Source organism: Blautia sp. HA8986, from assembly GCF_056504635.1.
This window is the reverse complement of the sequence record NZ_JBWLUQ010000001.1, coordinates 2655393-2713063: the sequence shown is the minus strand read 5'-3', so window position 1 is coordinate 2713063 and position 57671 is coordinate 2655393. Positions and strand designations below refer to the sequence as shown.

Annotated in this window: 50 protein-coding genes, 1 pseudogene and 2 riboswitches (2 of these 53 cut by a window edge); of the genes and pseudogenes, 6 read left to right on the top strand and 45 right to left on the bottom strand. The window is 42.6% G+C overall.

The annotated features are described in order from the left end of the window. The 10 genes from AC04Q4_RS12650 to AC04Q4_RS12605 all read right to left on the bottom strand — a co-directional run. On the bottom strand, positions 1-1133 hold the 5' portion of the coding sequence (locus AC04Q4_RS12650; RefSeq protein WP_476389067.1) for a GTP-binding protein. The gene continues 553 nt to the left of window position 1, outside the view; only the first 1133 of its 1686 coding nucleotides appear in the window; its start codon is at positions 1131-1133; its stop codon lies beyond the left edge, outside the window. A gap of 1 nt (position 1134) precedes the next feature. After that, entirely contained in the window at positions 1135-2037 is a 903-nt protein-coding gene (gene cysD / locus AC04Q4_RS12645; RefSeq protein ID WP_173738052.1) for a sulfate adenylyltransferase subunit CysD, read from the bottom strand. 51 nt (positions 2038-2088) lie between these two features. Next, a complete protein-coding gene (locus AC04Q4_RS12640) occupies positions 2089-2400 on the bottom strand; it encodes a 4Fe-4S dicluster domain-containing protein (protein ID WP_015526617.1) in 312 nt (103 codons plus the stop codon). Beyond that, on the bottom strand, positions 2384-4090 hold the full coding sequence (locus AC04Q4_RS12635; protein WP_476389066.1) for an adenylyl-sulfate reductase subunit alpha: 1707 nt from the start codon (positions 4088-4090) through the stop codon (positions 2384-2386). Before AC04Q4_RS12635 ends, AC04Q4_RS12640 begins: the two co-directional genes overlap by 17 nt. Before the next feature lie 5 nt (positions 4091-4095). Beyond that, on the bottom strand, positions 4096-4512 hold the full coding sequence (locus AC04Q4_RS12630) for a M67 family metallopeptidase (protein ID WP_119240736.1): 417 nt from the start codon (positions 4510-4512) through the stop codon (positions 4096-4098). A 61-nt stretch (positions 4513-4573) separates the two neighbouring features. Further along, entirely contained in the window at positions 4574-5380 is an 807-nt protein-coding gene (gene thiF, locus AC04Q4_RS12625) for a thiazole biosynthesis adenylyltransferase ThiF (RefSeq protein WP_476389065.1), read from the bottom strand. Further along, positions 5380-5589, bottom strand: coding sequence for a sulfur carrier protein ThiS (thiS, locus tag AC04Q4_RS12620; protein WP_021650460.1), 210 nt, complete (start codon positions 5587-5589; stop codon positions 5380-5382). Before thiS (AC04Q4_RS12620) ends, thiF begins: the two co-directional genes overlap by 1 nt. 12 nt (positions 5590-5601) lie before the next feature. Further along, on the bottom strand, positions 5602-5847 hold the full coding sequence (locus AC04Q4_RS12615) for a sulfurtransferase TusA family protein (RefSeq protein WP_015526613.1): 246 nt from the start codon (positions 5845-5847) through the stop codon (positions 5602-5604). Next, a complete protein-coding gene (locus AC04Q4_RS12610) occupies positions 5840-6703 on the bottom strand; it encodes a 4Fe-4S binding protein (RefSeq protein WP_173741799.1) in 864 nt (287 codons plus the stop codon). The genes AC04Q4_RS12615 and AC04Q4_RS12610 overlap by 8 nt, the downstream gene beginning before the upstream one ends. Positions 6704-6765: 62 nt before the next feature. Next, on the bottom strand, positions 6766-8004 hold the full coding sequence (locus AC04Q4_RS12605; RefSeq protein ID WP_476389096.1) for an aminotransferase class V-fold PLP-dependent enzyme: 1239 nt from the start codon (positions 8002-8004) through the stop codon (positions 6766-6768). Positions 8005-8201: 197 nt separating this feature from the next. Between AC04Q4_RS12605 and AC04Q4_RS12600 the strand changes: the two genes are divergently transcribed. Together AC04Q4_RS12600 and AC04Q4_RS12595 are read left to right on the top strand one after the other, a co-directional pair. Next, positions 8202-8366, top strand: a complete 165-nt coding sequence (locus tag AC04Q4_RS12600; protein ID WP_243251517.1) for a hypothetical protein — start codon at positions 8202-8204, stop codon at positions 8364-8366. 60 nt (positions 8367-8426) lie between these two features. Then, positions 8427-8711 (top strand): hypothetical protein, encoded by a 285-nt coding sequence (locus AC04Q4_RS12595; protein ID WP_173737979.1) that lies wholly within the window; start codon positions 8427-8429, stop codon positions 8709-8711. A gap of 162 nt (positions 8712-8873) precedes the next feature. Here the strand turns inward: AC04Q4_RS12595 and AC04Q4_RS12590 are convergent, their stop codons facing one another. The 5 genes from AC04Q4_RS12590 to AC04Q4_RS12570 all read right to left on the bottom strand — a co-directional run bounded on the left by AC04Q4_RS12590 (position 8874) and on the right by AC04Q4_RS12570 (position 14566). Continuing rightward, on the bottom strand, positions 8874-9890 hold the full coding sequence (locus tag AC04Q4_RS12590; protein WP_476389064.1) for a sulfate ABC transporter substrate-binding protein: 1017 nt from the start codon (positions 9888-9890) through the stop codon (positions 8874-8876). 405 nt (positions 9891-10295) lie between these two features. Then, positions 10296-11537: a 2-iminoacetate synthase ThiH gene (thiH, locus tag AC04Q4_RS12585; RefSeq protein WP_270610049.1), complete on the bottom strand. Its 1242-nt coding sequence runs from the start codon at positions 11535-11537 to the stop codon at positions 10296-10298. Positions 11538-11703: 166 nt separating this feature from the next. Then, complete coding sequence (locus AC04Q4_RS12580; protein ID WP_118170203.1) at positions 11704-12489, bottom strand: thiazole synthase; 786 nt, start codon at positions 12487-12489, stop codon at positions 11704-11706. A gap of 178 nt (positions 12490-12667) precedes the next feature. Then, on the bottom strand, positions 12668-12871 hold the full coding sequence (gene thiS / locus AC04Q4_RS12575) for a sulfur carrier protein ThiS (RefSeq protein ID WP_144092642.1): 204 nt from the start codon (positions 12869-12871) through the stop codon (positions 12668-12670). A gap of 261 nt (positions 12872-13132) precedes the next feature. Then, a riboswitch (TPP riboswitch) is annotated at positions 13133-13240 on the bottom strand. 207 nt (positions 13241-13447) lie between these two features. After that, complete coding sequence (locus tag AC04Q4_RS12570; RefSeq protein WP_173738047.1) at positions 13448-14566, bottom strand: Ig-like domain-containing protein; 1119 nt, start codon at positions 14564-14566, stop codon at positions 13448-13450. 173 nt (positions 14567-14739) lie between these two features. Between AC04Q4_RS12570 and AC04Q4_RS12565 the strand changes: the two are divergent. After that, positions 14740-15134: pseudogene (locus AC04Q4_RS12565) on the top strand (transposase); the annotation flags it as partial. 261 nt (positions 15135-15395) lie between these two features. Here the strand turns inward: AC04Q4_RS12565 and AC04Q4_RS12560 are convergent. Both AC04Q4_RS12560 and AC04Q4_RS12555 read right to left on the bottom strand, forming a co-directional pair. Further along, positions 15396-16328: a serine hydrolase domain-containing protein gene (locus AC04Q4_RS12560; RefSeq protein ID WP_173738046.1), complete on the bottom strand. Its 933-nt coding sequence runs from the start codon at positions 16326-16328 to the stop codon at positions 15396-15398. Between the two features lie 5 nt (positions 16329-16333). Next, positions 16334-17680, bottom strand: coding sequence for an APC family permease (locus AC04Q4_RS12555; RefSeq protein ID WP_118170198.1), 1347 nt, complete (start codon positions 17678-17680; stop codon positions 16334-16336). A 260-nt stretch (positions 17681-17940) separates the two neighbouring features. Here AC04Q4_RS12555 and AC04Q4_RS12550 point away from each other — a divergent pair, with 260 nt between their 5' ends. Both AC04Q4_RS12550 and AC04Q4_RS12545 read left to right on the top strand, forming a co-directional pair. Then, complete coding sequence (locus AC04Q4_RS12550; protein ID WP_476389063.1) at positions 17941-18774, top strand: SIS domain-containing protein; 834 nt, start codon at positions 17941-17943, stop codon at positions 18772-18774. A 20-nt stretch (positions 18775-18794) separates the two neighbouring features. Continuing rightward, a complete protein-coding gene (locus tag AC04Q4_RS12545; RefSeq protein ID WP_476389062.1) occupies positions 18795-19742 on the top strand; it encodes a serine hydrolase in 948 nt (315 codons plus the stop codon). Positions 19743-19833: 91 nt separating this feature from the next. Here the strand turns inward: AC04Q4_RS12545 and AC04Q4_RS12540 are convergent, their stop codons facing one another. The 5 genes from AC04Q4_RS12540 to AC04Q4_RS12520 form a co-directional block, all read right to left on the bottom strand. After that, a complete protein-coding gene (locus tag AC04Q4_RS12540) occupies positions 19834-20892 on the bottom strand; it encodes a sulfate ABC transporter ATP-binding protein (protein ID WP_476389061.1) in 1059 nt (352 codons plus the stop codon). Further along, entirely contained in the window at positions 20882-21718 is an 837-nt protein-coding gene (gene cysW / locus AC04Q4_RS12535; protein ID WP_195456332.1) for a sulfate ABC transporter permease subunit CysW, read from the bottom strand. Before cysW ends, AC04Q4_RS12540 begins: the two co-directional genes overlap by 11 nt. After that, positions 21718-22557 (bottom strand): sulfate ABC transporter permease subunit CysT, encoded by an 840-nt coding sequence (cysT, locus tag AC04Q4_RS12530; protein WP_173738040.1) that lies wholly within the window; start codon positions 22555-22557, stop codon positions 21718-21720. Before cysT ends, cysW begins: the two co-directional genes overlap by 1 nt. A gap of 125 nt (positions 22558-22682) precedes the next feature. After that, positions 22683-23708: a sulfate ABC transporter substrate-binding protein gene (locus AC04Q4_RS12525; protein WP_476389060.1), complete on the bottom strand. Its 1026-nt coding sequence runs from the start codon at positions 23706-23708 to the stop codon at positions 22683-22685. Positions 23709-23802: 94 nt separating this feature from the next. Further along, a complete protein-coding gene (locus AC04Q4_RS12520; RefSeq protein ID WP_296051975.1) occupies positions 23803-24879 on the bottom strand; it encodes a LacI family DNA-binding transcriptional regulator in 1077 nt (358 codons plus the stop codon). 447 nt (positions 24880-25326) lie between these two features. On the opposite strand from AC04Q4_RS12520, the gene yhdJ reads away from it, so the two are divergent. Beyond that, the gene (yhdJ, locus tag AC04Q4_RS12515; protein WP_476389059.1) at positions 25327-26232 is read left to right on the top strand and encodes an adenine-specific DNA-methyltransferase; all 906 of its coding nucleotides are present in this window, start codon (positions 25327-25329) and stop codon (positions 26230-26232) included. Positions 26233-26275: 43 nt separating this feature from the next. On the opposite strand, the gene AC04Q4_RS12510 is transcribed toward yhdJ, so the two are convergent. The 23 genes from AC04Q4_RS12510 to AC04Q4_RS12400 all read right to left on the bottom strand — a co-directional run. Next, a complete protein-coding gene (locus AC04Q4_RS12510) occupies positions 26276-27379 on the bottom strand; it encodes a hypothetical protein (protein ID WP_476389058.1) in 1104 nt (367 codons plus the stop codon). Positions 27380-27404: 25 nt separating this feature from the next. Further along, on the bottom strand, positions 27405-27626 hold the full coding sequence (locus tag AC04Q4_RS12505; RefSeq protein WP_173738035.1) for a helix-turn-helix domain-containing protein: 222 nt from the start codon (positions 27624-27626) through the stop codon (positions 27405-27407). Between the two features lie 258 nt (positions 27627-27884). Next, entirely contained in the window at positions 27885-28043 is a 159-nt protein-coding gene (locus AC04Q4_RS12500) for a hypothetical protein (protein WP_476389057.1), read from the bottom strand. A gap of 281 nt (positions 28044-28324) precedes the next feature. After that, positions 28325-28798 carry an IS200/IS605 family transposase gene (tnpA, locus tag AC04Q4_RS12495; RefSeq protein WP_173739202.1) on the bottom strand — a complete coding sequence of 158 codons (474 nt, stop codon included), beginning with the start codon at positions 28796-28798 and terminating at the stop codon, positions 28325-28327. Positions 28799-28976: 178 nt separating this feature from the next. Beyond that, complete coding sequence (locus AC04Q4_RS12490; RefSeq protein ID WP_476389056.1) at positions 28977-34514, bottom strand: Ig-like domain-containing protein; 5538 nt, start codon at positions 34512-34514, stop codon at positions 28977-28979. 96 nt (positions 34515-34610) lie between these two features. After that, positions 34611-36431 (bottom strand): O-antigen ligase family protein, encoded by a 1821-nt coding sequence (locus tag AC04Q4_RS12485; RefSeq protein WP_476389055.1) that lies wholly within the window; start codon positions 36429-36431, stop codon positions 34611-34613. A 27-nt stretch (positions 36432-36458) separates the two neighbouring features. Continuing rightward, complete coding sequence (locus AC04Q4_RS12480; RefSeq protein WP_476389054.1) at positions 36459-37727, bottom strand: leucine-rich repeat protein; 1269 nt, start codon at positions 37725-37727, stop codon at positions 36459-36461. 220 nt (positions 37728-37947) lie between these two features. Beyond that, entirely contained in the window at positions 37948-38658 is a 711-nt protein-coding gene (locus tag AC04Q4_RS12475) for a 1-acylglycerol-3-phosphate O-acyltransferase (RefSeq protein ID WP_476389053.1), read from the bottom strand. Positions 38659-38682: 24 nt separating this feature from the next. Then, on the bottom strand, positions 38683-39315 hold the full coding sequence (locus tag AC04Q4_RS12470) for a hypothetical protein (RefSeq protein ID WP_476389052.1): 633 nt from the start codon (positions 39313-39315) through the stop codon (positions 38683-38685). Between the two features lie 15 nt (positions 39316-39330). Next, a complete protein-coding gene (gene gyrA / locus AC04Q4_RS12465) occupies positions 39331-41871 on the bottom strand; it encodes a DNA gyrase subunit A (RefSeq protein ID WP_173738029.1) in 2541 nt (846 codons plus the stop codon). Between the two features lie 14 nt (positions 41872-41885). Beyond that, a complete protein-coding gene (gene gyrB / locus AC04Q4_RS12460) occupies positions 41886-43811 on the bottom strand; it encodes a DNA topoisomerase (ATP-hydrolyzing) subunit B (protein ID WP_476389051.1) in 1926 nt (641 codons plus the stop codon). Between the two features lie 265 nt (positions 43812-44076). Further along, positions 44077-44937, bottom strand: coding sequence for a 16S rRNA (cytidine(1402)-2'-O)-methyltransferase (gene rsmI, locus AC04Q4_RS12455; protein WP_173738027.1), 861 nt, complete (start codon positions 44935-44937; stop codon positions 44077-44079). A 60-nt stretch (positions 44938-44997) separates the two neighbouring features. Then, positions 44998-45738, bottom strand: a complete 741-nt coding sequence (locus AC04Q4_RS12450) for a tRNA1(Val) (adenine(37)-N6)-methyltransferase (RefSeq protein ID WP_173738026.1) — start codon at positions 45736-45738, stop codon at positions 44998-45000. Beyond that, entirely contained in the window at positions 45728-46606 is an 879-nt protein-coding gene (locus AC04Q4_RS12445) for a PSP1 domain-containing protein (RefSeq protein WP_173738025.1), read from the bottom strand. The genes AC04Q4_RS12450 and AC04Q4_RS12445 overlap by 11 nt, the downstream gene beginning before the upstream one ends. Position 46607: 1 nt before the next feature. Beyond that, positions 46608-47597, bottom strand: coding sequence for a DNA polymerase III subunit delta' (holB, locus tag AC04Q4_RS12440; RefSeq protein WP_173738024.1), 990 nt, complete (start codon positions 47595-47597; stop codon positions 46608-46610). A gap of 101 nt (positions 47598-47698) precedes the next feature. Further along, positions 47699-48286, bottom strand: coding sequence for a guanylate kinase (locus tag AC04Q4_RS12435; RefSeq protein ID WP_173756243.1), 588 nt, complete (start codon positions 48284-48286; stop codon positions 47699-47701). 87 nt (positions 48287-48373) lie between these two features. Beyond that, the gene (locus AC04Q4_RS12430) at positions 48374-49813 is read right to left on the bottom strand and encodes an aminotransferase class I/II-fold pyridoxal phosphate-dependent enzyme (protein ID WP_173738022.1); all 1440 of its coding nucleotides are present in this window, start codon (positions 49811-49813) and stop codon (positions 48374-48376) included. A 289-nt stretch (positions 49814-50102) separates the two neighbouring features. Next, positions 50103-50792 carry a response regulator transcription factor gene (locus AC04Q4_RS12425; protein ID WP_173738021.1) on the bottom strand — a complete coding sequence of 230 codons (690 nt, stop codon included), beginning with the start codon at positions 50790-50792 and terminating at the stop codon, positions 50103-50105. Beyond that, on the bottom strand, positions 50785-51942 hold the full coding sequence (locus AC04Q4_RS12420) for a sensor histidine kinase (protein ID WP_173738020.1): 1158 nt from the start codon (positions 51940-51942) through the stop codon (positions 50785-50787). Before AC04Q4_RS12420 ends, AC04Q4_RS12425 begins: the two co-directional genes overlap by 8 nt. Before the next feature lie 203 nt (positions 51943-52145). Then, complete coding sequence (gene metK, locus AC04Q4_RS12415; RefSeq protein ID WP_173756246.1) at positions 52146-53348, bottom strand: methionine adenosyltransferase; 1203 nt, start codon at positions 53346-53348, stop codon at positions 52146-52148. Positions 53349-53433: 85 nt separating this feature from the next. Then, a riboswitch (SAM riboswitch) is annotated at positions 53434-53535 on the bottom strand. Positions 53536-53604: 69 nt separating this feature from the next. Then, the gene (locus AC04Q4_RS12410; protein ID WP_173756248.1) at positions 53605-55170 is read right to left on the bottom strand and encodes a pilin N-terminal domain-containing protein; all 1566 of its coding nucleotides are present in this window, start codon (positions 55168-55170) and stop codon (positions 53605-53607) included. Next, entirely contained in the window at positions 55160-56062 is a 903-nt protein-coding gene (locus AC04Q4_RS12405) for a class C sortase (protein ID WP_173738017.1), read from the bottom strand. Before AC04Q4_RS12405 ends, AC04Q4_RS12410 begins: the two co-directional genes overlap by 11 nt. Before the next feature lie 122 nt (positions 56063-56184). Then, positions 56185-57671 carry the 3' portion of an isopeptide-forming domain-containing fimbrial protein gene (locus tag AC04Q4_RS12400; RefSeq protein ID WP_173756251.1) on the bottom strand. The gene runs 127 nt beyond the window's last position, so only the last 1487 of its 1614 coding nucleotides appear in the window; the start codon falls outside the window, past its right edge — the gene reads right to left on this strand; its stop codon occupies positions 56185-56187.

Below are 57671 nucleotides of genomic sequence, written 5' to 3'. Positions count from 1 at the left end.
ACCTTATCAGAAAGACCGATCCTGCACAAAGCAATCTCATTCTTCTCGATTGTATCTGCATGCAGATGCTCACCGGTATTTACATCCGTCTTAAACTCAATACTCTTAACCACACCTGCGATTTTTTTTGTACCAAGCTTCACAAGATACTCCTTGCCCACTTCAAGCCTGGAATCATCCATCCAGAGAAGCGTAGCCTCAAAGCCCTTTGCCACTGGAATCTCATCACTATTGGTAAGAACACAGCCACGGCTTACATCCACCTCTTTATCCAGCTGGATCGTAACAGCCTGGCCTGCAACAGCCTCTTCACGATTGTCACTGCCCACCAGAATCGTCTTAACAGCCGCTGTCTCGTTGCTTGGAAGCGTTGTGATGATATCACCTACACGAACCCGGCCACTCTCGATCTGGCCCTGGAAGCCGCGAAATTCATGATTCGGACGAGAAACACGCTGAACAGGCAGATAAAACTCACTGACATTCTCAGCCTCTGAAACATCCACAGTCTCAAGATGCTCCAGAAGAGCTTTACCCATATACCAGGGCATATTCGGAGACTTCTTCGTTACGTTATCACCCTCTGTAGCACTGACAGGAATGATCACAACATCCTGAAGCCCCAGAGTCTCAGAAAGCTCATTAATATCCTTTACAATCTCATTAAAACGGCTCTCACTGTAATCAACAAGATCCATCTTGTTAACAGCAAAGACGAAATGATGAATACCCATCAGAGCGCAGATACGTGCATGACGCCTTGTCTGCACCAGAACACCCTGCTTCGCATCCACAAGAATAATGGAAAGCTGAGCAAAGGAAGCTCCAACCGCCATGTTTCTTGTATACTCCTCATGCCCTGGAGTATCCGCAACGATAAAGCTTCTCTTATCTGTTGTAAAATAACGATACGCAACATCTATAGTGATTCCCTGCTCACGTTCTGCCATCAGACCATCCAGAAGAAGAGAATAATCAATGGCGCCTCCTCTGGAACCTACCTTGCTGTCCAGAAGAAGGGCTTTTTCCTGATCCGCATATAAAAGCTTGGAATCATAAAGAATATGACCGATTAGTGTAGATTTTCCATCATCTACACTTCCGCAAGTGATAAATTTCAGTAATCCGCTCATCCTAGAAGTACCCCTCTCTCTTTCTTTTTTCCATGCTGGCAGCTCCGCCGTCGGAATCGATAACACGTGTAGTTCTCTCAGATTCCACAGAGCTTAAAGTCTCGTCAATGATCTCGTCCAGTGTCTCCGCGTCAGACTCGATACCACCTGTCAGTGGATAGCATCCGAGTGTACGGAAACGTACCTTTTTCATCTGCGGCTCCTCACCTGGGTTCAGGCGCATTCTGTCGTCATCCACCATGATAATATTTCCGTCTCTGTATACAATCGGACGCTCTTTTGCAAAATAAAGAGGAACGATCGGGATATTTTCTCTCTTAATGTACTGCCAGATATCAGTCTCAGTCCAGTTGGAGATCGGGAAAACACGGATACTTTCACCTTTATTGATCTCAGTATTATAAAGTTTCCACATCTCCGGACGCTGATTCTTCGGGTCCCAGGCCTGCTCTGCATTACGGAAGGAAAAGATACGCTCTTTTGCACGGCTTTTCTCCTCATCACGACGACCACCGCCAAATGCAGCTGTGAAACCATATTTCTTAAGGGCCTGCTTCAGAGCCTGTGTTTTCATAATATCTGTGTATGCGGAACCACTGTCAAAAGGATTGATTCCCTGCTTCACACCATCCTGATTAATGTACTCAAGCATTTCGATTCCCAGGTCCTTCGCGGTTTTGTCACGGAACTCGATCATCTCTTTAAATTTCCATGTTGTGTTTACATGAAGAAACGGGAATGGCGGTTTCTCCGGGTAAAAAGCTTTCATCGCAAGATGAAGCATTACAGAACTGTCTTTTCCTATAGAATAAAGCATTACCGGCTTTTCGCACTCTGCTGCAACTTCACGGATGATGTAAATTGCCTCCGCTTCCAGCTCATCCAAATGTGATAATCCACTCATATCTGATCTCATCCTCCTGTTCCGGCCGCCAAAACCGGCAGCACCTGTTTTCTAGTATTTATTCGAATTTCGTCGATCCACATCGATCACGGATGTGGAACCGTCTGTTTTTGTAATGATCCAGTGAAGGATATCACCTTCGCTTTTTACATTCATGATACTTCCGTTACCACCGATATCCGCACCAAGGAAAAAGTCAATGGCGCCGGCTTTACATTCCTTTACACAGGAAACGCAGCCCCAGCAGTTTTTCGGATATTTCATCACGGCTTTTTTGTCTTCCATGACGATCAGAGTTCCCGGACATACTTCACTGCATTTTCTGCAACCAACACATTTTTTCTGATCAATTCGTATGCTCATATGTGTCCTCCTTTACAATGTCACGGAAAATCATCCTGATCTCGCCGTTTTCCAGTTTCGAATTTACATATTTATAAAATTTCTCATCTGTTTCCGGATGATCCAGATTTTCGTTGAAAGAATGCCATCTGGTCTCTTTGCGGTTTTTCAGATGAGCGATCAGTGAACGGCACACAATGAGACGCTCACGAAGTTCGTATGCAAACATCAGCTCATGCATATCTGCTGCCGCTGTTTTTTCGGCAAGAGCCTGAAGCTGAAGGATTTTTTCATCTGCAAGAGCAAGCTGCTTCTCATTAAACTGATAATTGGAAGCAATTCCTCCCGCATATTCATCCATGACCTTCTGCATAGCTTCCTCAAGCTCCTCAATGGAAAATGCCGGTGCATCTTCATTACGGAACTTTTCATACCGGGAAAGGATCTTCTCTTCCTGAACCTTGATCGCCGCCTCTGTCTGAATATCAGCCTCTTTCAGAGTTCCTGCACCAAACTGTTTCACCATATCCAATGCTGCAAGCTTTCCTTCTGCAAGAGCTCCTGTCACATATTTCTGCGGACATCCGCCTGCAACATCACCAGCAGCATACAGCCCCTTTACCGTGGTTTCACGGCCTGTATTTACCCAGTAGCCGCTGGCTGTATGACCGCCTACGATATACGGCTCTGTTCCCTGAATCTCAACATCCTGCTCGCTGGGGTCCTTTCCGCTTTCGATCCATTTCAGAGTCTGGCTCGGTGCCATGTTGAGATAAGCCTTCAGAAGATCTTCGTCCTGTTCCTTCGTGATCCCTGTAGTCTTCAGGTAACACGGTCCGTGACCAAGCTGATTTTCCCGGACTGTTCCATAAACTCTCTCGCTTGTGGTCAGTCCATATTTTGTCTCATAGATCTCGCCTGCTGCATTGATCTGTTTTGCGCCAACACCCTGTGCGATGGTTCCCGTAGGAGCAATGGTATCCTTGCAGCGAAGTGCGATAAAACGCATCTCAAAGGACGTCATCTCCGCACCTGCCAGAATTCCCATTGCGTATCCGGCGCCTGTGTTAAACGGCGGATACCACATCTTATGTCTGGAAAATCCCGGATTGTTCGGTTTATAAAGTCCAGCCGCTCCACCTGTTGCAACAAGAACTGCTTTTGCCCGGATAATGTATGCGGTTTCTTCCATAATAGAGAAACCAACCGCTCCGTAAACCTGTCCGTCTTTCACAAGAAGGTCTGTGATATTTACATAATTCAGAACGTCTACATTCTCAGCTTTATGAACTGCATCAGCAAGAAGAGGTTTAAAATTCTCACCGTTGATCTTGATGTTACGGTTTCCTCTGGCAACATAATCGCCATTTTCATCCTTCAGGATCACAAGCCCAAGCTTCTCCATTTTTGCGGTAACTTCGTTGAAATTCTCCGCTGCTGTAAGAAGAAGGTCCTGCCTTACGATACCGGCAGCATCCTTTGTGGCATAATCTACATAATCCTGAGGTTTGCGGCCTTTTACGATGTAAGCATTGATGGCATTAACACCGGCTGCCAGACAGCCGCTTCGTCTGATATTTGCTTTTTCTGCGATCAGTACCCTGCCGGCTTTCTGTTCTGAGAGAACCAGCGCTGCATAGCAGCCTGCGGTACCTCCGCCTATGATCAGCACATCGGTTGTAATTTCTTTTGTGTTTAATCTGTTTTTCATACTCATCACTCTGTTATCTGAATCTCATGTACAGTTACATTTTTTTCTTTGTCTACGCCGAAGGCCTTCAGCACCGGGTTTTCTGCATCCATAAGGGAGAGGATCAGATATTCGATGTTCGGGTCAAAAGCAAGTCGTTTGTCTTCTTCGGAAGGCCTTGACGGAGACTCCGGATGAGAATGAAAGTTTCCGATCATCTGATATCCGTTCTGACGGATATCTTTGATCGCGCTCAGCTGTTCTTTCGGGTCCATGGAAAAGTGCTCGTTGCTTTCATCGATGTTTGTCAGCAGATACACCTTCTCGATGGTTTTTACATCGCCCTCAATGATCCCGCCCAGAAGGCCGCAGGACTCATTGGGAAGTCCCTTTCTGCAGTGGTCTAATATTTTTTCGTAATCTTCTTTTTTTAATTTCAGCATCTCGTGGCCTCCAATGGGTTTCTATACTTAATTTACAGAGTCTGCACCCGCAGACAGTTCTTTAGTGTTTCAGTTCACACACAGCCTGCTCATAATCGATCAGTTCTGTGATCGTCGGATCATCGCCGCATACCGGACAATGATGATTCTTCGGAAGCTTCACGGTACGGAAGGTCATCTTCAGTGCATCGTAGGTGAGAAGTCTTCCTGTAAGAAGATCACCCTGTCCGATGATGTACTTGATCGCTTCCATTGCCTGAAGGCTTCCGATCACGCCGCCCATGGCTCCGATCACGCCAGCCTGCTTACAGGTCGGTACGGCGTCCTTTGGTGGCGGGCTCTGGAATGCACATCTGTAGCATGGTCCCTGTCCCGGGACGTAGGTCATCAGCTGTCCCTGGAAACGGATGATACCTGCATGTGAAAAAGGTTTCTCGGCCATTACACAGGCATCGTTGATAAGGAATTTTGCAGGGAAGTTGTCTGTTCCATCCAGAATGAAATCGTAATCTTTGATCAGATCCATAATGTTGCTGGAATCTACAAATGTATGATATGTATTTACGGTAACGTCCGGGTTGATGGCTTTCATAGTCTCAGCCGCAGACTCTACTTTCAGTTTGCCAACATCTGCAGTTGTGTGGATGACCTGTCTCTGAAGATTGGAAATATCTACCTCATCTGCATCTACGATTCCGATTGTTCCCACACCTGCTGCTGCAAGGTAAAGGGCTGCCGGTGCTCCAAGTCCGCCGGCTCCGATGATAAGAACCTTGGCATTCAGAAGCTTTTTCTGGCCTTTTACTCCGACCTCTTTCAGAATGATGTGGCGGGAGTAACGCTCAAGCTGCTCATTTGTAAAAGCCATTATCTTGCGCCTCCTCCCATGTAGTACAGGAACTCAACAACATCGCCGTCCTTTACCTCTGTCTCCGGAACGTCTGCCTTGCTGATGAATTCATCGTTGATAGTTACGGTTACATACTCAGGACTTTCGATATCCTCTTTCTCAATAAGCTCTGTAAGCTTCAGTCCATCTTCGTACTCTTTTTTATTTCCTGCAACTGTGATTGTCATTTCTCTGTTCTCCTATTCTTCAACTTTTCTTACGATCAGTGTATAAGTTCCGTCTTCGTTGTCCTCGAGCTTCAGGATCTGATGTCCTTCTTCCTTCACACTTCTCGGCACATTCTGTACCGGCTCGCCATCGTTCATTTTGATCGCCAGGATCTGTCCGTCATCCAGCTCTTCAAGTGCTACCTTTGCTTTTACAAAGGTTACCGGGCAGACCACATCGGTAATATCTACTGTATCATCAATCTTAATATCAGCCATTGTATGCTCCTTTCAAAACTTCCTGAAGTTTCTCAGCACCTACCCGGTCGATGGTGAATTTAAAACGTTCTCCCGGATTTGCATGATCATCAAAGAACTGGATTGCTGCGTCTGTCACTCTGAAAAGCTGCTCCTCAGAGGTGATCAGTGGAAGGAATTCCTGTCCCTTGCTGATGTGATTTCCAAACGTTCCGCCAAAGGAAACGATATATGCTTCGTTTACATCCCATGCATCTACAGGACAGGATTTTGCACATCTGCCGCAGTAGTTACATTTCTCTGTGTCGATCACCAGCTTGTCATCCTCAAAGGAGATAGCGTTTTCTCTGCAGGCCTTTTCGCAGACACCACAGTGGATACATGCGTCTTCTTTCCAGCTGACCTGAGCTGCTCCCTTGATTCCTACATCATTCTCCTCTGCCTTCAGACAGTTGTTCTGACATCCGGTAACACCGAATTTGAATTTATGAGGAAGCTCTCTTCCGAAATATCTCTCATTTAATTTCACCGCAATGTCATAGCTGTTGATATTTCCGCTTGGACAGACAGCATTACCCTGGCAGGCTGTAACTGTACGGACTCTCGGTCCGCAGACACCGGGCTTGCATCCGCCTTTCGCAAGATCATCTTTTACATCATCAATATCATCTAATTTAATGAACGGAATCTCAACTCCCTGTCTGGAAGTAAGATGTACATATCCGTCACCGTATTTCTCAGCCACTTCTGCGATTTTCTTAAGATTCTCTGCTGTAAGCGTACCGCCTACACAGGCAAGACGAAGAGAAAAATTATTCTTCTGCTTCTGTCTCATGAAACCACCTTTTTTTAATGTAGCGTAATCTACTTTTGCCATAACGAATTCTCCATTTCTCTGCTGGTGCAGCTCCTGGTACATCGTTTTCGGTGTACCAGATTTTATCGGTTATTTTCTATCGCTTGTTTGAAATCTTCTTTTAAATCTTCAATATCTTCAATTCCCACACTGATACGGATCAGATCCTCGAATACTCCGGACTGCAGCTTCTCTTCATCGGAAATGTGTGCCGCGATGGTGGATTCAGGATGAATGACCAGTGTCTTCGTGTCTCCGATGTTGGAGATGATCAGAGGAATCTTCAATGAATTAATAATGGAAAAAGCCTTCTCCTTACTTCCGGTTCTTACGGTTACAATAGCTCCGTAGCCATTCTTAAACTGCTTTTTTGCAATTTCGTGATAAGGGCTTTCTTCCAGTCCCGGATAATTTACTTCAATGTCACCACCAAGGCTCTGTAAAAATCTCGCAAGCTCCAGTGCATTGTCACACTGTCTCTGCATTCGAAGTCCCAGGGTTTCCAGTCCCAGATTATTAAGAAAAGCATTCTGCGGAGCAAGACACGCGCCGGTATTCCGGAAAAGTCCGTTTCGAAGTTTGGCGATGTATGCAAATGGTCCGAATTTCCGGTATGGAGCAAGTCCCGGATATCGGTCAGGGTCCCATTTCAGACCCTTACCACAGACAAGAATGCCGCTGATGGCATCACTGCTTCCATTAATATATTTGGAAGAGGAATGAACCACGATGTCAGCTCCAAGCTTCAGTGGCTGGATCAGATACGGTGTTGCCACGGTGTTGTCTACGATCAGTGGTACGTCATACTTATGTGCCACTTCTGCAACTGCCTGGATATCGGTAACGTCCAGCTTGGGGTTTCCGATAGTCTCCGCGAAAACAAGTCTCGTCTTCTCTGTGATCTCTGCCTCAAAAGCTTCCGGCTTATTCTCTTTCACATATTTTACGGAAATCCCGAAAGGCTTCAGATCATCGAACAGCTCCACAGTTCCGCCGTACAGTCCGCAGGCCGCTACGATCTCATCTCCGGCCTGAAGAATGTTCAGAAATGCATTGGTCAGTGCTGCCATTCCGGAAGCACAGGCCACACTGCCGATTCCATCCTCCAGCATAGTCACTCTTTTCTCAAAGGACTCTACCGTAGGATTGTTGATCCTTGTATAGGAGAAGCCCATTTTTTTATTGTCAAAAATTTTCTCCAGGTCTTCCGCGCTGTCATGTCGGAATGCGCTGCTCTGATAGATCGGAACCTGTGTGGCTCCCTGTGGATATTTCTCATTGGTGCCGTGAAGCAGCCCTGTATTAAAGCCGTATTCGTTCATAGCCTCTTCCCTTTCTTTTGTTGACACTTATATTAGCCTACTATTCATAGTATGTCAATAGGAAAACTGGATTAAATGTATTTTTTTGTGTACACAACTATACAGCAGCATGGTACAATTATAGCAATTACGGGAATTACAGCCCCACCCTTGATTTCCGCGTCCGGCTGTTCAACATTCTCGCCTTGGGAGGCACTGTGATCAGCCTGATCTTTCTCATCGTTTTTCCGGTGATGTTTTTTACCAGCGGCGGATATCATGGCGGTATGCCGGCCTTCTTCGTGTTTGCCATTATCTTTACCGTGCTGATGCTGGAAAAAATACGGGCTCTGATCGTTTCTCTGCTGGAGATTATTTTGTAAAAATTTATGATCCGTAGACAGTAACTGAACAACTGCTGCACAATTTATCAGGAGGTGCCTATGCATAAAAAAATCTTATTTCTTTTAACAGGTGCGATCGCTCTTTCCATATCTGCAGTCCCAGTCCTCGCTTCTGACCCGCCAACCGATGACGGTCAGTACATCTGGCAGGATGAAAACGGAGATTACTGGTACCGCAAAAAATACGATCTTCTGTCCACCATCAGCCAGTACTCCGAGGATGCCTCTGACGAATGGAAGGAAATGTATGACACCTATCTGGATACCATAAACGGAATCCGTATGATGGATGGTTGTTCCCTGACCGAAGGAAGCCATACCTGATCCCCCTGCCCCTTCTGCCGTTATTTTGCAGACCGGAAGATTCATAGCTGTATCTCCGTTGCAAAAGGCACATCATATTTACACAAAAGAAGCTGCAGAACTTGAGTCTTCATTGTTCTGCAGCTCCTTTGTGTTGTTCTATCTGATCATATCTTCTATCGGTTATCCTTCATAAATCTGATCAAAAATCCCTCCATCTGAAAAATGTGTTTCCTGTGCCTTTTTCCATCCGCCGAAATCATCAATGGTGACAAGATTGATGTCCAGGTCAAACACATCTGAGTATTCCTTCAGAATATCCTGATTTGACGGACGGTAATAATTATCACCTGCGATCCGCTGTGCTTCATCGGAATAGAGATAATTCAGATATTCCTCTGCCACATCTCTGGTGCCTCTTTTGTCTACGACTTTATCGACTACTGCTACTGACGGCTGTGCAAGAATGCTGATGCTTGGTGTTACGATTTCGTAGTCGTCCGGATAATCTTTTACGGAAAGATAGGCTTCATTTTCCCAGGCGATCAGCACATCTCCCTGTCCGTTTTCTACAAATGAAGTTGTTGCACCTCTGGCTCCGGTATCAAGGACAAGTACGTTTTTGTAAAGATCTCCGATGAATTCTTTAATCTTATCTTCGTCTCCGTTATATTTATCTTTTGCATAGGCCCAGGCTGCTAGGTAATTCCATCTTGCTCCGCCGGAGGTTTTCGGGTTTGGTGTGATCACACCTACATCTTTCTTTACCAGATCATCCCAGTCCTTGATATTCTTGGGATTTCCTTTTCTCACAAGAAATACAATAGTCGAAGTGTATGGAGAGCTGTCCTCCGGAAATTTGTCCACCCACCCGTCATCGATGAGTCCTGCATCCTGGATCGCATCCACATCATACTCCAGTGCCAGTGTTACCACATCTGCTTCCAGTCCGTTGGCAACCTCAAGTGCCTGCTTGCCGGAACCACCATGGGACTGCGTGATCTCAACATCCTGGCCTGTTTTTTCTTTCCAGTGTTCCTGAAAAATCTTATTGTACTGTTCGTAAAGCTCTCTGGTCGGATCATAAGATACATTTGTAATGCTGACGCTGTCCGCCGCATAGGTTGTCACTCCTGTAAGGTTTCCAAGTGCCGCTACTGCTGCAAAAGCTGCTACTACTGATCTCCATCTTCTTTTCATAATACTTACCTCCTGTGTTTGCCTCGTGTTTTGTTGTTGGGGCTATTATAAACATGAGTAAGTCCATATGAAAACTGTTAGATTGGAAACCGTTTTCAGGAGATTTCAGAAACAGGGATCTTTTTGCTAATTTCACAGGTTTTTATACTGATTTTCAGCTGTTATCCATATATTTCTCACTCTTTTTTACATATATTTATCGCCGTTGAAAGCTTTTGTGAAAACGCAATCAGCCTTGCAAGACAGTTATCCACACCCGTCCTGAAAAATCGCTTTTTCGAGTGGATGGTTTTCCACATATTCCACAAAAATTATCCCCTGACACCTATGTAATCGTTCCAGGTTTATATTAAGCGAATGTTCAAAATCCACTTTGTCGCATACCCAAGAACATAAATTTTTTCTTTACAGATAGATATAATCATTCATCACCGGCTGCAGACCATGATCTTTCAGTGCATTAAAAACTTCATCCACAGATCTTCCGTCTGAAATCTCAAACTGGTCATCACCTTTATCCTCAATATCATCTACATGACTTCCGATTCCTGTGCTGACACCTGCGGATATTTTTGTTGCAGCAATATTCACCAGATTATCACGGACACGCTCGCACTCTCTGGTAGATACGGTAATGCTTGCAAACGGCATAAACAGGCGATATGCACAAACTACCTGCAGAAGCTGCGGTTCGTGGACATCCTTCGGATTGATCCGGTCGTTGTTGATGATCGGACGAAGTCTTGGGCAGGAAAAAGCAATCTCTGCGTGTGGATATTTTCTCTGCAGAAGATATGCGTGATATCCGGTTGCAAAAGCATCCTTCCGGAAATCATCCAGTCCCAGAAGTGCCGCAAAACCAACGCCTCGCATGCCGCCTTTTAACGCACGCTCCTGAGTATTTAATCTATATGGAAAAATCCTCTTATGTCCTGCCAGATGCAGTGTCTCATACTTATCAGAATTATAGGTCTCCTGAAAAACAGTTACATAATCTGCGCCGCATTTGTGAAGATATGCGTACTCATCAGAATTCATCGGATATACCTCAAGGCCGACTACCTTGAAATATTTCCGGGCAATCTCACAGGCCTTTCCGATATATTCTACATTGGATTTGGATTTGCTCTCACCGGTAAGGATCAGGATCTCCTGAAGTCCGGTTTCTGCAATGGCTGCCATTTCTTTTTCGATCTCATCTGCATTCAGCTGTGCACGGCGGATTTTGTTATGACAGTTAAATCCGCAGTAAATGCAGTAGTTCTCACAGTAGTTTGCAATATAGATCGGTGTAAACATGCAGATACTGTTTCCAAAATGTTTCCTTGTTTCGATCCGTGCAGCCTGTGCGATTTCTTCCAGAAGTGGAAGTGCTGCTGGCGAAAGCAGGGCTTTAAAATCCTCCGGCGTACGGTTGTCATGAGCAAGTGCCCTTCGTACATCTGCTTCTGTATATTTATCATAATCATATGCATTCATTGCAGAAATAACCTGATCCATTACATCAGATTCTTCCAGCTGCTCCATATCCGGAAGGTATTTCATATGATCGATACGGTTCTTTTTCATATCTTCCAGAATTTCTTCATTTACGATACTTTCATTAAAATGGCCGTCCTGCTGACTGGCCTGTACTGTTTCTGCCATTACTCTTATGTCGCTCCTCTCATATATTGCAGCAATGTTCTGTTTCTCACTGATGCATATCCATAAACTCAATTTCAATTAAAACCAGACAATACCTGCGATTCACTGCACAGGCAGCTCCTGTCCCCCGCTTAGTGTTCTGCGTTCAATCATTCATTTATCAATTTTACTCATGCAGAAATCCTGTCAGCGGTGAAGACGCACTTGCACCTCTTTCCAGAGTTCTTCCCATGCCGGAAAGGTATGCACTTCTTCCTGCCTCAATAGCTTTCTTAAAGGCTTCCGCCATAACACGAACGTCTCCTGCAGTTGCAATAGCTGTATTTGCCATAACCGCTGCTGCACCCATTTCCATTGCTTCACATGCCTGTGACGGGCGGCCGATTCCAGCGTCTACGATGATTGGAAGGTCGATTTCATCGATGAGGATCTGGATAAATTCTTTTGTGCAGATTCCTTTGTTTGAACCGATCGGAGAGCCAAGTGGCATTACGCAGGCAGCTCCTGCATTTACCAGATCTCTGGCTGCATTCAGATCCGGATACATATACGGCATGACTACGAAGCCCTCTTTTGCAAGGATTTCGGTTGCTTTGATAGTTTCGTAGTTATCCGGAAGAAGATATTTGGAATCGTGGATGACTTCAATCTTTACAAAATCTCCGCAGCCAAGCTCGCGGGAAAGTCTTGCAATGCGGACTGCCTCCTGTGCATTTCTGGCGCCGGATGTATTCGGAAGAAGTGTAACATCTTTCGGCACATAGTCAAGAATGTTCGCAAGTCCACCCTCATTTGCACGTCGCAGGGCAAGTGTTACGATCTGAGTTCCTGCTTTTTCAATACATGCTTTTACAAGCTCCAGGGAAAATTTTCCTGAACCAAGGATAAAACGGGAAGTAAACTCATGGCCTCCCAGGATCAATTTGTCTTCATTTGTGTTTGCTGTTGTCATTTTTTATGTCCACCTTTCTGTTATTTATCTGCATTGTATTTCAGCTGCAATAACTGCTCAGCTATTCAATTTCAAGGCAGCAATTTTCTGCGATTCTGCCCATCCCACAGCCGGATATTCCTGCCCATCTTCAGACTTCTGAACAGGAATTTCTGTATCCGTTCTTATTCTTTCTGTCTCAGCAGCTTCCGCCGCCCATAAACTGCAGGATTTCCACAACGTCTCCGTCTTTCAGCACGGTCGTGTCGTAAGTCTCTCTCTTGATGATCTCTTCATTCAGCTCTACTACCACCTGCACCGGAACATAGTTACATGCTTCCAGATATTCAGTTACTGTCACCGGCTTTTCCAGTGTTCTGCTTTCACCATTTACTGTGATCATAATCGCTCCTTTCCGGAAATTTCGCCAAGTCAGAAGTAATTCTCAATCTCTTCCGGTCAATCGGATATTCGCAATCCGTAAAAAAAGAGTTCACAAAGAAATACACCCGCGGTGGTGCACCCCTTCATGAACTCTGTTCACTCTCAAAATTTCCCATGTTTAATTGTAAAATATTTCTCTGTAAATCCTGATCTTACGTATATTCAGGCGGATAAAACATCCGCATCCAATAAAAAAGGAGATACACCAAGGTATCTCCCGTAAATTCATCTTATACGTTCCTACGTTGGCATTATCCAAATCAGGTATAAGGGTCGAAGTTGAAGACTTCCTCTCAGCCTGCCATCACAAGCTCCCCTGTTATTTACACGGTTTAGTATAATTCCGATTCTGCTTCATGTCAAGAATAATAAATTTTGGTTTTATTTGGTTACTGTTCACTGGTAATATTCCGCGAGGTGTTTTTTGTGAGCGAAGGTCACAGAAAACCCGAGACATACCGCGCGGATTTATGCGATTAGCATAAATCCTGTGCATCGCGAAGCGTGTTGCTGAGAACGGAGTGAACAGTAACTTTTATTTATAAGCAGTGAATCCCAGATCATTCATTGTCAGGTTTAAATTCTTTTTCAGATAAGCATTTGCTGCTATCATTGTCGCTTTCATCATAATGTTGGAAGAATCCTGCAGATCTGTCATCGCTTTTTTTCCGTTTGTATACAGGAAAGTCAGATTCTGACCTTTATAAGCAGATGCTTTTGTGGAAGAAGTCAGCAGCACAAAGACTCCATCCGAAGACAGGGCGGACTTCACACTGACCGTATCAGATTTCACACAGTTTCCGATAATATCCAGTCCGGCAAGGACTCCATCTGAAGGCACAGAAATCAGCATTCCAATATCTATCTTATCTTCTTTCTTCAAATAGCCGATCATCAGAGTACTTTCTTCATTTACTTTGACATTTATAAACTGACTTCCGTCTTCGATATATCTGCCTTTCTGACTGATATATTTTTTCAGTTTGGCATAATTCTGCGTCAGTTTTGCGTTAGCCGATGCAGGATTTTTTACAGTAACCTTGCAGGTGAATTTTCTGCCGCCAAGGATCGCTGTGATATTCGCTGTTCCTGTTTTTACTGCGGTGACCTTTCCGGCTGAAGTTACACTGACAACCTTTGTGTTGCTACTCTTCCATGACGGTTTCAGACTGGTGCCGTTGATCTTCAGTGTATAAGTTTTTTTCGGTGTCAGTGTCAGGCTGGTCTTATTCAGGGTAAGAGAATTCAGCCCTGCAATCGCTGTCAGGCCTTTTTTATTATAGCTACTCCAGATTATATTTTTTCCGGATTTCCGGTAAGCTTTTACCGTATAAGTATAACGTGCTCCGGTGCTTACTTTTGTGTCGGTAAATGTAACATTCTTACTTCCTGTGATGGTTTTTACTACTTTCCATCCGCTGTTTCCGGACTTGCGGTATACACGGTATCCGGCTGTTCCTTTTACCTGTTTCCAGCTGAAAATGATCTTATTCTTTCCGACGATCTTAATAGAAGACATGGCCGGCGCTGCTACAGTTACTGCCGCCTGTACTTCTGCCACGCTGATCAGCTCCGGAACCGTAGCTGGTGCCGCCGTCGCAAGCATAAAACCTGTCAAAATGCCACATAAAGCTTTTTTCCAATTTCTTTTCATACGCTTTTTTCCTTTCTGCTTTGTGGTGTATCTGGATTTCCTAACAAATATAGTATACATTATGGGGAATATTCCTGCTATGATATTTTTCGCCGAATCGGGGCTTTCGGTGAAATTCGGCAGTTTTTACAATGGCAGAAAAAGGAGCTGTAAAAAAACATAGCCTACAAAAAATCTTTGAAGCCGAGCACGTCGATCTGCAGCACTTATATATAGATGAATCAAAATTTGAAGCAAATGCAAACAAGCATTCCTGGGTATGGAAAAAAGCAACTGAAAAATCCAGGTACCGTTCAGATATGGACTGTTTTATTCCTCTCATGAAAAAATTTCATGAGACCTATGGCTTTTATCCAAAATATCCTGTAGCGGATGTCCTTATGCAGAGAAATACAAAAAGGCAAAAGGAAACCGTACAGTACGGGTCAATCAGGAGTTGACGGTAATGTACCAAGAAGTGATCCGTAATCTGGAAAGTATTCAGGGAGCATTATTCAGAACGAATCGTTTCATTCAGGCAGAAGGAACTTTTGAAATCATGAAAAATGACCGGTGGTACAAAAGAATGAAAGTAAAAACAACCGCATAATTTCAAAAACAACCGAATTTATGATGAGAGGGGAAAGTATTCTCTGAATCTCTCCTCAATTCTACGATTTGGCTTAAAAGAGCATAGAAAGAAGCGTGCTCCAAAATGATTTCTCATTTTTTCACACGCCCTTTTTCAATGCCCTTGTAAAATCAAGAGTTTCTGCCACTTTATTTTTATTCAACTGTCGAAGATGGGATTAGCTTATGCTTTCCCCACGGATTTGTCAACCAGAATATATTACAATTCCGGAACCACTGTAGTCCATAGATGATTTCCTATTTTCTGGAAATCCCCCTCCAGAGACATTACAGTTACTACTGCATCCTTGTCAGGAAACGCCAGACAGAACTGACCATAATTTCCATCAGATCGATAGGAACCAGCTTCCGGATTCATTACAAACTGATATCCATATCCAAAACCGGAATATAGATTTCCCGGGCTTCCTGCCGCTGAATTGTCTACAAGATTGGAAGTCGCAACTTTCATATATTCTTCCGGCACCAACTGTTTTCCATTGTATTTTCCTTTATGAAGAATCATCTGTCCATATCTGGTGAACTCATCAATATTTACATAAAGACCATTCGCCGCATGTACATGACCTTTCGGACACAAAGTCCAGTCCGGATTTCCAATTCCCAATGGTTCAAAAAATCGATTTCTCAGATATTCCAGAAGATTGACACCCGCACGTTTTTCAATAGCACAGCTGATCATATAAGTATTGAAATTACTGTACAGCCACTGAGTTCCTGGTTTATTTACAACCTTCGCATTTTCAAAGAAATATCTGATCCAGTCCGGCGTTGTATAACGTTCCGGCCAGTCACAGAAAAACAGCGAGCTTTCCAGACCGGTAGTCATTGTCAGCATATTTTCCAGAGTCACATCACCAAGATATCCTTCTGTTTTTTCTGGAACATACTCCGGAAAAATATCAACGATCTTCTCATCCAGCTGAATCAATCCCTCATCCAGTGCAATTCCCACTGCACAGGATACCACGCCTTTGCATGCAGACCAGGTATTCAGGCGTGTTTTCACCGGCATTCTTTTATATTCTGCCGTTAACTGTCCTTCACGCCATATCTGCGCATACATAACATTGAGATTTTCTTTTAAAGTTTTGATAGCAAATTCATTGATCAGGTTCTGGTCTTTATTCATAAACATTAATCCTCCCACACACTTGTTTCCATCTTTACATCAGGACTTACACTTCTAAACCATCCGTAAGCCATGCATACTACAATGGCTATCAGACTGATGATTACTACCGGAAGTTTCAGGCTTCTGCAAGAATTGATAAAAATGCAGATATATGCAAACAGGCTCAAACAGCAGAGGAAATAATATTTTCCGTTAGAAATATGCATTGGTGATTTTTCCCATGCTTCTGCATGTTTTTTCGGAAGCTGGAAATAAGCATAAATCTGCAGAAATGCCAGTGCTGATGCCAGAAGCATAATATTATTTACAACATCACTGATAGAAAAGTCCAGTAACACAGGTAATATTCCCATAAGATAAGTAAATGTCATCAGTTTCCAGTAAGCCCCTCTTCTATTCTGAGCTGCCCATGATTTCGGAAGCCATCCATCTTTACAGGACTGTGCAACCGGAATACAGTTATTGGAAATTGTTGAATTAATGGATGAAGACAGTGCAAGTACCGGACCACCAATCATAAATACTGTGAAAAGTGCCGGATTTAAAATATTTTTTGCAACCAGGGTAAGCGGCTGTCCGGCTACCTGATCCAGAGGAAGCACACCACTTGCTACAATTGCAACACCGCCATATACAACCATCAGTGTCGGAATACAGTACAGAAGTGCCTTTGGAATATCTTTATGTGCCTCTTTTGCCTGTTTACCATAATTCATAATGCAGGAATATCCGTTTGTTGAATATACATACAGCATGATTGCGGAAAAGAATCCGGATGGACCATTGGAGAAAAAGTCTGGTGCTGTAAACTCAAACACCGGATTTTTCAGCTGGAGGCATCCCAGAACAATAAACAGACCAAGTGCAACAAACAGCAGGATAACCAGAATTTTCTGTACCTTCGCCATTACATCCACACCACACAGATTGATGGCAAAGAACACACTCAGGGCTGCAATTCCAAACCATTTCGCATTAATCTGCGGCCACAGGGAATTTGCATACATACCAATTGCCACACCATAAGTCGCCAGATTGATCGTCTGTGGCAAAAATCCTACTGCATACATACCGGCAACTCGTTTGCCGGCCATATCTCCTACCAGAGAATAAAATCCTCCTCCAAGTTTCAATGTAGATGTGATCCACGGAATCGGTGCGATCATCATAAATCCCCAGATACATGCAGCTACATACGCCAGCCACGCTGACTGTCCTGTCAGCAGAATTGCCGGACCGATCAATGTCAGAACTCCTGAACCAATTGCCTGTCCTACACCGATCGTATAAAGATCACTTCGTTTCAGATAACCTGTTTTTTCTTTTACTTCCTTTGCTGTTGATGACATAAAAGCCCCCCTTGCATATAAATCGTAATATTGGTAGTGTATTTAATTCTTTTTCTGACGTCATATGAATTATTTAATGCTATATTATCATTTAAAATTCAGAATTTCTATTGACAATATCATTAAAAATCCATCTTTTTAATTGTGCATTATTTACATTTTATTTTGTTTCAGAAGAATTATTTACTCTATTATATTGTAATTAAACTTTGCGCCTGTTATAATTCATTATACAAACTACACAAAACAGGAGGTTTTTCATGAAAGTAGAACAGTTGATCCGTGAAAAAATATCTTCTCTTTCTGCTGGCCAGAAGAAAGTTGCCGAATATATATTACAACACCTTGATTCTTTCAGTTATTCCACCCTTGCGAAACTCAGCAAGGAAATTTCCGTAAGCGAAACCACTATCATACGCCTTGCTTATTCTCTGGGTTTTGAAAGTTTTTCTGAAATGCAGAGAACTGTACAGAATGACATCCTTTCCATTCCCACAACTACATCAGATGACACACTGGATAACGGAAATTTCTATCAGAACATCATTGCAAAAGAGCTCCATTCCATGGAAAACTGGGCTTCCCACCTGAATCAGGAAGATATGGATCAGATCGTTACTCATCTGACCAATGCGAAAAAACGTCTGATTGTCGGTGCCCGTTCCTCTTACAGTGCAGCACTCTGGATGGGAACTCTGCTGAATCAGCTTCTTGGAAATACCAAGGTGGTTCACGAATTTTACGATTCCAATTTCGAATATCTCACAGAAGCATCCGAGGATACAGTTGTTCTTCTGCTCTCTTTTGCCCGCTATACCAAATGGTCACTGAAATACGCACAGGTTGCCAAAAACCATGGTGCAAAGATCCTTGCCATCACAGACAGTATTTCATCACCGGCATGGTCTCTGGCGGATCATGCGGTTATTACAGAGATCAATCTCAATGAAATGGGATTTAACTCCTTTTCCTGTCTCTATTGTCTTTTTGACAGCATTGTTGCAAAAATCCGAAAAAGCAAGTGCAAGTCCATCAGTACACGCCTTCATGACCTAGAAGAACTTTACTCAGACTTTGATCTTTTTTACGAATAATAATTACAGGGGGGATTATCATGCAGGAAATTTTAGATATTTTTCTTGAAAAATCTAAACAGCATCATTCCAATATTATCTATGCCCAGATATATAAAAACGATGTTTTAAAAGAAGAATTCAGGCTTTTTCCGGTAAAAACCCGATTAAATATATGGTCTATCAGCAAGCCTTTTGTTGCCATGGCTGCTGGTATCGCAGAACGCGAAGGACTGATCACTCTTGATGAATATATTTATCCCTGGTTTGAAAAATATTTCCCATCTGATCCTTCCGAAAATCTTTACAAAATAAAGATCTGTGATCTGCTTACGATGTCATCCGGTCAGAAAGATCCTCTCTTTTTCTGCGACGGTCCGGAACGATACAGAGAAAAAGACTGGGTAAGATATTTTTTCCAGAATGATTCTTTTCCCTATACACCAGGTACCCATTTCGTGTACAGCAATTTCTGTTCCTATATTTTGTCTGTTCTTCTGGAAGAGAAATCCGGAACGGGTCTGCTGAATTATCTGCGATATCGTTTCTTTGAACCGGTTGGTATTCCGAATCCTGACTGGACCCTTTGCCCTCAAGGACATTGCATGGCAGCTAACGGACTGTATCTAACAATTGATGAACTGGCTCGTTTTGGACATCTGCTTCTGCATGAGGGTTCCCTGAACGGAAAACAGATCGTCCCAAAAAAATTCGTTATTGATGCCTGTCAGAAACACATTGATTCTTACAATCCACTGACGGAACATCCAGATTACCAAAGCTATGGTTATGGATATTTCATATATATGGGACCTATGGAAGATACTCTGATCCTGTCCGGCAATTACGGCCAATACTGCATCATTGACAAAAAACATCAGATGGTATCCTGTGTCATGTCCCTGGATGGCAATGACCACAAAAAAATCCGTGATGACCTGGTGGATTCTCTTGCAGAATATTACGGTGTGAAAATTTCACATATATAAAAAAATGCCGCTCCCGCGCCCTCATCATATGATATTCGCAATCCGCTAACGCTACTTGCTCATAAAAAAATGCCGCTCCCGCGGCATTTTTTTATATAACCAACCAATCCTCAACCATAGCCGTATTATGCAGCAGCACTGCTTCATTCCCCTTCGTCACGAAGATTCTCTGCACAAACACATCCACAACTTCGCCTTCCCGGACGGGTTCTTCGTCCAGACTTCTTCTGGCACTTAACATAGTGTCTCCTACCCGAACTTTCAGTTCCAGGCTGCTGCCGCGGAATGCTACTCGTTCTACGACGCCTTCTGTTGCAGAACTCTTATATTTCTGCTCCTCATTTTTCTTCGTCACCTTCACAAATTCCGGCCGCACAATAGCTTTTTCACCACCCGGAACTTCCTCAAAGTGATTGAACACCTGGTAATCATCGATCACAGAAGTCTGACCGAAAAATCCCGCAGTAAACGCTGTATCCGGATTCTGGTAAACCTCCAGCGGTGTTCCCTTCTGCTCGATACGTCCACGGTTGGTAATGATGATCTCATCTGCTACCTCAATAGCCTCATCCTGGTCATGGGTAACAAAAATACTGGTGATTCCCAGCTTCTCGATCATATCCTTCAGCCAGCTTCGAAGCTCTGTACGAATCTTTGCGTCAATAGCCGCAAAAGGCTCGTCCAGAAGAAGAAGCTGCGGATTCGGAGCAAGGGCTCTCGCAAAAGCAACTCGCTGTCTCTGACCACCGGACAGCTGACTTGGATATCTTTTCTCCAGCCCTTTCAGCCCGATCAGCTCTACCAGCTCCGTAACACGCTGCTTAATATATTTCTTATCTGCCTTCTGTACCTTCAGGCCGAAAGCAATGTTATCATACACCGTCATATACCGGAAAAGGGCATAATTCTGGAACACGAATCCAATACCACGCTCACTGGCCGGAACATCATTGACCACTCTTCCGTCAATGATGATCTCCCCGCTGTCCGGCTGCTCCAGACCGGCGATCATACGGAGAATTGTAGTTTTTCCGCTTCCACTGGGGCCCAGAAGACCAATCAGCTTACCTTTTTCGATGCCAAAGCTTACATTGTCAGAAGCCTTATAATCTCCATATGTTTTATTGATATTTTTTAATTCAACGTACATCGCCTTTTTCCCCCTTTCCCTTATGCTCCAGAACATTTCTCGCAATCAGAAGGATCACCGCCAGGATCACCAGAATTGAAGAAACCGCAAAAGCCGGAACATACTGGAATTCATTATAAAGAATCTCCACATGAAGCGGAAGCGTATTTGTTTTTCCACGGAGATGTCCGGACAGCACAGACACTGCACCAAACTCTCCCATTGCTCTCGCCGTACACAATACTACACCGTAAAGGAACGCCCATTTAATATGCGGAAAAGTTACTTTGGTAAAAATCCTCCAGCCCTTTGCTCCCATCAGAGCAGCTGCCTCTTCTTCATCTGATCCGATAGATTCCAGCACCGGAATGATCTCTCTGGACACAAATGGAAACGTAACAAAAATCGTTGCCAGGATAATTCCCGGAACAGCAAATACAATCTGAATTCCCACTTTTTCAAGTACAGAATAAAGCGGACTCTGCTTTCCAAAAACCAGAATATAGATAAGACCTGCGATAACCGGTGATACCGTAACCGGAATATCGATCAAAGTAGTCAGGAGCTTTTTTCCCCGGAAATGAAATCTGGTCATAGCCCATGCTGCGCATAATCCGAAGATCGTATTGCATACAACTGCAGCAGCCGTTGCTTCAATGGTCAGCACCAGTGCTTTCAGTGTGTACTCATCTGTTACCGCCTGCACATAGCACTCCCATCCCTTGCTCAGTGCCTGGGTCACAACAACAACCAGCGGAAGCACCAGCATTACAAAAAGAAAGAGTACGGAGATCCCGATGAGGATCCATTTCACCGGCCCGGAAGCCTGCTTCTTTTTTTCATCCATTATGCGTCCCTCCCTCTGATACGTTTCGTATTTCTTGCCTGCACCAGATTCACGCCAAACAGGATCAGAAATGAAACTGCCAGTGTGACAAGTGCAATAGATGTTGCGCTTTCGTAATCAAACTCCTGAAGCTTTGACATGATGATCAGCGGCGTGATCTCTGTATAATAGGGTTTGTTTCCTGCGATAAAAACAACGCTTCCATATTCTCCCAGGCAGCGTCCGAAAGCAAGTCCCGCCCCGGAAAGCATTGCCGGCAGAAGCTCGGGAAAAATTACTCTTCGGAAAATGGTGAATGGTTTTGCACCCATAACACGTGCCGCCTCCTCATAGGACCCGTCCAGTTTCTCCAGTACCGGCTGAATAGCACGGACTACAAACGGAATTCCCACAAAGATCAGAGCCACCGTGATACCGATCCTGGTATACGCGATCTTAATTCCGAACTTTGCAAAAAAACTTCCCACAATTCCTTTATCGGATGTCAGTGATGTCAGTGAAATACCGGCAACTGCTGTTGGCAGCGCAAATGGCAACTCGATCATTCCATCCATGATCCTTTTTCCCGGAAAATCATACCTCACCAGCACCCACGCAAGGATCAGTCCCATAATGGCATTAACCACTGTCGCCGCAAATGCGGTAATAAAGCTTACATAAAATCCGGACAAAACTCTAGGTCTCGTGATCACCTGGATAAATTCTCCAAATCCCAGCCGCGCTGAATAAACTGCCAGAGATGCAAGGGGAATCAGAACCACAATACTCAGCATCGCCAAAGTCACTCCCATTGTCAGTCCAAAGCCTGGTATCACCCGTTTACTCTGTTGTTTCTTCATTTCTGTCTCCCCTCTTTTCTCTTTCTGCTATGTCTGTATCATCATTTTTTATATGCATTTCCATGCCATTAACAGCATCGCCAAAGAGCAATTCTTATCTGTCAGTTTCCGACAGCTATAACATCTTATTCCTCATAAATCTCATCAAACACTCCGCCATCTGCGAAATGCTTTTTCTGCACTTCATCCCAGCCGCCGAAATCTTTGATAGTTGTCAGCTTCACTTTCAGATTAAAAGTATCTGCATGTTTTTTCAAAATCTTCTGCTTTACCGGTCTGTAATAATTCTCAGCGATCAGCTCCTGTGCTTCATCGGAATACAGATATTTCAGATAAGCCTGCGCCGCAGCTTCGTTATCATGCTTTTTCACATTCTCATCTACAACTGCAACGGACGGCTGTGCCAGAATACTGATGCTCGGTGTTACGATCTCGTAATCATCCGGATTATCCCTCACAGAAAGAAATGCTTCGTTTTCCCAGGCGATCAGCACATCACCCTGACCGTTTTCCACAAAAGAAGTTGTTGCGCCTCTTGCTCCTGAATCCAGAACAAGGACATTCTGATAAAGCTTCTTTATAAAAGCTTTCATCTCTGTTTCATTTCCATTATATTTTGCATTGGCATAAGCCCATGCTGCCATGTAGTTCCAGCGGGCACCACCTGAAGTTTTCGGATTCGGTGTAATCACTCCCACATCATTCTTTGTCAGATCATCCCAGTCATGGATGTTCTTTGGATTGCCTTTTCGCACCAGAAATACAATGGTTGAAGTGTACGGAGCACTGTCATCCGGATATTCATTGATCCATCCACTGTCGATCATGCCGGCATTTTGGATCGCATCAATATCATATTCCAGGGCAAGTGTTGCCACGTCTGCCGGAAGTCCGTTTGCGATCTCAAGTGCCTGCTTGCCGGAACCGCCATGAGACTGGATCACATCAACTGTCTGGCCTGTTTTTTCCTTCCAGTATTCTGAAAAGATCTTATTATATGACTCATAAAATTCTCTTGTCGGGTCATATGACACATTAATGATCTCCACGTGATTTTTATCTTTTGTATTATTACCTGATACTGCAATAGTTCCTGCAAGCACAACTGCTGCCAGTGCGATACAGACTCCTGCGATCCGTCTTCTTTTCATGATCTATGTACTCCTTTATTTGAATTGAATACATTAAACCATATTATTCCTATTATTTAAATAGGAATATCTGAAAACGTTTTCACATAATTTATCAGATGCAATAATCGCTCCACATACTGTCTTCCACACTGCTGCAGCTGTTTCGGATTACCAGTCTGCCTTCCAGCTCCATCCGGACCACGCCGGAATGTTCGCCCTTCAGCCTGTCCAGCAGCAGATACAAAGCAAATTTTCCCATATCTTCCTTTGGCAGACTTACTGTTGTGAGCATTGGCTTTGTAAACTGCGCTTCCTGGATATCATCACTGGATATAATAGAAGGCATATAATATCGGTTCCGGAATTTATTTAAACACTTCAGCATTCCAATAGCCGAAATATCATTGGCACAGTAAATTCCTGTAGGCATATCATCAGACTGGAGAAATTTTTCCATAGCCTCATAACCCTCAGCTTCAGTCTGTTTCGTCTCGATCACATACTCCGGGATCACATCCAGATCATGCCGTTTCAAAGTCTCCAGATATCCATTGTAGCGGTCTTCGCTGTGGCACTGTCCGACATACCCGATATTCTTATGTCCAAGCGATATAAGATATTCAACCGCTGCTGATGCGATTTTTTTTCCATCACATAGAACTTCATCCACCTCATAATTCGTAGAATTGCGGTTCACCGAAACTACACTTTTATATTTTTTATTCAGCTTTTTCAAAGCTTCCTTATTACATCTTCCGATAATAATCAGACCGTCCCTCTTCCCCTCCACTTCACCATACATTTCGTCAATCAGGCGATCCAGATTTTCTCTGCGGCACTTACGGTCATCGGAGAACACCGACATATACCACACTTTTGAAAGAATACAGTTCTTATCATGGATTTCACTCTCAATTACCCGCAGCAGCTCCGAAAAAAAAGGATCTGTCTGTGAGGAATCGGTTCTTGTCATCAGAATATTGATATACCATGTCTTCTCCTGCTTTGCAGAAACGCCCCGTTTCAGATTTCTGGCTGCCTCATTTGGCACGTAATTCATCTCAATAGCTGTTTTCCATATCTTATCCCGAAGTCCTGAAACGGAACACTTATAATTGGGATTATTCAGAACCCTGGAAACTGTAGCCGGCGAAACCCCTGCTTTCTCTGCTATTTTCTTGATCGACATGTTCCATTCCTCCCCGGAAAAATTTTCCTGCTTGCTTTTTTCCTATTTCATAGTAAATAAATATGTTTTATATGATAATAAGTATCATATAAAATGTCAATGTTATTTTGCGAAAACGTTTTATTACATTTATTCTGCTTTCCTGCACGGACGATCTTTGACATTGTTACTTTACCTGTCTGAACTTTAACCGTGCATGTGAAAATACATTGAAATCCTAGAACATATGCGTTATTATCATTCAAGTAGAAATTGCTTTTATGAATATTTAAGATAATGATATTGGTATTGAAACCTACTGCTAAATGTTTAAGATGCCATTCAGAATTGAATAAAAAACCGTTATTCCTGCTCATAAAACATCAGCAGATTATGGGAGTTTAAGAAATCTGAATTGGAGGAATGGCTTAAAAGTGGAAGAATCTCAACAGATTAGAGGAGGAAGCTATGATTGAATTATTTCATGATATAGATTTTGAATATCTTGAATCAAATAATTCGTTGGTTATTTACAATGATTGTATTGAATCATTAAAAAAGATGGAAGCAGATTCAGTAGATTTGATTTTTGCTGATCCCCCATACAATCTCGGTAAAGATTTTGGCAATGACAGTGATTCCTGGAAGGATAGACACAAATACTTAGAGTGGTGTTATACTTGGATTGATGAATGTTTTAGAGTATTAAAGGATAATGGAACTTTTTATCTGATGAATTCAACCCAAAATATTCCATATATTTCCATCTATCTGCAAGAACACTATAATATTGTAAATGATATTGTATGGGCATATGATAGTTCCGGTGTTCAGTCAAAAAAGAAATTTGGTTCTTTATATGAACCAATTCTTATGGCTACCAAAACTGATAAAGCTAAATATACATTTAATTATCAAGATATCCTGGTTGAAGCCAAGACCGGTGCCAAGAGAGGATTAATAGACTATCGTAAAAATCCACCTCAGCCATATAATACCAAAAAAGTGCCAGGTAATGTTTGGGAATTTCCCAGAGTGAGATTCAAGATGGATGAATATGAAAATCATCCTTCTCAAAAACCAGAAATGTTATTGCAAAGAATCATCCAGGCATCAAGTAATCCTAATGAAATTGTATTGGATCCATTTGGTGGCAGCTTCTCAACAGCAGGTGTAGCTGTCAAACTCGGAAGAAGAGCAATCAGTATGGATATAAATAAAGAGTATTTCAAAATAGGTATTCGTAGAACTGGAATTTCAAAGACTTATAAAGGAGAAATTCTGCAAAAGGACAAAAGCAGAAAGACAAACAATACCTCAAAGAAAAGCCATATTAAAAATAACAATATTCAATTATCACTTTTTGATATATAAAGCTTTAGCCTCGAACCACATATCGGAACGAGGCTAATTTTTTTCATTCAATATTATATTCAACTTTACATTGTGTGATTAATTCATCTATCATATTAGGCAGATATCCTTTAAATATATTTAATTCGAGCATTGCTTTGAGAGTAGGAATAGTAATGACTTCCTCAAAACAAGAAAGATATTGATTTAATACATTGATATCTGAATACTTCTCAAGAGCCATTTGTTTAATTCGTCTTAAAGCTTCTTCAGGAGTGATATCCTGCTTTATAACAAAGGTAATCGGATAATGAATCAATTTGTCTATGTCCAAGAAATACTTATTGAAATCCAATACTTCCGTTACTTGAAAAACTCTTCCTAAAGGTTTCATTATATAATCGATACCGCCATCATTAGCATTTGTCCTTCCAACTTTAAATACTGTTAAGGGTACTTCTTGGGTTATTCCATTTAATGTGTATTTCATCATTTGGTCGATGAAATAATACTTTATGATTACATAGGATACAATTTCAAAAATACGAGCATCCGAATTTGGATTCAGTGTTTCTGATATAAAGCTGACAGATTTCTGCGGATTAGTAGAAACAGTCAATTTCAAGTCATTTAAATCATTAAAGAAACATGAAAATCTTTTCATTTTCAGCTCAACATATTTATTAATTATCTCAATACACAGTGGAGCAATATTTACTATATCTGCAGGCGATATTTGGACTTCAAGCAGCTTTTCATTAATCCAATATCTTCTAGTATCTAAATTCCGTCTAATAGGAATCTCTGCAGTTTCTGACATAAAAAATTTTCTGAATTCATCATTACATCTATTATTCAAAGCATGATTTTGAAGCTTCTCACCAAATGGAAGTTCCCTTGTACGGGCAAGTGCGTCAGTAAACATCATGCCTGGATATTCCGAATATCTTTTTGATGGATTCATATATCCATTCTTTATGTAATCTTCAACAAGAACATAAATGGCATATAGATTTGCAAATGATCCCCTTGCTTTTGAAGATTTATCTACTGATTGAGTTTTCCTGTCAAGATACTGCAGTAAATAAGCATATTGATATATTCTTGCTGCCTGCATTCTATCATTATTATAATGGCTGGAAATAATATCCATGATAAAATCATTCATAACGTATGCTCCCTTTAGCCTTATATCAATTGTACGATTCTGCTTTTGCAAAGAGCTCCGAAACATTGGTATTTAATCCTCTGGCAATTTTCTCAATGTTAGCTAAGGACAGATTTCTTTTCCCGGCTTCTACAGATGCCAAATATGTTCTGTCCATCTCAATTGAAAGCGCAAATTTTTCTTGGCTAAGACCAAGATTATTTCTGAATTCTTTAATAGCAATACCTAAATTTGTTTGCAAGTTCATAAAGATCTCACCTCGAAATAATGATATATTTATGTGACTTTTAAGGCAACGGATTATAAGTAACAACTAAATATTTCCAAATACATTGAACCTATTCTCACCAGAATAGATATGAACCCATATAAAAATTATTAAATGAGAGTATTATAATCAAAAAGTTCTATTCTGCAAAAGCTGCAAGGGGCTGTTCGTTTGAACAGCCCCCTGGCCGGTATTCAGTATTTTATTTTTGAAATTCTTGGTTTGCAGATCCGGGAATCATTTTTTTACTGTTACTGTAACAACTTTCATGATTCCGTTTCCTTTCACATAGATCTTACAGGTTCCGGCTTTCTTTGCTGTGATCTTTCCTGTGCTGGTTACTGTTGCGATCTTGCTGTTAGAGCTTCCTCCCGCCATAACATGCAAAGTCCACATTTTCCCTCTGATTTTATATAAATTGTACCAAAACAATACATTTTTTACCAGTACTTAAGTAGAATCAGACAAGTCAAGACCACCCGCTTAGCGGGTGGCTTGCTCTGTCCCTATAAGGGACTATTCCCTGCTTGCGCCCGGAAGGCGCACTGACAGTCTGCCAACTGCACCACATTTACAGCAGCCCCTTCCAGGGGCTATTTCAGTGCTTCCTTATTCCGGCGTTGCCCCAAAAGGGGCTTGCTGGTTTGCTTTTATTTCCTACTACTGCTCCAAGCAGTTTATTTCTTGTTTTTCTTCACCGGCTCACCCGTAAACGGGTCGATATACTCTACTAATGACATCTGGTCATATTCTAAATCTTCTTTTAATTGATTCTGAATATACTCTTTTATTGCAGCTGTATTTTTTCCTACTGTATCTACATAATATCCTCTACACCAGAAATGTCTATTTCCATATTTGTATTTCAAATTTGCATGTTTTTCAAATATCATTAGTGAGCTTTTTCCTTTTAAATATCCTACTATTTCTGATACCGAATATTTAGGTGGTATTCTTACTAGCATATGTATATGATCCGGACAACACTCTGCTTCTATTATTTCTATTCCTTTTCTTCTGCATAATAATCCTAATATTTGTCCTACATCTGCTTTTATATCTTTATAGATTACCTGTCTTCTATATTTTGGTGCAAAAACAATATGATACTTGCATTCCCATTTAGTATGAGCTAAACTATTTACGTTCATTTTATGAACCTCCTGTGATTTAATATTTGTGGTTTGCAGACCTACATTTATTTTAACACAGGAGATTACTTATATCTAAAGATCTTCCCTCCCCCTGCATAGCAGGGGGTTTATTTTTACTGTCACACAAAAAATCAGGCCGGATCACCCAATGGTAATCCGGTCTGTTTTTTATTGATTATTTTACGGTTACTGTTACTACATAAGATTTCTTTCCTGCTTTCACAGTGATCTTTGCAGTTCCTTTTTTCTTGCCTGTGATAACACCCTTGCTGCTTACTGTTGCAACGGATTTATTGGATGTTTTGTAAGTGATCTTATCCTTGCTTGTGATCGGGCTGAGGACTGGTTTCAGGGTCAGAGTCTTGCCTTTCTTCACAGTTACTTTTGATTTCAGGCCTGTGATCTTGGATGTCGCAACTTTGGAAGTCTGTACTTTAACTGTTACTGTTGCTTTCTTTCCACTCTTCAGTGTTACTGTGATCTTTGCAGTTCCTTTCTTTACAGCTTTGATCGTTCCTTTCTTATCGACTGTTGCGATCTTCTTGTTGCTGGAAGTCCAGGATTTCACGGAGTCACCTTTCGCCATAGTTACTTTGACTGCTTTTGTGCTCTGTTTCTGCTGCAAAGTGATGGATGTTAAGTTCAGCTTGATAGTTGCTTTCACCTTACTTCCAACATATCTGTAGTCTGGCTTCTTGCAGACAGAACAGGTTCTCTTCTGTTTCTGTTTAGCAAATACAGTTGCATCAGAGATCTTCTTCCAGCTGCTGAACTTATGTCCTGTTTTTGCAATAGCTTCTGTTTTCTTTTCACCGCAGTTGCTGCAGGTGTAAGTCTTCACTCCGTCTGCAGTACAGGTTGCTTTCTTTGTAATCACACCACTGTTCCACTTGTGGCCAAGTGCCGGTGTAACTGTCACTCTTGTATCTCCGTGTTTACGGCAGGTCTCAACCTTCTTTCCTTCTTTTGTACAGGTTGCTTTTGTATCGGATGTTACGTCCCAGATACAGTCTGCATATACAACTGTTACAGAAGGATTTTCTTTATAAGCATGTACATGGATGTAATAAATCTTGCCTTCTTTCAAATTGCAGTTGCCTGGATTGTTGCAGCTGTCATCCGGATCTTCGCCGACAACCCCTTCTACTACATAACCGCCATCTACAGTAAACCGATAATTATCTGTTTTTTCAGGAACAAATTTCAGTGTTACCATATCACCGCGAACAGCTTTTACAGTTGTAGCTTTATCGCGTTTCAGTTCCGGAACATTACTCCAGGAATCTGCTTTCAGCGGGAAACTTACCTGATATTTTCCAAGGTTCGCATATGCTATGCCAGTTCCATCGTCCAGCCATTTCACAGTTCCCTGATAAATATATCTTCCGGAGGAATCTGCATTTCCATATGTAATAGTTTCTGTGCTTCCGTCTGTGTAGAGTGCTTTTACCTGAAGTCCTTTATAGGAAACAGCATTTACATCATTTGGAAGGCATTTTGCCTGTTCCGGTGCCTTCACCAGTTCCAGACCTTTTAATGTTTTCTTTACCTTCCTGATCTGGAAGCTTGCCTCGGGATTATTAACTTCACCCAATGCAGACACAAGATATTCTCTACCTGCTTCCAGCTGAACAGAATAATTGTTCTCACCTTCATAAGCCTTCTCTACAATGCAGGTTTCCCATTGATTATCGTACAGCTTTCCGTAAGTCCAGACATTTACATTATTATAATCATTATCTTCCTGTTTCAGAGATATTATGTACTGTCCTTCTGATGAAGGTGTAAAACGATAATATTGGCGATCGAAAGTGGTTATTTTATAATCATTTGCTTCTTTAAGTTCTTCCAGTGATGGAATTCCTTTTACAGTAATATTTTCTTTCTTTTCTTTCTCGTCATCAGATCCAAGATTCTTATATTTTACTGTTACTGTATAAGTCAGTTCTTTTTCAGTTCCTGTCTGCTTCGGAGTAATAACTTCTTTATCAATATCGTTTCTATACTCATCTTTCTGGTTCCACCAGTCTGTTATTGCTGTAGTTCCATTCTCGTAAGTTACTTTCACATTATAGTAATTTCTGATATCATCCATAACTGTAAGAGCAGAGGTATCTACGCCTTCTCTTGGCACGATCTCAATGTTCTTAATCGGAACAATATTTGTCTTATGGAAAGAAATGATAAAGGAACCTGTATCTTCGTTATAAGTTCTTGGCAGGTATGTATATTCTTTGCCTTTTTCAAGCTTCTTTATCAGGCAAAAGTTTCCATTTCCTGCACTGTCATCATCTTCTCCGATCTCATCTCCGTCACACATCAGCTCAACATAAGTGTCCAAATATGATCCATCCAGAGATTCGGACTCCATTGTGTAATATCCATCCTCTTCCGGAGTGAAAGTACAAGGAATAGCTTTGCCTGTGTAAGTGATGGCTTTTCTCAGTCCTTCAGTAAGTGCAATACTGCTTACTTCTTCCGGAGTTTCTGTTGCTGCTGTATTTACAACTCTGAGTTTACACTCTGCGCTGGTATAAATAACAGCAAGGCATGTTTCGCCTTTTTTCAGATTAATGCTGTAGCCTTCATCTTTGTATCCTTTTTCACCGTCTGAATAGAATACTCCAACTCCTCTGTTGTATCTTTCCTGCTCATTACTGCATTCAAATACATATTTTCCGTCTTCCGGAGCTGTGAATGAATAATATCTGTCGGAATATCCTGTATTCTCAAACTGTTTCCAGACATCTTTTTCCAGGGATGGAAGCTTGTCCATTTCCAGTTTCTTAGCGGTGATCGTATCGGATTTAACAGGAAGCTTGGACATTTCTACAGCAATGGCACTTCCTGTCTGGATACTTGCACTGAGATAAGGTGTAACTGTCCATTCACCTACTGTCAGAGGTTCATAATAAGAATGCTCCTTACCTTCACTGTCTTTTACCTGGTAGTGGAGATAATATCCGTTTACAAGATCGGAACCTTTTACAGTTCTGGATTTGTTTTCCCCGAATCCTACGGTTGTCTGCATGTTCTCTTCTTTAAAGTATTCCACACCTGCAATATAGTTTTTCTTTAATGCAGTTGTCTCCATTTCAGCCGGTCTTGTTACGGAAGAAACTGTTATTTTCAGTTCCGGACAATATTCATCTGCATCTACATACAGATAATATTCTGTGTCTTTCTTAAAGTCTGCATATGCTCTGTAATTCTCCAGCACACAATCAGTCGGGCCTCTATCTTTAGCAGTGCGGAACTTGATCGTGGATATCGGAACATTCGTCTCAAGCTCATAACGTCCATCTGCAGGAGCTTTATATTTCAGGACAAGCTTATCCTGATTCTTGACTTCCGTTGTTCCTGTTGTAACTTCCTGTTTCACAGATTCATCAAGAGAAACAACTTTTACAGGGATGTCTTCTGCGTAAACACCGCCAAAGTTTACTCTGAATACATAGTCACCTGCCGGAAGATTTTCATAATCATCTACAGACTCATAATAACCGCTGGCATCTTTTGCTTTGAAAAGATCGTAAGACATCCATCTGCCATATTCATCATCGTTATTTTCCGCATCCAGTTCACGGGTAGTTCCATCATCATATGTAACTTCCGCTGTCAGATCATCAAGCCATGGTCTCTGTACTCTTTCTATGAAAGTCAGATCTGTCGGGCTGTAGGATTTTATTTTTACAGAACTGATCTCCGGTACTCTCTTAACAAGAACTGTTGCATCTTCGCTGGCATTTGCATCCTCTTCCCATATCTCCCAGGAAATTAAATATTTTCCTGCTTCCACTTTTCTGTAAGAATCATCCCAGTCTGGTGAATAATCCTCAAGATCTCCGTTTTCGTTAAGCTTCTTCCAGTTCAGATCTCTGTCTACTCCATCCTGTTCCTGAATTTTAAACTGATACCTGCCTGTTTTTTCTACTTCGAAAGCATACCAGGTTGGAGAACTCTTTCCAGATACAGCAACTTTAATATGATTTTCGCCTTCTGTAATTTTAGCATAACTGTTAAAATCCGGTTTCTGTACAGTGAATGGAATTTCAGCACTGGTTACCTTATCACAGATATATGTCAGTTTGTAGGAACCTTCCGGCAATTCGATTGCAACACCATCATCATCATACCATTCTGTAATCTCGCTTCCATTACTGTCTGTAACCTTTGGAGTGATCCGGTTTCCATAACGGTCATATGCACTTTGTCCAAGATATACTTTTACCTGCTCGCTCTGTCCGTTTTTATAATTAACGGTAAGGCTTCCTGGTTGTCTGTACATATTAACATTATCCAGACCTTTTATATAAGTCATAGATTCCTCAGAAAATGCAACAGAAGAAACTTCCTGCCGTTCTTCCACTGTAAGGTTCCACTGATTTACATAATCATCTTCGTCGTCTGACCAGATTTCTCCCTGTAATCCAATATAATATGCAGTCCCTTTTTCCAATGAAACCACGCATTTTGAATTACTAACATCATATTCTATATACTCTGGTCCTTCCTGGGTTTCTTTAAATATATTACAGGTCTCTACCGGAGAGATTACATATGTAGCTGTTTCAGGAGCTACAAACTTATACCAGCTGTATTTGATCGTATTACTTTTAACTGCGTTATCACTGCCAATATGAAGTTCCTGAAGCTCACCAGGCTCCACAGCTTTTACTTTATAGGTGCTTTCTGTAGCAACTGGCTCATCATTACATAAAATTACAATATTGTAGGTTCCCACATTTAAAGTTGAACCTGCATTATATATATCAGCACCGTTTTCTGACTCAAATCTGTAGCTTATGCGGTTTCCGTAAGCATCATCTATAATGTAGTCATTTTTAAATGTTATCGTATCTGAAGGTTTTTCATTATCATACTGCAGAGTTACTTCCAATCCATACAGCTGTCCGTAATCTAATCCGGCGATAATTTCCGGATTTACGATATTCTCAGTATTCAGCTGTACAGAAGAAGGGGTTACAAGTTTCTTCATGTTTACTGAAAAATAACCTGTCTGACTGCCTTGCTGTCCTACACGGAAGTAGTAGGTTTTTCCTTTTTCTGCCTTAAAGATAAGCTTGAAATTACACCCTATGCCACCGTCATCATCTGAAAATGTATAGTCCCATTCGCTTCCCACAGCTTTGGTATCATATCCATATACAATAGGATCTCCATCATCAGAATCTTCCGAACTGAAACTATAGTTTCCATCCTCAGCCGCAGTAAATGAAAACCATTCCCACTGATCCGCTTCCTCAATATCCACATCATAGCTCTGATCCAATTCCAGTTCCTGTACAGTTTCCGGAATAATAGATGAAGTCTCCTCGTCCTCAAAATCCTCATCATCCCCGGCACTGAACGGAAGCTCTTCCTCTGCTTCAGCTTCTTCCGGTTCCACGGTTTCAACAGGCTCCTGTGTCAGTTCCTCCTCCGGCTGAGTAAGTTCCTGTGATTCCTCTGTGCTTTCCGTTTCTGTCTCTGCTTCTGCTGTTTCATCTGTGAGAGAAGCTTCATCTGCAAAAGATTCTTCTTCCACATTCTCCTCCGCTGGTTCTGCCGCAGCTTCCTCTGGCTGTGCCTCTGCCTCATCCAGCACAGGTTCTGATGAAAAATCCGCACCGCTTACTGCAAAAGCCGTTCCATCCACACTGGTAACTGTCAATGCAGCTGCCAACAGCAATGCCAGTCTTTTTCTTTTCATACATCTTCCTCCTTATAAGTTGTATTTTTAGTCTAATTATACTATTTAGCATTATATTCTGCCACATTAAATTCATAAAAAAAGCAAAAAAACCTCTCACAGCGCACGGCCGTGAAAGGTTTCCATTGCGATCCCTGTTCCCAGAAGGCACCAGAATACCGGTGCCGCCGCAAGGTTGGAATCATTCATTATTCCCATTAATAAAAATCCTGTAACACTTAAGAATATCCCCAGCTCCCAGAAGCTGACCTTATCTCTTGTACTCTTCCGAAATCTTTTCACAAAAGATATCACATACCGCAGCCAGAATATTATCAGACAGATAGCAGATATCACACCTGTCTGCAATGCTGACTGCAGATACATATTGTGGGCTCTGGTCGGAAGCTGCTGGTACATACTGAGACTCGTATTTGCTTTCATCACGTAATCCGTCTGCGGAAATTCTGCCGCGAACGTATCCGGACCGCTTCCCCACAACAGATGCTTCGCGATCAGCGGAATCGTTCTTCCCCAGATATATCCTCGACCGGAAAAAGCTCTCTCATATCCTTTCAGAACTGCTGCTGCATTTTGGATCTCATCAGATTTTCCATACTGGTTCAGGTAGAAATATTTTTCCCCACCTGGTTCCTTAAAGAAATTCCAAGTGATATCTCCCTGATTGACCATAATATAAGAAATCTGATCCTGACTGTAAGTGTCAAAAGCAAGATCTTCATAAACAGTATCTCTGAACCGGAAACACTGGCTGTCTGTGTCCCAGATTGCCGTGAGCTTGTCTTTTTTATTGGAAACAGCATTAAGCATCTGCCCTATTTCTGTTGTTTCCGGCATCAGTTCCAGGGTATTGCCTTTATATTTCACTGTGATTCCATTCTCACCCGGCTGGATTTCCTGCATATCGTAGGTATTCTTATGTAAACTATCTCTAATTCCATTTATGAGTCTGTGGCTGCCGGCCAGATCATAACCAACAAACAGAACAACAGCCAGAAGAACAGCGATTCCCGTATACGCCCATCTGTTTTTTCCGTCCTTACTGCCCGTACCTGTCTGCGTGCCTCTCTGTCTGCCACTCTGTGACTGCCGGAAATATACTGCCAATATCGCAAGAATACATCCAACTGCCAGTCCGGTTCTTGAACCGCTTCCATATAAACAAATACATAGAATAATGCTGAGGCTGCCGCCAAAAATCCTGCCGGCTTTACCGGCTGCTGTTATAGTCAGGATCACAATCACCGGCAAAGCCATCACCAGATACACACCTGCATAATTCGGCGTATAGGATGCCATATATACAGTGGAATTTCCGCTTCCGGAATACAGATAACTCATGGCATCCTTTGCTGCGGAATCCAGCCCTGCTGAAAGGATGCCTTTGCCGGCCGATGTATAAAAGAAATCTTTTCCTGCCATCTGTGTAAGACCGATAACTGCCGGAGCTACAGTTCCTGCTGCCAGTGCCCAAAGTATTTTTTTCACATCTTCTTCTGATTCTGTCACCTGAACACAGTAGAAAACTGTCACCAGATATCCCAGAAGTACCCATACAGATTCATACTGCTGCCACATTCCTTTCAACGATAATGCTTTGTCAGCAGACAAAATCGTGGAAAGAATTGTAACCCCCGCGTATACATATAATGGAATAAAATATTTCCAGTTTTTGATCCGGATCCCCCTGAGCAGACTTCGCTCTATGAGAACCAGCAGCATTGCTGCCACCAGGATCAGAAAAACGATGCTTTTCCAGTACATAAAGAAATCATACTGAAAACTTCCGTCCGGGAACCAGGAATATTTTCCCAGATCTACTTCTGTTTTCTGTCCCTTCGCCACCAGCGGCAAAAGGATCATTGTAAGAATCCCGGGCAGCAGATCCGCCCGGATTCTTTTTTCAGTTTTTTTCATAGTATTTTATGCCTTTGTCTTTTCTGTCTATTTTACTGTTACTTTGCAGGTCATTTTCTTTGATCCGCTCTGAACTGTGATGGTTGCTTTTCCTTTTCGAAGGCCTTTTACAACACCTTTGGATGTTACTGCTGCAATTTTTGTGTTGGAAGATTTGTAGGTGATCCTTTCATCTGTGTTCTTCGGTGTCGCCACTGCCTTGATGGTGAAGGTTTTTCCTCTGGATAAAATCTTTGTCTTCGGAACGCCGGTAAGTTTCGTTGTTTTTATCAGAGCTACACTGCCCTGAAATTTGAGTCCGTTTTTCTTCGCATAAGTCTGTGCTGTAGAACCGTTTTTTCCTACTATGACAAGAGCTCTGTTTTTTTCATTTTCCCAATTATAGCCCATCGGCTTTCCATCCAATATTGTCTTTCCGTTGAGAAATATGATCTTTTTCATGGCCCGGCAGTCATTAAAAGCTTCTGTTCCAATCCGCTTCACACTGGTTGGTATCGTAACAGCTGAAAGCTTTCTGCAGGCATAAAATGCACTGGACCCTATTTCTGTAAGTTTACCTGGAAATGTCACCTTCGCAAGATTCGGGCAGAGTGAAAAAGCCTGTGATTCAATGTCTGTCAGACTTTCCGGAAATGTCATACTCGTCAGTCCGCTGCCACAAAAAGCATTTCTTCCAATTTTTTTAACTCCCTGTTTCAAAGTAACTTTTTTTAATTTTTTATCGCCCTCGAATAAGGATTCCGGTATCTCTTTCACACTCCCCGTAACACTGACAAAAGCCAGATTATCACAGTAACTCAACGCATATTCATCGATCATTGTTACTGATTCCGGTATATTCAGACTTGTAAGCTTACATCTGTAAAAAGCATACGCACCTATACTTTTCAATCCAGAAGGAAGCTGTATACTGGTAATCGCTGTATCTGTAAATACGCTGTTTCCAATACTTTTCAGAGTTTTTGGAAGTGAAACACTTTTCAGATTTTGACATCTGTTAAAAGTATAGCTGCCAATTCCTGTGATTCCGGATGCAACTGTTACTTTTTTTATTTTTGCTGCTTTTTCTGAAAAATCGTAAGTCCTGACCTCTCCTTTTCCCTGGATTTTCAAATGCCCGTTCGAATACAGTCTGTATGTAGCATTACTTCCGCAGGAACCTTTTTCTACAAGTTTTACTGTTGTTTGTGTTGATGCTGCATTTTCAGTTTGTGCATATGTCATTACCATTGATGCACTGTTCCCTGTCAATGTCATAGCCGCTGCCATCAGCCATGCAATATACTTTTTCTTCATACAATTCCTCCCTCTTTCCTGTCACATTTATATATAAAATTATAAAGTTCCACACCATTCCGGTCAAGCTGCATTTAGAATATTCCGTTTTTATCTTCATTATTTACAGATAATTCTGAAACTGTTTTTCCACAAAAAAAGACCATCGTATCCATTTGTACAACAGTTACGATAGTCTTTTCAGTAAAGCGGATATCCGCTCTGCTATATATTTACTTTCTCAGATATTCTCCTCGATCACTTTCTCGATCCGTCGCTTCACTTCTTCAGCGATCTCTGTCGTATGCATATCCTTATATTCCTCATAATACATAGGAGGAAGGATATGCACCTGCACAGTGATATGTTCAGTGGAACCGGTATCAAAAGCTTTAAAGGAATCGATCAATGCCACAGGAATGATCGGGCATCTGGTCTTGGTAGCTGTCTTAAAGCTGCCGCCTTTAAATGGTCCGGGATGATTTCCGTTCCTGCTTCGTGTTCCTTCCGGGAAAATCAGATAATTCCGTCCTGCCTTCACCTCACGAATCACATTGACGATCACCTGCATGGACTGCTTCAGGTCTTCTCTGTCAATGATGAATGCCTTCATGCAGGCAAAAACCTGCTTCAGGAACGGGATGTCTGCTACTTCTTTCTTAGCTACCACTGAGAAAGGAACCGGGCAGGCCTTGATGATCGCAAGTACATCAAACAAGCCCTGATGATTCGGAAAAAACATGAATCCGTTTTCCCTGGGGATATTCTCCGCACCATGCACATCTATATAAATATTGCCGCCCCTGATCGCATAATCATCTACATGCTTCAGAAACGCATACTTCTTCTCTTCCGGATAATCATCTGTATGCGATGCATACCAGCAAAGCCTGATCCACCAGTAAGGAACAAAAATAAGATTTCTGAACACCATCAGCAAAATTCTCTTCATAACTTATGTCCTCCTGCCTGTTTCTTATCCGTTGAGTTTCGATGCGATCTTATCCTCATAACCCGGATTCTTTTTCAGAAAGACTTCATAAGCCTTGGTATAATCTGTATAAGTCTTCGTTGTCATAAATTTCTGATAATCGGCTGCTGCCTGCTGACTGATCTTATCTGAAATATCTGACGGTGAATACAGATAATATTTCTTATCCTGAGCCTTCACAAGATAAGTACTGATGCACGGATATTCCTGATCATTCTGCAGAACAAGATTATATCGAATGTACACATAAGAATAAGTCTTGCTCTCAGAAATCGTCTCACAACTTTCAATATTTACATCTTTCGCTTCGTGAGCCTGGAAATATTTCATCGTAGATGATATCTCTGTTTTCGCTTCATCCGATACTTTATCCGCACTGTAGCATTCCTGCATTTTTTTGTCCTTACCTGCAACAGCAGCCTTTATATATCCTTCCACAACTCCTTTAGGATTTCTGTGGCTGATGCCGCCGCAGCTCCGTGCTGCGAGGATGATCACCAGCAGGATCAAAATGATTCCTGCCAGTGTCACGATATGGACAAAATTCAGTTTTTTATTAGAGTATTTCAGTTTTTTCACAGGTTTTTTTCTGCGTTTTTTCTTTGTTGTTGTCGCCATGACTCATCCTCGATCTTATTCTTCCTCACTGCCTGCTGCAGTTTCATCTGCGGACTCTTCACTGTCTGTTCCTTCGCTGTCAGCCTTTGTATCTGCTTCCGGATCTTTATCTCTTACTTTGGCAATACTTGCAACGGTTACGCCATCTGTAAGATTGATCATCTTCACACCAGACGTAATTCTGCCGAGAATAGAGATATCTGCACACTGCAGACGGATAATGATACCCTCTGTTGTGATCATCATGATCTCGTTCTCTTCATTAACAGCCTTTGCACCAACTACATTTCCGGTCTTCTCTGTGATCTTGTAGCATTTCACACCTTTACCGCCACGGTTCTGGACAATAAACTCATTCATTGCTGTCCGTTTGCCCATTCCGTTCTCAGATGCTACCAGAAGATAATCACCCTGTGTATTCAGCTGCATTGCAACAACTTCATCACCATCACCAAGATTCATACCTCTTACACCCATAGATGCACGTCCTGTACTGCGGACATCGGTCTCCTTAAATCGGATACACTGTCCATCCTTGGTAACAAGAATGATATCTTTATTATTATCTGTTGATTTAACCTCGATCAGTTCATCATCATCACGGAGAACAATCGCTGTAAGACCTGTCTTACGGACATTCTCGTAATCCTTGATCGGAGTTTTCTTTACAAGACCCTTCTTGGTTGCCATCATCAGATAATGGCCTTCTTCATACTTACGAAGAGGGATCACTGCAGTGATCTTCTCACCCGGGGCAAGCTGCAAAAGATTGATGATCGCTGTTCCTCTCGCTGTACGACCGGCTTCCGGAATCTCATATGCCTTCAGTCTGTAAACACGGCCTGTATTGGTAAAGAACATCAGATAATGATGAGTTGTTGTCATCAGAAGCTCTTCGATGTAGTCATCATCAATAGTCTGCATTCCCTTGATTCCTCTGCCGCCGCGGTTCTGGCTGCGGAAATTATCTACAGTCATACGCTTGATATAACCAAGCTTTGTCATTGTGATAACCGTATTCTCTCTCGGGATCAGATCCTCTGTGGAAATATCATATACATCGTATCCGATGGAAGTCTTTCTGTCATCGCCGTATTTCTCAGCAATAGCCAAGATTTCCTCACGGATAACGCGGAGAAGAAGCTTACGGTCAGCAAGGATTGCCTGGAACTTACGGATTTTCTCCATAAGCTCTGCATACTCAGCTTCCAGCTTCTCTCTTTCCAGACCTGTCAGTGCACGGAGACGCATATCCACGATTGCCTGAGCCTGAACATCTGTCAGCTCAAAACGATCGATCAGTTCCTGTTTCGCGATCTGTACGTTGCGGGAACCACGGATAATCCGGATTACCTCATCGATATTATCCAGTGCTTTCAGCAGACCCTCCAAAATATGAGCTCTCTCCTGAGCTTTATTCAGATCATACTGTGTCCTTCTGCGAACTACGTTCTCCTGATGCTCAAGATAATACTCCAGCATCTCTTTCAGATTCAGAACCTTTGGTTCCATGCTTCCATGATTCGGAACAAGCGAAAGCATGATCACACCAAAAGTATCCTGCAGCTGTGTATGTTTATAAAGCAGATTCAGGACCACGTTGGCATTGGCATCCTTACGGAGATCAATACAGATGCGCATCCCTTCACGGCTGGAATGGTCATTCAGGTCTGTGATTCCATCGATCTTTTTGTCCCGGACAAGATCTGCAATCTTCTCGATCAGACGTGCCTTGTTTACAAGATACGGAAGCTCTGTAACTACGATACGTGATTTACCATTCGGTAAAGTCTCGATATTTGTCACTGCACGGACACGGATCTTGCCACGTCCTGTACGGTATGCTTCCTCGATTCCTCTTGTTCCAAGGATAGTTGCTCCTGTCGGGAAGTCCGGTCCCTTGACTATATCAAGAAGTTCCTCGATAGCTGTCTCTCTGTCCTCTTCCACAATATTGTCGATGATTTTTACAACGGCATTAACTGTCTCACGAAGATTATGCGGCGGAATATTGGTTGCCATACCTACGGCGATACCTGTTGTACCGTTTACAAGCAGATTCGGAAAACGTGCCGGAAGTACAACCGGTTCACGTTCTGTCTCATCAAAGTTCGGCTGAAAATCAACAGTGTCTTTGTTAATGTCAGCAAGCATCTCCATGGAAATCTTGCTGAGACGTGCCTCTGTGTATCGCATGGCAGCTGCACCGTCACCATCTACAGAACCGAAGTTTCCATGTCCGTCAACAAGCGGATATCTTGTTGACCATTCCTGCGCCATATTTACAAGTGCACCATAGATGGAGCTGTCACCATGCGGATGATATTTACCCATTGTATCACCGACAATACGCGCACATTTTCTGTGGGGCTTGTCAGGACCATTATTCAGCTCGATCATGGAATACAGCACTCGGCGCTGTACCGGCTTTAAGCCGTCTCTTACATCAGGCAGAGCTCGTGAAGCGATAACACTCATGGCATAGTCGATGTAAGATTCTTTCATAGTTTTTTCCAAATCCACTTCGTGGACTTTGTCAAAAATATTATCTTCCATTATTCTTTATTCTCCTAGATATCAAGGTTCTTAACAAATCTTGCATTTTCTTCGATAAATTCACGTCTTGGCTCTACCTTGTCTCCCATAAGAGTGGTAAATGTCAGATCGATCTCGGATGTGGCAGCTTCATCCATGGTCACACGAAGAAGGATTCTCTTCTCAGGATCCATAGTAGTCTCCCAAAGCTGATCTGCATCCATCTCACCCAGACCTTTGTAACGCTGGATCTTGTTGTTTCCGTCACGTCCGATCTCGGTAAGTATATTGTTCAGTTCATCATCATCGTACGCATACCATACTTTCTTGTTCTTCTCCACTTTATAGAGTGGCGGCTGAGCAAGATATACATATCCCTGTTTGATCAGTTCCGGCATGAAACGATACAGGAATGTAAGGAGCAGTGTCGCAATATGCGCACCGTCAACATCGGCATCAGTCATGATGATGATCTTATGATAACGAAGTTTGGAGATATCAAAATCTTCGTGAATTCCGGTTCCGAAAGCAGTGATCATGGCTTTGATCTCTTTGTTTCCGTAAATCTTATCCAGACGTGCTTTCTCAACATTCAGGATCTTACCTCGAAGGGGAAGGATTGCCTGTGTGGCACGGTTTCTCGCTGTCTTGGCGGAACCGCCCGCGGAATCTCCCTCTACGATATAGATCTCGCAATTCTCCGGATTCTTGTCAGAGCAGTCTGCAAGTTTTCCCGGAAGAGACATGCTGTCCAGTGCAGATTTTCTTCTTGTAAGGTCACGTGCTTTTCTGGCTGCTTCTCTGGCTCTCTGTGCAAGAACAGATTTCTCAACGGTAGCTTTGGCAACTGTCGGGTTCTGCTCCAGGAAAATCTCCAGCTGTTTGCTCACAACGCTGTCTACTGCACCTCTGGCTTCGCTGTTTCCGAGCTTCTGCTTGGTCTGGCCCTCGAACTGCGGATTTCCGATCTTGACACTTATGATTGCTGTAAGACCCTCTCGGATATCATCACCGCTGAGGTTCGGCTCACTGTCCTTAAGAAGCTTGTTCTTACGTGCATAGTCATTAAATGTGTTGGTGATCGCATTACGGAAACCGGTGATATGTGTACCGCCCTCCGGTGTATTGATATTATTTACAAAACCGTAAGTGTTCTCTGTGTATGAGTCATTGTGCTGCATGGCAACTTCTACAGCTACGCCATCCTTCTCTCCCTCACAGTAAATGATCTCAGGATAGAGAGCTTCTTTACTTCTGTTCAGATAGCTTACGAATTCGCGGATACCACCTTCATAGTGGAATACCTTTTCCCTCTCCTGTCCTTCTCGCTTATCCTCAAGCACAATACGAAGTCCCTTAGTAAGGAAAGCCATCTCACGAAGTCTCTGTTTCAGGATATCGTAATCGTAAATGGTGTCTTCAAAGATTTCCTTATCCGGAAGAAAATCTACCTTTGTTCCGGAAACATTCGGATCACAATCCCCTGTAACTTTCAGCGGATACATGGTCTTGCCACGCTCATATCTCTGTTTATATTCTTTTCCATCACGGTGGATCGTAACCTCAAGCCACTCAGAAAGTGCATTTACTACAGATGCACCTACACCGTGAAGTCCGCCGGATACCTTGTATCCTCCACCGCCGAACTTGCCACCTGCATGAAGAATAGTAAATACAACCTCAACTGCCGGAATACCTGCCTTATGATTGATACCTACCGGAATTCCACGACCATTATCTGTAACTGTAATGGAGTTATCCGGATTGATATCTACATGGATCTCCGTACAAAAACCAGCCAGTGCTTCATCGACTGCATTGTCCACGATCTCATATACGAGATGATGAAGTCCACGGCTGGAGGTGCTTCCGATATACATTCCAGGCCTCTTACGTACGGCTTCCAGTCCCTCCAGAATCTGGATCTGATCCGCGCCGTATTCTGTATTCTCTGCGCCCATGTCATTCCTCCTGTTCTTATCTGTCCAGGCGTGTTTGAAAATTCGTTTCTGCAGAACCTCTCTCTGCAGAATCATTTTGCAGAAAGCAATTCTCAAACTCGCTCCGGAACTGTCATTTATACCTGTAAAATAAATATTTTTTTACATACGAATACTAAGTAATTATAGCACAAAAAAGCCCGTATTTCCACGCAAAATCACTGGAAATACAGGCAAAAAAGTATCTTATTAAATGCAATTTCAAAGTGCAGGCACAATATGTTCTTTACTCAGCAGAATCTTCCTCCAGCAACGCCTTATAAATATCCCGCTTGGAAACACCTCTGTCTTTCGCTGCAAGCTTCATGGCGTCTTTTCTGGAATTCCCCTGCTGCTCGTACATGGCCACATGCTCCGGAATGGAAATCTCTTCCCAGGAAGCACGTTTCTCCGCTTCCATTTCACTGCGGCTCCTGCCCTCGATCACAAGAACACACTCTCCCAGCGGCTTCTCATCTTTATAAAAATCAATGAGATCATCAATGGTTGTACGAAACGCTGTTTCGTGTTTTTTTGTCAGTTCCCTGCAAAGAGTCATACGGCGGTTGCCAAGTGCCTCCCTGAGCTCGCCAAGCGTCCGTACAAGCCTGTGAGGAGCTTCATAGAGGATTATAGTTCTCGTTTCATTGGAAAGCTCCTCCAGGATGATTTTTCTCTCTTTCTTATCTGCCGGAAGAAAAGCTTCGAAAGCGAACCTTCTGGTGTGCAGACCTGATAATGTCAGAGCTGTGATACAGGCTGCCGGACCCGGAAGAGATGTTACTTCGATTCCAGCTTCATAACACATAGCTGCCAGCTCTTCACCAGGGTCTGAAATGCCGGGAGTACCGGCATCTGTAATCAGAGCGATATCAGTACCCGCGAGCATTTTTTCCACAAGGACGTGACCCTTATCGATCTTATTGTATTCGTGGTAGCTTGTCATTGGAGTTTTTATGTCAAAATGGTTCAGAAGTTTGATACTGTTTCGGGTATCCTCCGCAGCGATCAAGTCCACTTCCTTAAGTGTTCTTAAAACTCTTAAAGTGATATCTTCCAGATTGCCTATCGGAGTTGCACATAAGTAGAGTTTTCCTGTTTTATTCATAATCTTCCTCTTTTTTCTATTTCATCATCTGCCTGACTGGCGGATTATTCCACCATGCACTCACACCATCTGATACAGTTCCAGAATGTCCTTCGTATAAACCCCGGGCTTCTCATAAACCACCAGTGGGCGTTCGATCTGGATCCTGGAATTTCCGCCTTTGCAGGCTTCGATCAGCACCATATTCGGTTCTTTGTCAATATAAGGATACACCAGCTGCATCCTCTTAGGCTCCAGCTTATACTTAGTCAGTGCAGCCATTAATTCCACCAGCCGGAACGGCCTGTGCACCAGATAAAATCTTCCTCTGTCTTTCAGAACTCTTGCAGCCTGATTCGCTACATCATCAAAAGTACAAAGGATCTCATGTCTCGCGATCGCTTTTGGCATATGCGGATTCGTCAGTCCATGCTGGCCGATCATATACGGCGGATTGCATGTCACCACATCAAAAGAAGCTGCCCCAAAAATCCCGGCAGCCTCTTTAATATCACCTTCAACGATCTGTATTCTGTCCTCAAGACAGTTATATTTCACACTGCGGTCAGCCATCTCAGCACACTCTGCCTGAATCTCCAGGCCGGTAAAATGCTTCCCTTCAGTCCTCTGGGAAAGCAGGATCGGAATGATTCCCGTGCCGGTTCCCATATCCAGCGCAGTCTCGCCCTTTTTTACCCGGGCAAAACCGGAAAGCAGCACAGCGTCCATACCAAAGCAGAATTTCTTCGGATCCTGGATCACAAAATAACCATTCTGAAGATCATCCACCCGCTCACCGCACTTAACCAGATCATTTTTCATTTGGTTTTGTATCTCCCTTTTTCTCTTCGTGGTCGCCGCCTTTTCCCTTTTTCTTCTTAGGACGGAATTTCAGGTCTCGAACCGGATATTCCTGAATCTCCTTCTCATCATTGACATCAACCACGATCTTCACCATCTGACGCAGAACATTCACGCTCTGAACTGTACCCTGAATACCCTGCGGTGTTATAACTATATCTCCGATACCAGGAAGATTCCTGTTCAGCTCTTCGTAAGTCTCCTGCTCATTCTTCAGACAGCACATCAGCCTTCCGCATACACCGGAGATCTTCGTCTGGTTCAGGGAAAGATTCTGCTCCTTCGCCATCTTGATAGAAACCGGTGCAAACTCAGAAAGATAAGTATGACAGCAAAGTGTCCTTCCGCAGATACCAATACCACCAAGGATTTTGGTCTCATCACGTACACCGATCTGGCGAAGCTCGATCCTGGTCTTAAATACGGACGCCAGATCCTTTACAAGCTGGCGAAAGTCAATACGTCCGTCAGCTGTAAAATAAAACAGCACTTTATTATTATCAAAAGTATACTCTGCATCAATAAGCTTCATCTCAAGACCATGCTCACGGATCTTCTTCTTGCAGATCTTAAAAGCATCTTTTTCCTTAAGACGGTTCTCAGCCTCATGCTCCTCATCTTCCTTAGTTGCAACACGAAGAACCTCTTTCAGCGGATGAACCACCTCGTCTTCTTTCACAGCACGCGGTTCCAGAACAACACGTCCGTACTCCACGCCTCTGGCAGTCTCCACGATAACGTGATCGCCTACCTTAACCTTGTAGTCCTTAGGATTAAAATAATATATTTTTCCTACATTTCGAAATCTTACTCCAACTACCATTTCCATTCTATTTCTCCCTAATTGTCAGGAACAGGAGCTCCAGGGCAAGTTCGAGATTAACATTGGCACGGAGACGAACCTTAGTCTTCTCCAATGCTTCAAGGATTTTTTCGATATTCTCATAAGAACGCTCACTGGCCTGCTCTCTGATAAAATTAATTTCCTGTTTAAATACCAGGTTGTCAATTTCCCTTGTTGCCTTAAACATCAGAACATCGCGGAACCAGAACTGAAAAATATCCAGATAATCATTAATGTTATTCTTATCCATGGTCAGAGTCTTGATCGCTTCTGTAAGCTCATAAACTTCCATGGTATTGGCATATTTCAGAATCTTCAGTGCGTTGGCAGTCATATCTGCAAACTCCTGAGAAGTTGCAGCTTCTTTCGCCTTGCCGATACTTCCCTGGGCATAAGATGCGTCAATCTCAGCCTGGTAATCCGGCACCTGAAGATGCTCCATCAGATACTTCTTTACAAGACCGTCATCCACTACTTTCAGATCCAGGCGTACACATCTGGAACGGATCGTAGGAAGAAGACTGTCGATATTACTTGTCAGCAACAGGATCACCGCATATTCCGGCGGCTCCTCAATAGTTTTCAAAATAGCATTCTGAGCCTGTACTGTCATCATCTCCGCATCCGGAATGATATAAATCTTATATGGACTGCAGTACGGCTTGATATCCACATCATGGATCACCTGCTCTCTCACCTCATCAATACTGATGCTGCCAGGTTTCTCATGAGTCACTGTGATGATATCCGGATGATTCTTGCCGATCACCTTCTTACAGGAATCACAGGTCATACATGGTTCAGATTCTCCCGATTCACACTGCAGTGCTGCCGCAAAAGTCCCTGCAAGAAGCTTCTTGCCAGAACCTGGTTCCCCTGTAAAAATATAAGAGTGGGACACCTTCCCTGTCTCTATCGCATTCTTTAAATGCCTGATTATATCGTCATGGCCGATGATGTCATGAAATCCTGCCATAAGAATCACCTCTTTCTGCCTTTTGTGCCCTCCTCCATGTCCGGAAGACATCTTTCATCTAATTATAACATAATCTTCTGTATAAAAAAAACTATTTTTCCCTATTGTACAGATTTTATATAATTTCCAATTTCCTTCACACATTCATCCAGATTATGATTCCGGAAACGCCTGCCTATACCTGCTTTCAGAATATTTTCTTCAGAAAAATCCATCTGGTCTGCCAGAAAACGTCTGCACATCTCCTCGTATTTCGGATTCTCCTGAGTCTTTTCTCTGGCAAGTGCACGCTCCAGACGTTCACCATCCTCCACCTGAATATACACCGGATACATCACATCGTCACCATAATACTCACGAAGCTGCATATAAGATTCCAGGGTTCCTATTCCCAGATAACTTTTATTTCCGGCAGCAACCTGACCGTCATCTGCTGTAAAATACGTCCACGGTCCGTAAACCGTTTCATAAGTCCTGGACTCGATCAATTTTCCATTCTTTTTGAACTCTTCCAGCTTCTTTTCATCTGTAAAATAATATTCTCTTCCTTCTTTTTCTCCGTCACGGACCGGGCGTGTAGTATAAATTACAAGTCTCTCCAGACCAAGCCCCTCATCCGCTTCCAGTTTTCTGTAAATACTGTCCTTTCCGGAAGAGCTTTTTCCCATAATATAAAAAATCTTCCCCACTTTATTCCCTCTGTCTCTATTTTTCACTGCTCACTCTGTAATCAGACTCGTACAAATCATCACTGTGGTCATATAACCGATGCACACTTATACATCATTTGAGACTACACATATCGTCTCACTTGTCTGATCACTCAGGCCCTGAACCTCAAAGCCTTGTTCCAGGTATCTTCTCACATTTTTTACAAAATGTCCAGAAATCTGCTCTCCGGGAACGATCAACGGAATTCCCGGTGGATAAAGATACGCAAACTCCGTAGAAATCCTTCCGATACACTCCTCCAGCTGATATCGTTCACTATCTGCATCCATAGCCTGGGAAATCCGCATTATCTGTTTCATTTTTCCATTTTTGACAGATTCTGTTTCTGCAATTTCTTTTCTGTATTTTAACGATTCCCGCCGGTCAATTTCTTCAACAGCTTCGCAAAGTCTTCGAAATCCTTCTTCTGTATCACCAACCGCAGCCAGTGCAAGCACATAATTCTCTGCCTCCATCTCCATTTCCAGATGAAACTCTTCCCTCAAGATCCGATGGAGCTGTCTCCCATTCAGCGAACTGTTTACTGTGGAAAGCAGGATCTTGGATCTGTCGAAATCAAAAACTCTCCGGTATTCACACACTTCCGGCGTAACCAGACGGATATACTTGCACTTTCCAAGACGAACGCGTGCTTTTTCCAGATTCTCCGTAAATACACGGAACATCTCATCACCTTCACGCTCCAGCTTATCCATACACGCATCAATACTGCTCATCAGAATATACGACGGACTGCTGCTCTGGTAAATTCCAAGAAATCGCTTCAGTTTTTCCCTGCTAACCCTGTTGCTGCACAGATGGATCACTCCCGTCTGAGTCAGACAAGGCAACGTCTTATGTACACTGTTGATCACCACATCCGCGCCAAGCTGCGCGGCAGACATCGGAAAATAATCCGAAAAGCAAAAATGTGCACCATGGGCTTCATCTACGATCAATGGTACTCCATGATTATGTGCAGCCTCCGCGATCCGCGCCACATCTGACACGATTCCGTCATAGGTTGGCGATGTGATCAGCACAGCTTCAATATCCGGGTTCTCTGCCAGATACATTTCCACACGGCTTGGTGAAATTCCACCGTTTATCCCCAGTCTGGAATCTTCATGTGGATAAATATATGTGGCTTCCAAATCACGCAGGTAAATTCCATGGTATACCGCCTTATGGCAATTTCTTGCCACCAGAATATGGCCGCCCTTCTTCACAGCAGCAGACACAGCCGCCAGGATTGCCCCTGAGCTTCCATTAATGCTGAAAAAGCTCTCCTGCACACCATAGATCCGGGCAACATTCTCCTGAGCCCTTTTCAGAATGTCTTCCGCATGATGCAGGTTATCAAATCCATTAATCTCCGTAATATCCCTCTCCACCGGAAAATCACCGTCTACGGTCAGCGGATTCCTCTTATGTCCGGGCATATGAAACGGGTAAAAATCACTCTTACCGTACGCTTCCAGTTTCTTATATAATCTGTCTTCCATAGTTCTCCTTTCCCCATTCCAGTTTCCCTTTTCTCATATCTATATCACAGTTTGTCTAATTATACCCGAAACTTACCGGTCTGTCACTGTCAATTGTGATTGATCATGAAGCTCCATTCATGTTCTGCACAGCTGAATCTGATGCAATAATTTCCAGGAGTGCCATAAAAGGGAGAATATCCTTACTGCGACATTCTCCCTCCCACGTATCATATGACATATGCAAAGCAGCAATTCACATTCCGCTTTGCGTCCAAATATTTATTTTACAAGCTCAGGCTGCCCGACATCACACCTTAAACCGATACCCAACGCCCCATATCGTCTCAATATACTGAGGCTTGGCCGTATTAAACTCGATCTTCTCACGGATTTTCTTGATATGCACCGTAACTGTGGCAATATCACCCACTGACTCCATATCCCAGATCTCCCGGAAAAGTTCCTCTTTGGTAAATACTCTGTTCGGATTCTCTGCCAGGAAAGTCAGAAGGTCAAATTCCTTGGTTGTAAAAGTTGTCTCCTCACCATTTACCCACACACGGCGGGCAGTTTTATCGATCTTGATTCCACGGATCTCGATTACATCATTCTTATGCACGTTAGAGCCAACCAGACGATTATAACGCTCCATGTGTGCCTTTACACGGGCTACAAGCTCACTTGGACTGAATGGCTTGGTCATATAATCATCTGCACCAAGTCCCAGGCCCCTGATCTTATCAATATCATCCTTCTTCGCGGAAACCATAATGATCGGAGTATTCTTTTCCTCACGGACCTGTCTGCAGATATCGAAGCCATCCACCTCCGGAAGCATCAGATCCAGAATGATCAGATCAAAATCCTCTTTCATTGCACGCACAAGGCCTGTGTCTCCCCGATTCTCAATCTCCACCTCAAAACCGGAAAGCTCCAGGTAATCTTTCTCAAGATCCGCGATTGCTTCCTCATCCTCTATGATCAAAATTTTACTCATTTACGGGTACCTCCTGATATTTTCTAAGTACAAAATACATAATCGTTCCGATTCCAAGACGGCTTGTAGCCCAGACCTTTCCTCCATGATCCTCCATGATCTTCTTCACAATGGAAAGACCGATTCCGCTTCCTCCCTTGGAAGAATTTCTGGAAACATCTGTCCTGTAAAAACGATCAAAAATATATGGCAGATCCTTGGCTGCAATTCCCTTGCCGTTATCCTCGATCTCCACCTGGATAAAATCTCCCACATCCTTTACGCGAATCTGGATGATTCCCCTTGGTTTCTCCATATATTTAATGGCATTACTTACAATATTGTGGATCACACGGCGAATCTGCTCGCCATCTGCGATGACCTGAACATCCTTCTCCACATAATTGGCATACACAAGTTCAATTCCCCGGGTCTCCATCTCGAGTCCCAGTTCCTCCGCACAGTCAGAAAAATAGTCCTCAACATTCAATTTACTGAATGTATAAGGAATACGGTTGGTATCGATTTTGGAGTAAAAAGTCAGCTCATTGATCAGATGATCCATCTCATTGGTCTTGTTATAAATAGTGCGTACATACCTGTCCATCTTCTCCGGTGTGTCCGCAACACCATCCATGATACCTTCCACATAACCCTTAACTGCTGTAATCGGAGTCTTCAGATCATGGGAAATATTGCTGATCAGTTCCTTGTTCTCTTTGTCCATCAGGATCTTCTCTTCTGTGGATTCCTTAAGACGTTTCCTCATCTCCTCAAAATCCTGGCAAAGCTGGGAAAATTCATCGTTTCCTTCTACCTCCAGTACGAAATCCAGATTACCTTCTTTAATATTCCGGGTTGCCTTACGAAGCTTCACCAATGGTACTGCAATACTTCTGTAGATCCATAAACCTACAGACAATGCTGTAAAAACAAGAATGATCGTTGCCGTCAGAATCATATCCTTGGCCATCAGCCGTACCTGACTGCTGGATGACTGAGCCAGAGAGATATCATAGACCATTTCATCGGAATCCGATGTCTGGCTGCTGCTCTCCTGCATATGCCTGGCCTGTGTCTGGCTGAAGCCATAAAGACTTGCAGAAAAAAGGATCAGCGGAACCAGGATAACCGCAACAAAGCCCACTATAATACGTGTTTTTAACTTCATGTTATATCTCCGTCCTTTGTCACAAAAACCGGACAACCGGTTTCATATTTACTCATATAACGATATTATAACATAAAGTATTTTTCCTATCTCTAAATTTTCTATAAAAAAGGGCAGCAAGAAGCCCCCGGTATGGCACTACCGGGGGCTTCTTGCTCTTTGTTCTCCTGGAACTATTATTATCTTTTTTGCCTGTTTATTTTTTATTCATAGCTGTTGCAAAGATATTTTTTCAGTGCATCAACCTTATCCAGATGCTCCCATGGAAGATCTACATCTGTACGGCCAAAGTGACCATAAGCTGCTGTCTGTTTGTAGATCGGACGGCGAAGGTCAAGCATCTTGATGATACCAGCCGGACGAAGATCAAAGTTCTCACGAACGATCTCAACAAGCTTAGCCTCAGAAAGCTTACCTGTTCCGAAAGTATTAACACTGACAGAAGTAGGATGAGCAACACCGATCGCATAGGAAAGCTGGATCTCGCACTTGTCAGCAAGACCTGCTGCAACGATGTTCTTGGCAACATAACGAGCTGCATAAGCTGCAGAACGGTCAACCTTTGTGCAGTCCTTACCTGAGAAAGCACCGCCGCCATGACGTCCAGTTCCACCATAAGTATCAACGATGATCTTACGTCCTGTCAGACCACTGTCACCGTGAGGTCCGCCGATTACGAAACGACCTGTCGGGTTAATGAAATATTTAGTATCAGCGTCAACCATATCAGCCGGGATGATCGCATCAAAAACATATTTTCTGATATCCTCATGGATCTGCTCCTGGGTAACATCCGGATCATGCTGTGTAGAGCATACAACAGCATCGATTCTTTTCGGTTTTCCAGCCTCATCATACTCAACTGTAACCTGAGTTTTTCCATCCGGTCTTAAGTATTTCAGAGTACCGTCTTTACGAACCTTTGTCAGCTGCTGTGCAAGCTTGTGAGCCATGTTGATCGCATATGGCATATACTCCTCAGTTTCATTGGAAGCATAACCAAACTGAAGTCCCTGGTCACCGGCACCGATGGAATCCAGCTCATCCTCATTCATGCTGTCCTCTTTCTGCTCAAGAGCCTTGTCAACACCCATAGCGATATCTGCGGACTGTTTATCAAGAGCTGTAATAACAGCACATGTATCAGCATCAAAACCATAATCAGCATTGTCATATCCGATCTCACGGATAGTATCACGAACGATCTTCTGGATATCAACGTTAGCCTTAGTTGTGATCTCACCCATAACAAGTACAAGACCTGTAGTAGTAGCAGTCTCACATGCAACACGGCTCATCGGATCCTGCTCCATCATAGCGTCAAGGATCGCATCAGAAACAGAGTCGCAGACTTTATCAGGATGTCCTTCAGTTACAGATTCAGATGTAAATAAAATTTTTTCCATTTTTTTCTCCTTTTGTAGTCAGTCAACGATTATAAACATAAAAAACAGCCCGTACAAGCGGACTGTTTAAATTCTGTAAACAATCCTCTTATTGTTCGATTACTCGCTCAGGTTGGCACCTTCCTGGATTTCCCGGGGTTGCCGTGGCTTCGCAGATCCTTTGTATCTCCACCACTCTGAATAAAAGGCCATCTTTTATGAAATTACTGCAACACATACAATATACTTCTCTTTACCAAATGTCAAGAATATTTTTTTATTTCTTCCTTCTTCTCACTGCAAAGCCTGCTGCCCCACCAATTACAATTGCTGCTGCCAGAATACCTGCCCATACACCAACCGGTGTCTCATCACCAGTCTTTACAGGATTCCCTGAAGTACCACCGGAAGGAGTACTTCTACCCGGTGTATGATGATTTCCTGGAACAGGTGTCTCACTGCTGCGTGGTATCGGAGTTGCCGATGGATTCGGTGTCGGAGTAACTGTCTGTTCCGGAACTATACTGTTGGTAATCGTGATCGTCCCGTTATACTGTCCCTCATCTGTGAGAACAACATCACCCTCACCGCTTACTATATATGGAAAAGCATCCTTTATAACCGGCTTTCCATCTTTGTCTGTCTCAAGAACTGTGTAAGTAAACTCAGCATCTTTTTCATGATTCGGCAATGCAAACTCAGCTGTAACAACACCATTCTGCTTCAGCTTCATATTCTTCAGCAATACCAGTTCGTCATTTTCATCCTTCTCAAAAATTCCTGCATAGAAAGTATTATCTGCTGTTGTCTCCTTTCCGTCAGCCATAACTTTTTTTATAATACTGATATGTCCATAACTGTAGAAATCATCCGGAAGCTCCAGATAATAATTATTCACATAAGATATCGATTCCACCGCACTGTTTTCGCTGCCGATCACTGTCTGATCTGTCTCCTCTTCATTTGCACCTGTAACATTATAGTAGAATGTTTTTTTCTCATCTGCATCAGATATATCAATCCTGTTATTCTGCTGAAGCGGCTTCTGATTTTCATCCAGCTCAAATACATAATAAGTTCCATCCGGTACATCCATCCATACGGCAGTTCCGCTTGAAGCACCTTTTATCCGGATATCTTTGCTGTAATCATCCCTGAATGGAATGGTTCCCTCTTTATCAAGAAAAATACCGATCCTATAAGTTGCATCTGTTTCAACCATTGGCTGCGGATCCATATTTTCATCTATATAGTAAACTCTTTTTGTTACCTGTATCTTTTTTTCATCCCTTACAGCTACTTTGGGATAAACCTGCACCTCATAAAGCCAGCCCTGTTCACTATCTGCAAAAGGAATCGAGATCAGCATCGGAGAAACTGTGACCTTACTGCTGTTATCACTCTGCACAACCAGATACATTCCCTCTTCCAGCCCTGTGAAGGTCATTTTCCCCTGTTCATTGGAAAAATCCTGTACTCCGCTGACTCCGGACTCTTCAATAATACCGGCAAGTTTTTCCGCTGCCGCAAACCAGTCATCCGCTGTGCTGAGTGCATTGAAATCAATACCTTTTTCTCCCAGAGCACCATCAATCACAAAATGTACATTTCCGTCAAAATCAATACTTCCCACTTTATAAAGTGTCAGCCCCACATTTGCCACCGGTGTATGATTTCCTTCTTCATCCGTTTCCCGGAGTATCAGCGTCAGATCGCCCTTTTTTCCTGCCTCATAGTTCTGTGCAAAAACCGGCTGCAAAACACTGATGGCCAGCATTACCATCAGCATCAGAACAGCCAGAAGACTCTGAAATTTATTCCCCTGCTTTCTTTTATTTTTCATCGCTCTCTGCCTCATCCTTCCTTTCTGAAAGCTGCCTTAATCTGCGTTTTTTGTCCCTGTAACGAACACTCAGATAAATCAGCAGAATCAGAACAATAAGTACTGCAAAGCCGCCAGCCAGAACTTTCCTCGGATCTGTCACAGCAAGCCTGTGAGATATGGTTTCATCATTTCTAATTTCCCCCTCTGCATATTTTGTCCGTATTCCCCGTACAAGAAGTCTGTGTGTGTTCACACCATATGGCGTACATGTAACAAGCGTCACATGATCCTCGCCTTCCACAATATCCAGTTCGCCGGTTTCTTCAGGAAGAACTGTCCTGATCTGATCAACTTTATAGGCCAGATTTTTTCCCAGAATATGCAGGATAAAAATATCTCCTTTTTTCATCTGATCCAGATCAGTAAAAAGTTTTGCACTGGGAAGTCCTCTGTGTGCTGCCAGAACTGCATGTGTACTTTTTCCTCCGACAGGAAGACTGGTTCCTTCCACATGCCCTACACCTTTCTCAAGAACTGTTTTGCTCAAGCCATGATAGATTGCAAGTTTTGCATTGATCTTCGGAATCTCAATACTTCCCATAAGGCCTTCTCCATTTGGATCAAGTACCTGGTCATAAGGCTGGGTCAGCACATAATCATCCTTTTCCCCAAAAGCATCTACAATAGAATTCACCGGATGTTCTGCATTATACTCTTTCGCCTCATTCCACAGTTTTTCGTATTCATTATCCGAAAGATCTGTTACTGCTTCATCATATCTGCTGACTAACCTTACATTTCTGTACTGGTTCCACATATCGCTGACTGTCGGATACAGAAATACTCCCGCTCCCGCCAGAAATACCAGTGCAAAAAAGATATTCCATACAAAATTCTTCTTTTTCTTCATATCCCATCATTCCATCTCCATTCAGGTTCAGAAAAGATTCGTATGTACTGTCCCTGTATTCATTCCCGGCCTCCGAAGAGGCCAGGCGATAACTTGAGCACTTATTTATACTATTTTGTATTTCACTGCAAATTCTGATTATCAGACTCTTTTCTGCGGCTGATAAAGAAAGCACCAGCTGCACCAGCCATAACTACAACACCGATAATAGTGAAGAGATATGTTCCCATGCCACCTGTAGATGGAAGTTCGCCCATTCTGGTATTCCGGATATATGTTACAGAAGATGTTCCATCAATTTTTGTAATAGTACCGTTATCATAAGTTGCTGTATATGTTGATCCGGGATTCTCATCAATTGTAATTGTGTAGCTTGCCAGAGTTCCGTCAGCATTATAGCTTGCGCTGATAAGTACGTCATGTGGATTTGTATCAAGTGTAAATCCTTCAGGAGCTACTGTCTCGACAAGGGTGTATTCTCCGGCATCAAGTCCTTTAAAGTACATGTAACCATTCTCATCTGTTATAGCTGTATATACTTTGTCAGGATCAGTTTTACTTGTAAGAGTAAAGGTTGCACCAACACCTGCATGTGTTTCCTTTGATTCGTCAATTTCAGTTTCACTCCTGGTAGAAATAACTTTTCCATTTTCATCAACTTTTACAAGTTCTGTTGTTTTTCTGTTATTTGTTGTACTTGTTCCATTGATATTTCCATCAATTGCAAATGTATAATGATATGTTTTCTTTTCCTCTGTCTTTGCATTTGCAGTACCTGATGGAGAATTGGTATATTCTACATATACAGTATTGGTATGCGGATCAAAATTTACTTTTGCATCATCCGTTAAAATTGCTTTGTAATTTACTTCTACAGTTTTTCCGCCATTAGCAAGGATATACCCCTTCTTAAAAGCAATCTGCAAATTCTGTCCCTGTGCAGTTACTGTAAATTTATCTTCATTTTCTGCTACTGCCGTACCATCAATTTTTACTTCAACAGTGCCGGCTTTTATGGAAAGTCCGTCTAATGTATCGTGAATTATATACTCTACCTTAGATGTATCTGTATTGTATTCTGCACTGTATTCCGGAATTGTTGCAGTGATTTTATAGCTTACCTCATCACCGATTGCCACATCATCACCTTTTGCATTTTCAGATCCCGGATTTACAATTACTTTATCAACTGTTACACTATTGGATTTCATATAACCTGTGGTTCCTTTTAAATCCCAGCGCTCAGATGCATCAATCGGATCAGATGTCATCCGGTTATCAGTACCATTCCTGCTGTAGTACACACCTGCAAGCATTGGATTGTAAATCTTTGCCGGTGTGGTATTGGTACCAGCTGTTACAAGTACGATCCAATATCCCGGAGCAACACTTGCTGTATAAGTAGTTCCATTTCCTGTAAGCTGTACTCCGGCACCATCATTCGGAACTATCTTTGCTAAAGCTGCAATCTCATCAGGTGTAGGCTTTAAAATATCAGCAATTGCATAACTGGCATCTGCTTTTTCATATCCCTGAAAACCTTTTCCTTCAAGATATTTTGCTTTCGTAATCTGATACGCAGTTACTGTTAACCCAGCTTCCACATTTT

Excerpts from the sequence above, each read along its gene's own strand:
- tnpA (WP_173739202.1), bottom strand. The coding sequence starts at position 28,798 with ATGAACGTAAATAGTTTAGCTCATACTAAATGGGAATGCAAGTATCAT.
- thiS (WP_144092642.1), bottom strand. The coding sequence starts at position 12,871 with ATGATCACAGTAAATGGTGAAAGCAGAACACTGGAAAAGCCGGTGACA.
- thiS (WP_021650460.1), bottom strand. The coding sequence starts at position 5,589 with ATGACAATCACAGTTGCAGGAAATAAAAAAGAGTACGAAGATGGACTG.
- gyrB (WP_476389051.1), bottom strand. The coding sequence starts at position 43,811 with ATGGGCGCAGAGAATACAGAATACGGCGCGGATCAGATCCAGATTCTG.
- AC04Q4_RS12480 (WP_476389054.1), bottom strand. The coding sequence starts at position 37,727 with ATGAAGAAAAAGTATATTGCATGGCTGATGGCAGCGGCTATGACATTG.
- AC04Q4_RS12490 (WP_476389056.1), bottom strand. The coding sequence starts at position 34,514 with ATGAAAAGAAAAAGACTGGCATTGCTGTTGGCAGCTGCATTGACAGTT.
- AC04Q4_RS12405 (WP_173738017.1), bottom strand. The coding sequence starts at position 56,062 with ATGAAGAAAAAGAAGAATTTTGTATGGAATATCTTTTTTGCACTGGTA.
- AC04Q4_RS12570 (WP_173738047.1), bottom strand. The coding sequence starts at position 14,566 with ATGAAAAGAAATTGGAAAAAAGCTTTATGTGGCATTTTGACAGGTTTT.
- AC04Q4_RS12560 (WP_173738046.1), bottom strand. The coding sequence starts at position 16,328 with ATGAATAAAGACCAGAACCTGATCAATGAATTTGCTATCAAAACTTTA.
- gyrA (WP_173738029.1), bottom strand. The coding sequence starts at position 41,871 with ATGGAAGATAATATTTTTGACAAAGTCCACGAAGTGGATTTGGAAAAA.
- thiH (WP_270610049.1), bottom strand. The coding sequence starts at position 11,537 with ATGGCAGAAACAGTACAGGCCAGTCAGCAGGACGGCCATTTTAATGAA.
- AC04Q4_RS12475 (WP_476389053.1), bottom strand. The coding sequence starts at position 38,658 with ATGAAGAGAATTTTGCTGATGGTGTTCAGAAATCTTATTTTTGTTCCT.
- AC04Q4_RS12640 (WP_015526617.1), bottom strand. The coding sequence starts at position 2,400 with ATGAGCATACGAATTGATCAGAAAAAATGTGTTGGTTGCAGAAAATGC.
- rsmI (WP_173738027.1), bottom strand. The coding sequence starts at position 44,937 with ATGAATAAAACAGGAAAACTCTACTTATGTGCAACTCCGATAGGCAAT.
- metK (WP_173756246.1), bottom strand. The coding sequence starts at position 53,348 with ATGGAAAAAATTTTATTTACATCTGAATCTGTAACTGAAGGACATCCT.
- AC04Q4_RS12410 (WP_173756248.1), bottom strand. The coding sequence starts at position 55,170 with ATGAAAAATAAAAGAAAGCAGGGGAATAAATTTCAGAGTCTTCTGGCT.
- AC04Q4_RS12550 (WP_476389063.1), top strand. The coding sequence starts at position 17,941 with ATGAAAGTAGAACAGTTGATCCGTGAAAAAATATCTTCTCTTTCTGCT.
- AC04Q4_RS12555 (WP_118170198.1), bottom strand. The coding sequence starts at position 17,680 with ATGTCATCAACAGCAAAGGAAGTAAAAGAAAAAACAGGTTATCTGAAA.
- AC04Q4_RS12525 (WP_476389060.1), bottom strand. The coding sequence starts at position 23,708 with ATGAAAAGAAGACGGATCGCAGGAGTCTGTATCGCACTGGCAGCAGTT.
- holB (WP_173738024.1), bottom strand. The coding sequence starts at position 47,597 with ATGGCAGGATTTCATGACATCATCGGCCATGACGATATAATCAGGCAT.
- AC04Q4_RS12420 (WP_173738020.1), bottom strand. The coding sequence starts at position 51,942 with ATGAAGTTAAAAACACGTATTATAGTGGGCTTTGTTGCGGTTATCCTG.
- AC04Q4_RS12445 (WP_173738025.1), bottom strand. The coding sequence starts at position 46,606 with ATGGAAATGGTAGTTGGAGTAAGATTTCGAAATGTAGGAAAAATATAT.
- AC04Q4_RS12635 (WP_476389066.1), bottom strand. The coding sequence starts at position 4,090 with ATGAAAAACAGATTAAACACAAAAGAAATTACAACCGATGTGCTGATC.
- cysT (WP_173738040.1), bottom strand. The coding sequence starts at position 22,557 with ATGAAGAAACAACAGAGTAAACGGGTGATACCAGGCTTTGGACTGACA.
- AC04Q4_RS12615 (WP_015526613.1), bottom strand. The coding sequence starts at position 5,847 with ATGGCTGATATTAAGATTGATGATACAGTAGATATTACCGATGTGGTC.
- AC04Q4_RS12425 (WP_173738021.1), bottom strand. The coding sequence starts at position 50,792 with ATGAGTAAAATTTTGATCATAGAGGATGAGGAAGCAATCGCGGATCTT.
- AC04Q4_RS12630 (WP_119240736.1), bottom strand. The coding sequence starts at position 4,512 with ATGCTGAAATTAAAAAAAGAAGATTACGAAAAAATATTAGACCACTGC.
- AC04Q4_RS12505 (WP_173738035.1), bottom strand. The coding sequence starts at position 27,626 with ATGAACTTGCAAACAAATTTAGGTATTGCTATTAAAGAATTCAGAAAT.
- AC04Q4_RS12545 (WP_476389062.1), top strand. The coding sequence starts at position 18,795 with ATGCAGGAAATTTTAGATATTTTTCTTGAAAAATCTAAACAGCATCAT.
- AC04Q4_RS12610 (WP_173741799.1), bottom strand. The coding sequence starts at position 6,703 with ATGGCAAAAGTAGATTACGCTACATTAAAAAAAGGTGGTTTCATGAGA.
- AC04Q4_RS12450 (WP_173738026.1), bottom strand. The coding sequence starts at position 45,738 with ATGAAAAATGATCTGGTTAAGTGCGGTGAGCGGGTGGATGATCTTCAG.
- AC04Q4_RS12580 (WP_118170203.1), bottom strand. The coding sequence starts at position 12,489 with ATGACAACAGCAAACACAAATGAAGACAAATTGATCCTGGGAGGCCAT.
- AC04Q4_RS12590 (WP_476389064.1), bottom strand. The coding sequence starts at position 9,890 with ATGAAAAGAAGATGGAGATCAGTAGTAGCAGCTTTTGCAGCAGTAGCG.
- AC04Q4_RS12500 (WP_476389057.1), bottom strand. The coding sequence starts at position 28,043 with ATGTGGACTTTGCATGTTATGGCGGGAGGAAGCTCTAACAGCAAGATC.
- AC04Q4_RS12595 (WP_173737979.1), top strand. The coding sequence starts at position 8,427 with ATGCATAAAAAAATCTTATTTCTTTTAACAGGTGCGATCGCTCTTTCC.
- AC04Q4_RS12520 (WP_296051975.1), bottom strand. The coding sequence starts at position 24,879 with ATGTCGATCAAGAAAATAGCAGAGAAAGCAGGGGTTTCGCCGGCTACA.
- yhdJ (WP_476389059.1), top strand. The coding sequence starts at position 25,327 with ATGATTGAATTATTTCATGATATAGATTTTGAATATCTTGAATCAAAT.
- AC04Q4_RS12430 (WP_173738022.1), bottom strand. The coding sequence starts at position 49,813 with ATGGAAGACAGATTATATAAGAAACTGGAAGCGTACGGTAAGAGTGAT.
- AC04Q4_RS12510 (WP_476389058.1), bottom strand. The coding sequence starts at position 27,379 with ATGAATGATTTTATCATGGATATTATTTCCAGCCATTATAATAATGAT.
- cysD (WP_173738052.1), bottom strand. The coding sequence starts at position 2,037 with ATGAGTGGATTATCACATTTGGATGAGCTGGAAGCGGAGGCAATTTAC.
- AC04Q4_RS12540 (WP_476389061.1), bottom strand. The coding sequence starts at position 20,892 with ATGTACGTTGAATTAAAAAATATCAATAAAACATATGGAGATTATAAG.
- cysW (WP_195456332.1), bottom strand. The coding sequence starts at position 21,718 with ATGGATGAAAAAAAGAAGCAGGCTTCCGGGCCGGTGAAATGGATCCTC.
- thiF (WP_476389065.1), bottom strand. The coding sequence starts at position 5,380 with ATGGCTTTTACAAATGAGCAGCTTGAGCGTTACTCCCGCCACATCATT.
- AC04Q4_RS12470 (WP_476389052.1), bottom strand. The coding sequence starts at position 39,315 with ATGGCGACAACAACAAAGAAAAAACGCAGAAAAAAACCTGTGAAAAAA.
- AC04Q4_RS12485 (WP_476389055.1), bottom strand. The coding sequence starts at position 36,431 with ATGAAAAAAACTGAAAAAAGAATCCGGGCGGATCTGCTGCCCGGGATT.
- AC04Q4_RS12605 (WP_476389096.1), bottom strand. The coding sequence starts at position 8,004 with ATGAACGAATACGGCTTTAATACAGGGCTGCTTCACGGCACCAATGAG.